Origin of the sequence: Cereibacter ovatus, assembly GCF_900207575.1 — a bacterium.
Taxonomy (GTDB): domain Bacteria; phylum Pseudomonadota; class Alphaproteobacteria; order Rhodobacterales; family Rhodobacteraceae; genus Cereibacter_A; species Cereibacter_A ovatus.
In genome coordinates this window covers 1-54,993 of sequence record NZ_OAOQ01000015.1, presented here as the reverse complement: position 1 = coordinate 54,993, position 54,993 = coordinate 1, and the positions used below count along the sequence as shown (strand labels likewise).

Genomic DNA, 54,993 nt, shown 5'->3' with positions numbered 1-54,993 from the left:
GTGGCCACGGCCATTGCCATCGACCGCTCGCCCTTTCTGCAACGCGGGCTGTTGCCGGTGGGGAACTTCGTGGCGGCGCTGCCGATCGTGGGGATCGCGCCGATCCTTGTGATGTGGTTTGGCTTTGACTGGCAGTCGAAGGCGGCGGTCGTGGTGGTGATGGTGTTCTTCCCGGTGCTGGTCAACACCGTCGCGGGCCTTGCCGCGACCGAGGCGATGCAGCGCGACCTGATGAAGACCTATTCCGCCAGCTATACCCAGACCCTGCTCAAGCTGCGCCTGCCGGCGGCGATGCCTTTCATCTTCAACGGGCTGAAGATCGCCACCACACTGGCGCTGATCGGGGCCATTGTTGCCGAATTTTTCGGCAGCCCGATCCGCGGCATGGGCTTTCGGATCTCGACCGAGGTGGGGCGGCTGGGTCTTGACATGGTCTGGGCCGAGATTGCGGTTGCCGCGCTTGCGGGCTCGGCCTTCTATGGGGCGGTCGCGCTGATCGAACGCGGGATGACGTTCTGGCACCCGTCGCAACGCCGACAACAATAGCCCCCAACGGGTACAACACGGAGGTAGAGATGAAGCGACTTCTGACCGGAGCGGCGGCACTTGCGCTGACCGCGGGCGGGGCCTCGGCCGAAGAGGTGACGTTGCAGCTGAAATGGGTGACGCAGGCGCAGTTCGCGGGCTATTACGTCGCGCAGGATCAGGGCTTTTACGAGGAAGAAGGGCTTGAGGTCACCATCAAGCCGGGCGGTCCCGACATCGCGCCGGTTCAGGTGCTGCTGGGGGGCGGCGCGGATGTGATGGTGGACTGGATGCCTTCGGCGCTGGCCGCACGCGAGCAGGGCGCCGATATCGTCAATATCGCGCAGCCGTTCAAATCCTCGGGGATGATGCTGACCTGCCTGAAGGAATCGGGCGTGACCAGCCCGGCCGATTTCAAGGGCAAGACGTTGGGCGTCTGGTTTGGCGGCAACGAATATCCGTTCCTGAACTGGATGTCGAAGTTGGGCCTGCCCACCGACGGCTCGTCCGAAGGGGTGACCGTGCTGAAGCAGGGCTTCAACGTCGATCCGCTGCTGCAAAAGCAGGCGGCCTGCATCTCGACCATGACCTACAATGAATACTGGCAGGTGATCGATGCAGGCATTTCGGCCGATGATCTTGTGACCTTCAAATATGAAGATCAGGGTGTGGCCACGCTGGAGGACGGGCTTTACGTCATGGCCTCGAAGCTGGAGGATCCGGCCTTTGTCGACACCATGACCAAGTTCGTCCGCGCCTCGATGAAGGGCTGGAAATGGGCCGAAGCGAATCCCGATGCCGCGGCCATGATCGTGCTGGACAATGACGACACCGGCGCCCAGACCGAAGGCCACCAGAAGCGGATGATGGGCGAGATCGCCAAGCTGACCGCCGGATCGAACGGTGCGCTGAACGAGGCCGACTATCAACGCACCGTGGCCGCGCTGCTGGGTGGCGGCTCTGACCCGGTGATCTCGAAGGAACCGATGGGCGCCTTTAGCCATGCGATCACCGACAAGGCCCTGAACTGACGGGGCTGTGACCGGACGGGGTGCGTCTGTGCCCCGTCCATGCCTTCCTGTCGGCGCAAGGGCCGCGCCCTAGGGCAGCAGCTTGCCGGGGTTCAGGATGTCCCTTGGGTCAAGCGCCTGTTTCAGCGCCCGCATCGTGCCAAGGGCGGCGCCATGCTGCGCCTGCATCTTGGTGATCTTGCCCATGCCGATCCCATGCTCGCCCGAGATCACGCCGCCCAGCCGCAGCGCCAGATCCGACAGCAGCTCGGTAAACGCCTTCACCTGCCGCATCTCGGCCGCGTCGGCGGGATCGACCAGGATCCCGCAGTGAAAGTTGCCGTCGCCCACATGGCCGACGATGGCCTGCGTCAGACCGCGGGCGCGGCCTTCGTGCTGGGCGACCGCCACCGCCTCGGCCAAGGCCGAGATCGGCACGCAGACATCCGTGGACACCACCCGCGCGCCGGGGCGCAGGCTGCGGGTTGCGGCATGGGCATTGTGGCGCATCGACCACAGCGCGCGGCGTTCCTCGGGGCGGACGGACCAGGTGAAATCCTGCCCGCCGTGGTCGGCGGCGATCCCGCCGAACTGGGCCGCGGTCTCGGCCACGCCCGCCTCGGAGCCGTGGAACTCGACGAACAGATGCGGTTGTTCTGGCAGGCCCGCCTTGGCGTGCAGGTTGAAGCCGCGCACCATCATCTCGTCCACCAGTTCGATCCGGGCCACCGGCAGGCCCAGTTGGATCGTGGCGATCACCGTGGCCACCGCCTTGTCCACCGAGGGAAACCGGCAGATCGCGGCCGACTGTGCCTCGGGCTGGCCGAACAGGCGCAGCGTCAGTTCCGTGATGACGCCAAGCGTCCCTTCCGAGCCGACGAAAAGATGGGTCAGATCATAGCCTGTGGCCGACTTCCGCGCCCGGCTGCCGGTGCGGATCACTGTGCCACAAGCCTGGACAACCTCCAGCGCCAGCACCGCCTCGCGCATGGTGCCATAGCGCACCGCCGTGGTGCCCGATGCGCGGGTGGCGGCCATTCCGCCCAGCGTCGCATTGGCGCCCGGATCGACCGGGAAGAACAGGCCGGTGTCGCGCAGATGCGCGTTCAGCGCCTCGCGGGTGACGCCGGGCTGCACCACGGCATCCAGATCCTCGGGGTGGATGGCCAGAACCCGGTCCATTCCCGTCAGATCCAGCGCGATTCCGCCGCGGATCGCCAGATGATGCCCTTCCAGCGACGATCGCGCGCCCTGCGCCACCACCGGCAGCCCGTCCTCGTGGCAGATTGCCAGAATGCGCGACACCTCGCGCGTGGTCAGGGGCCGCGCCACGGCATCGGGCAGGGCGGTGGGATACCAGGCCTCGTTCTCGGCGTGCTGGGCACGCGCCGCGTCCGAGGTCAGAAGCCGGTCACCCAGAAGGTCGCGCAGTCGCTGGATCGTCATGGCCGTCCCTTTTTTCCTGTGGCGCACTGAACCCGCGGGCCGGCGCAGGGTCAATGCCGCTTACATCACCGCACCCACTTGCAAGGGCACGAATTCATGGTCACCAAGCCCCATCGCCTCGGATTTCGACCGCTCGCCCAAGGCGATGCGCAGCAGCAGATCATGGATCGCGCGCCCCACCGCCTTGATTCTGGCGCCATCGCTGACGATGGTGCCGGCGTTCAGATCCATGTCGTCACGCTGGCGCAGAAACATTTCGGTATTCGACGCGATCATGACCGTCGGCGCAGGTTTTGACCCAAAGGCCAAGCCGCGCCCGGTGCGAAAGGCGATCAGCGTGCCGCCCGAAGCGATCTGGCCCGTGACCGAGGCGGGATCATGGCCGGGGCGGTCCATGAAGGTGAAGCCGCGGCTGGTGATCGGCTTGCCATAGCGGAAGACGCCAGTCAGCGGCAAGGTTCCGGCCTTGGCCGCCGCGCGCGCGCGCCCCAAGCGATTTTCAAGGATCGTCGTCAACCCGGCTTTCTTGTTCCCCGGCGAGCAGGTGATGTCCATTGACCCGCCGGTGAAGGGTAACGGATGCGGCGCGGGCAATCGATGAAACCGGTATGCACGCATATCGGGCGGGGGGCCGACAGCTCTGGCCCTCGGCCGCCGAATCCGCCAGATTTCGCGCTAGGCGGGTCCGGCGGCCCGCGCGATCAGGGAGTTCGGAATGAAACTGCTGCGCCACGGACCTTCGGGGTCCGAGAAACCGGGGATGCTTTGCACCGATGGCACGATCCGCGATCTGTCGGGCGTGGTGCCCGACATCGCGGGCGAGGTGTTGTCGGATGCGGGGCTGGCGCGGCTGGCATCCCTTGACACCGCAGGCCTGCCGGTGGTCGCGCTCGGCACCCGTCTGGGGCCTTGCGTGGGCGGGATCGGCAAGATGATCTGCATCGGGCTGAACTATTCCGACCATGCCGCCGAGACCGGCGCGCAGGTTCCGCCCGAGCCGATCATTTTCATGAAGGCGACCTCGGCCATCGTCGGGCCCAACGATCCGATCCATATCCCGCGCGGATCGGACAAGACCGACTGGGAGGTGGAACTGGCCTTTGTCATCGGCAAGCGGGCGAAATATGTCCCCGAATCCGAGGCGCTGGCCCATGTCGCGGGCTATGCGGTGGCCAATGACGTGTCCGAGCGCGCCTTTCAGACCGAACGTTCCGGCCAGTGGACCAAGGGCAAAAGCTGCGACAGCTTCGGTCCGCTGGGTCCGTGGCTGGTGACGCGCGACGAGGTGGCCGACCCGCAGGCACTGGATCTGTGGCTGAAGGTGAACGGTCAGACCATGCAGCAGGGCACCACGCGGACCATGGTCTATGGCGTGGCCTTTCTGGTCAGCTATCTGTCGCAGTTCATGACGCTGCATCCGGGCGATGTGATCTCGACCGGCACGCCGCCCGGCGTGGGGATGGGGATGAAGACGCCGCGTTATCTGAAGCCGGGCGATGTGGTGGAACTGGGCGTCGAGGGGCTGGGGCACCAGCGGCAGGACGTGGTGGCCGACGCCTGACCGGGCCTTTGCGTCCGCCCTTTGATCCGGTGATCGTGCGGCGGGGTTGAAAACCCGCCCTGAAAACGCTTGTGCTTCCCCCGGAAATGACAGGATGATCCTGTAGCATTCCGGGGGGAAGCCTGATGCCGATGACCGCGCTGACCGGAAGCCGCGTGCGCGAGCGGCGGCTGCAACTGGGGTTGCGGCAGGCCGATCTGGCGCGGGCGGCGGGGATCTCGGCATCGTATCTCAACCTGATCGAGCACAACCGCCGCCGCATCGGAGACGAGGTTCTGGCCCGCCTTGCCCGCGCGCTGACCATCGAGACCGGCACACTGGCCGCCGGCGCCGAGGGTGCGCTGATCGAGGATCTGCGCGCCGCCGCCGCGGCCGGCGGCGATGACCAGCCCGAACTGGACCGGGTCGAGGATCTGGTCGGCCGCTTTCCCGGCTGGGCGCGGATGCTGGCGGCGCAGCATCGCCGCATCGGAAGTCTGGAACGCACGGTCAATGCGCTGAACGACCGGATGACCCATGACACCCATCTGAGCGAGGCCCTGCACGAGGTTCTGTCAGCCGTCAGCGCCGTGCGGTCAACCGCGGCGATTCTGGCCGAGACCGAAGACATCGCCCCCGACTGGCGGGCGCGCTTCCATGCCAATCTGCACGCCGACAGCGAACGGCTGGCGGTGGGGGCCGAGGCGCTGGTGGCCTATCTCGACAGTTCCGACGAGGATGACGAAACTGGCCTTGGCGCGCCGCAGGACGAGGTCGAAGGCTGGCTGGCCGCGCGCGGCTGGCACTTGCCCGAGCTGGAGGCCGGCGCAGGCCCCGCCGCGCTGGCGGCCGAAGTCGCGGGGCTGGCCTCGGCCGCGGCGCGCAGCATGGCGCGCGACTGGATCGCGCGGGCAGAGGCGGATGCGGCGGCGTTGCCGCTGATGCCGTTCCGGGCGGCGCTGGCCGAAACCGACGATCCGGTGCGCCTTGCCCGGCGGTTCGGCACCTCGGTCCTGTCGGTGTTTCGCCGCATGGCGACGCTGCCGGGCGCGCAGACCGGGCTGGTGATCTGCGACGGATCGGGGACGCTGGTGTTCCGCAAGCCGCCCGAAGGCTTCGTGCTGCCGCGCTTTGGTGCGGCCTGTCCGCTGTGGCCGCTGTTTGACGCGCTGGCCCGGCCGATGGCGCCGGTCGAAGCCATGGTCGAGCCCGCCAGCCGCACCCGTCGCCGCTTCCGCACCCGCGCCTTCTGCGAACCAAGCCTGCCCGGCGACTTTGCCGGCCCCGAACTGCGCGAAGCCGGGATGTTGATCGACCCCGCCCCGCCCGAAGCCGCCGCTGCCCCCGCGCGGGCCGTGGGCACCAGTTGCCGGATCTGCCCGCGCACCCCCTGTCCCGCCCGGCGCGAGCCTTCGATCCTGATCGAGGGGACGTGATCCTCGGCGCCCACGCCTGCGCATTGTCCGACGCTGGTGCTTTGACACTGCGCGCTTTTACGCCGATAGTCGCCCAAGGGGCCGCAGGAGGGGCGCCTTCAGGTCTGTTCCGGGGGGAGAAGGGGCATGACAGCGCATGTATTGCTGATCGAGGACGAACCGAACATCGCCGAGGCGATCCGGTTCATCCTGATGCGCGACGGGCTTCGCGTCTCGACCCATTCGGGCGGGGCCGATGCGATCGAGGTCGTGCGTCAGGCCCGGCCCGATCTCTTGATCCTGGATCTGATGCTGCCGGGGATGAGCGGCATTGACATCCTGTCCGCGCTGCGCGCCGATCCGATGACCGAGAAACTGCCGGTGCTGATGCTGACCGCACGGGGGCAGGGGCGCGACCGCGCCGCAGCCGAGCGTGCAGGGGTGGATGCCTTCATGTCGAAACCGTTTTCCAACACCGAGATGCTGGCCTCGGTCCGGGCGCTGGTGCCGCGATGACCCGCCGCCGCGCCCCGCTGTTTCTGGCCCGGCGTGGCTATCGGCGCAGGCGTCTGCGCGATGGCGCACGGATGCTGCCGCTGTTTGGCGCCTTTCTGTTCCTGCTGCCGATCCTGTGGGAACCGGCTGCCAGCGAAAGGCGCGACACCGCGCCCGACGGGATCTATCTGTTCGTGGTCTGGGCGCTTCTGATCCTTGTCGCGGCCGCAATCGCGCCGCGGTTGCGCGACGAGGCGCGCGAGGACGAGGCCGAGGACGAGACGGTCTGATGCCGTTCGATATCCTTGTCCTGTCCTGTCTGGCCTATGTGATCCTGCTGTTCCTTGTGGCCTTTCTGGTCGAACGGCGGGCGGTGCGGGGTGCGCTGCCGTGGCTGCGCTCGCCTTTGATCTATACGCTGTCCTTGTCGATCTATTGCACGGCATGGACCTTTTACGGCGCGGTGGGCTATGCCGCGCGCTCGGGGCTCGAGTTTCTGACGATCTATCTCGGGCCGTCGCTGGTGTTCATCGGATGGTGGTGGGCGCTGCGGAAACTGGTCCGGATCGGGCGGCAGCAGCGCGTCACCTCGATCGCGGACCTGATCTCGTCGCGCTATGGCAAGTCGAACCTGCTGGGCGTGATCGTCACGCTGATTTCGGTCTGCGCCGCAACGCCCTATATCGCGCTGCAACTTCAGTCGGTGACGCTGAGTTTCGCCGTCTTCGCCAGTTCCACCCCCGAAGGCTGGGCACTGCCCGACCGTGACAGCACCGCCATCTGGGTGGCGGGAGGGCTTGCGCTGTTCACGATCCTGTTCGGCACCCGCAAGCTGGACGCCAACGAACAGCACACCGGCGTTGTCACCGCCATCGCGGTCGAGGCGGTGGTGAAACTGGTGGCGCTGGTGGCGGTGGGGATCTTCGTGGTCTGGGGCATTGCCGACGGGCCTGCCGACATCATCGCCCGCATCGACCGTTCGCCCATTGCCGACTGGGAGCTGCAACCCGCGCGCTGGGCGGGGCTGACCTTTCTTGCGGCGGCGGCGGTGATCTGCCTGCCGCGGATGTTTCAGGTTCTGGTGGTCGAGACCAACGACGAGCGTCATCTTGCCACCGCAAGCTGGGCCTTCCCGCTTTACATGTTCCTGATGAGCCTGTTCGTCGTGCCGATCGCGGTCGTCGGGCTGGACCTGCTGCCGCCGGGCGCGAACCCGGATCTGTTCGTGCTGACGGTGCCCTTGGATCAGGGGCAGGGCGGGCTTGCGATGTTCGCCTTTCTGGGGGGATTTTCCTCGGCCACGTCGATGGTGATCGTGGCGGCCATCGCGCTGGCCACGATGGTGTCGAACCACATCGTCATGCCGCTGTGGCTGTCGCTCCGGCCATCGCCCGCGATTTCGGGGGATGTGCGGCGGCTGGTGCTGCTGTCGCGTCGGATCTCGATCGCGGCCGTGCTGGCGTTGGGCTATGCTTACTATCGGCTGTCGGGGGGATCGAGTGCGCTTGCGGCCATCGGGCTGATCTCCTTCGTGGGGGTGGCGCAGATCCTGCCCTCGATGCTGGGCGGCATCTTCTGGCGGGGGGCGACCCGCGCCGGCGCGCTGGCGGGGCTTCTGATCGGCTTTGCGGTCTGGCTTTATGCACTGTTCCTGCCGTCATTCGGGGCGGATGCGGTGTTTTCGGCCGCCTTTCTGGCCGAAGGGCCGCTGGGCATCGGCTGGCTGCGCCCGCAGGCGCTGTTCGGGGTTCAGGGCATGGACCCGCTGATCCATGCGATGTTCTGGTCTTTGGTGCTGAATACCACCGCCTTCTGCCTCGGCTCGATCCTGACCTTCCCCAAGCCGCTGGAACGGCTTCAGGGGGCGGCTTTCGTCAATGTGTTCGAAACCGGCGGCAGCGGCCCGAAGGGCTGGGCCCGCGGCAAGGCCGAGGCCGAAGATCTGCTGGTGATGGCGCAGCGCATTCTGGGCGAAGAGGCGGCCCTTGCGCTGTTTGAAACCGAGGCCCGCGCGCAGGGAAAGGCGGGCTACCTGCCCGATGCGACGCCCGCCTTCGTCGAACGGCTGGAACTGCGGCTTGCGGGATCGGTCGGCGCGGCCACGGCGCATGCGATGCTGTCGCAGCTTGCGGGCCGGGCGGCGGTCTCGGTCGAGGATCTGCTGGCGGTCGCGAACGAGACCGCGCAGATCATGGAATATTCCGCGCGGCTGGAAGCGCAGCAGGCAGAACTGACCCGCACCGCGCGGCAGTTGCGTGAGGCGAACGAGAAACTCACCCGGCTGTCGGTGCAAAAGGATGCCTTCCTCAGCCAGATCAGCCACGAGCTGCGCACGCCGATGACATCGATCCGGGCGTTCTCCGAGATCCTGATGGAAGGCGAGATGCCGGCCGAAATGTCGGTGCGGTATGCGAAGATCATCCATGACGAGGCGATCCGGCTGACGCGGCTGCTGGACGATCTGCTGGATCTGTCGGTGCTGGAAAACGGCGCGGTGCAGTTGAATCTGGGGCTGGCCAATCTGAACCAGATGATCGACCGCGCCTTGCAGGCCGCCGCCCACACCCGGCCGGAACGCAGCTTCCTGATCCACCGCGACCCGGTGGCCGAAAACATCTTCATCCATACCGACGGCGACCGGCTGGGGCAGGTTTTCATCAACCTGATCTCGAACGCGCGGAAATACTGCGATTCCGAGCGGCCCGAGCTGCGGATCTCGGTCCGTCAGAAGGGCGGGCGGGTGACGGTGGATTTCGTCGACAACGGATCGGGCATCCCCAATGAAAGTCAGGAACTGATCTTCGAAAAATTCGCCCGCCTGTCGGACCAGACCCGCGCCGGCGGGGCCGGGCTGGGCCTTGCGATCTGCCGCGAGGTGATGGCCAATCTTGGCGGCACCATCGCCTATCTGCCCGGTCAGGGCGGCGCCGCCTTCCGCGTGACGCTGCCGCTGCGTCTGCAACGCGCCGCCTGACATAAACCTTTTGTCAAGCCTGTTGTGTCAGGAACGAAGGGCAGGCATCGGGGACTGGGCAGTGAACGCGACGGTAATCAGGCGCAAGATCGAGGCGAAGGCGCGGCCGGTGGAGCCGCCGCCCTCGGGTGCAGAGCGGGCTTGGCGGATGGCGCTTGCACGATCGGCCCGCGATGCCTTTTCGGTCACGCTGGACGTGACACGGCAGACGATGGCGCGGCGGTCACTGGCCGAACTGCTCGACATGCCGGAAGAACGCTCGCTGTTTGCGGTGCTTGAGGGGCCGGGCGAGGGGCTTGGCCTTCTGGCGCTGTCGCCCCCCGTGCTGGCCGCGCTGATCGAGGTGCAGACCATCGGCCGGGTGTCCGCCACGGCGGCGCCGATGCGCAAGCCCACCCGCACCGATGCGGCGATGGTGTCGGCCTTTCTGGACCGTGCGCTGGACGATCTGGATGGTCAGCTTGCAGGCGATGGCGACCGGGTCTGGGCGGCGGGTTTCCGCTATGCCTCGTTTCTTGACGATGCGCGGCCACTGGGTCTTTTGCTGGAGGATTGCCCCTATCGTGTGATCCTGGCCGAGGTCGATCTTGCCATGGGGGCCAAGACGGGGTCGCTGTTGCTGGCGCTGCCCGCCGATGGCCGGGGCGAGCGTGCGGCCGCCCCGCCGGAAACCCAGGAGACCCTACCCGCCGAAGGTTTCGCCACAGCCCTCACCGAACAGGTGATGGAGGCGCCCTGTCAGGTCGATGCCGTGCTGGGCCGGCTGACGTTGCCCCTGGGCGCGCTGATGGGCTGGCAGGTGGGCGATCTGGTCGAACTGCCCAAGGCGACGCTGGAGCGGATCGGGCTTGCGGGGCTTGACGGCAAGGAACTGGCCGAAGGCAGGCTGGGCCAGCACCGCGGAATGCGCGCAGTCCGGCTGGCAGGAACGGCGGCGTTGCAGGCCACCCCCGGCTTTGCCCTGTCTCTGACCGGCACCGACGGCTGAAAGCCTGACCGGCCCCCACGGCGGCAAACGGGCACACCTGCTGTGGCGCCTTGCCAAGGCATCCGTCCCGCGCAACGCCCGCGGCCAGCCTTTGCCGGCCAAGCGGCCTGTCCGACAGGGGGCGTGAATTGGTGTATCATGGCAAAGAACCTCTGCATGTTTCTGCCGGCCACGCGGCCTGTCCGACAGGGGGCATGGGACAGGTGGCCGGGGCAACGCCTTTTCCGCGTCGGCGCAGGCCCATCCTTTCCCTGCTCTGGAACAACCGGCGCGGCCGGGCTGCCAAGGCCCCCCGGCGCCGCTTCAGCCCTGTGCCGCCAGCGCATCGATATCGCGCCGGAACCCGTCCAGCCGATAGCCATGGCCTGCGGGGATCGCGATCAGCGCGTCGGTGGGCATCCGGCCGGCATTGGCCAGCGCCCAGACGATCGACGACCGATTGCCCGAGGCGCAATAGGCCAGAACCGGCCCGGTGGCCGCGTCGATCGCCGCGCGCTGGGCATCGACATTGGCCATGGTGATCGCCCCGCCGATCACCGGATTGCTGACGAAAGTCAGGCCGGCCGCCTCGGCCGCCCGCCGCATCGCGGTTTCTTGCAGGTCGTGCGGGATCTCGGCATCGGGGCGGTTGTCGATGACGGTGGCAAAGCCTGCGGCGCGGATCGCCGGCAGATCCTCGGGGGCGATCTGGGGCGAAACGGCATAGCGGTCGGTCAGCGGGCGGATGTCCATGGCGGTCCTTCTGTCTGCGGCATTCTGCGACCATATCGCCCGCCAGCGCCGCAGGGAAGCGCCCGGCGGCCCGACTCTGCCCGCGCGGCCGGAAATCATTGACCTGCGTCAAGGATCGCCATTCACTGCTCGCCTAGCCTACGGGCATCAAGGGAGAGAAACGGATGACCGACATCGCCAAACGCAAGGCCCAGCTTGAGGCCCGTCTTGCCGATCTCGGGTCGCGGCTGGAAGGGATCGAGGCGGAACTGGATTCGCACACCTCGCGCGACTGGGAAGAACTTGCCACCGAACGCGAAAGCGACGAGGTGCTGGAAGGCATGGGCCTGTCCGCCCAGCAGGAGATCCGCTCGATCAGCGCCGCACTGGCCCGCATCGACAGCGGCGAATACGGCTTTTGCGTGAAATGCGGCGCCGAGATCGGTGACTCAAGGCTGGACGTGGTGCCCTACACGCCGTTCTGCCGCAATTGTGCCGGCTGAGACCGGAGAAGGAGGAGAAGGTGACGACCCCGAAGAAACCGACCCCTGCCGAACAGACCGGCACAGAGACACCGGCACCCGATCAGGGTCTGGCCCATCTGCTGGCCGAGATGCAGGGCCTTGCGCTGGTGTTGCCGCCCGTTGACCGGACGGATGCCGAGATTGAGGCCGATTTCGACAATATGCCGGTCTAGGCTCCAGACCCATTGATTTCGTGGGGATCGCGTGATTCAGGCCTCGCAAGGAGACCTGACCGATGAGCAACCTCTACTGGCTGTCCGAGGCGCAAATGGAGCGCCTGAAGCCGTTCCTTCCCAAGAGCCATGGCAAGCCCCGTGTCGACGACCGGCGCGTCCTGAGCGGCATAATCTTCATCAACCGCAATGGCTTGCGGTGGTGCGACGCACCCAGGGAGTACGGGCCGGCGAAGACCCTCTACAATCGCTGGAAGCGTTGGAGCGAGAACGGAGTCTTCGCCCGGATCATGATGGGCCTGGCGGCCGAGAGGGCCGAGCACAAGACGATCATGATCGACGCGACCTACCTGAAGGCGCATCGCACGGCTTCCAGCCTGTGCGTGAAAAAGGGGGGCGCGCGCGTCAGATAGGTCGCACCAAGGGGGGCATGAACACCAAGTTGCATGCCGTCGCCGATGCGAAGGGCCGGCCGATCGGGTTCTTCATGTCCGCTGGACAGGTCAGCGACTACTCAGGCGCGGCGGCGCTGCTGGGCAGCCTGCCGAAGGCGGACTGGTTGCTGGCCGACCGGGGCTACGACGCGGACTGGCTGAGAGAAGCGTTGAAAGACAAGGGGATGAAGGTCTGCATCCCCGGCCGGAAATCTCGCAAGAAAGCCGTCAGATACGACAAGCGGAGGTACAAGCGCCGCAATCGCATCGAGATCATGTTCGGTCGGCTGAAGGACTGGAGGCGCGTTGCCACCCGATACGACCGCTGCCCAGAGACGTTCTTCTCTGCTATCGCACTCGCAGCCATCGTCCTGTTCTGGCTCTGAAACACAATGAGTCTGGAGCCTAGACAGCGGCGCCCGCGCGGGGGTGCGGGCTCGCCAGATCTGTTTGCGCCGGTGGTTCCGGCGCGGCGCCTGCGCGGGGGGTGAGGGCGGCTTCCCCTGTGGGGCCGCGCTTTCGACGAAAGGTCGGCCGGCGCAGCGGTCAGCCCAGCAGAACCCCCGCCACAACGAACATCAGGCCGAAGGCCGACACGCCCACCGCGGCAAGGTTCAGCACCACAACATGCTGAAGCCGGGCGCGCATCTCGGCATCGGGCAGGTTGGCCCGCCGGGCGGCCATCGCCAGCCAGATGCACCATGCCAGCCCCAGCACGCCCCCCAGCGTCAGCGCCGCCCCGATCCAGATCAGCCATTCCATCGCCGTCCCCCTTTGCGGTTCACGCAGCCGCCTGCGCAAAGGCCCGCCCGTGCCGCGGTCTGCGGTGGGCGCGGGCAGGTTCGCGCGTTGCGCCTGCGCACTAGCCCAGCCTGCCCGCGCTGGCAAGTCGTCCGCGCGCCCGCTTGATCCCGCGGCCCCCGCTGGGCTAGGAGGGGCGCCGACGCGGCCGCGAGCCAGAGACCCTTCCCCTCGCTGGGCTTTCCGATCAGGAGCAGACAGGACCATGACACAGGACGCCACCTATGACGTCGCCGCCGACGAACTGCGCCAGTTCGTCGAACAGATCGAGCGGCTGGAGATGGAAAAGAAGGACATCGCTGACCAGATCCGCGAAGTCTATTCCGAGGCCAAGGGCCGGGGCTATGACACCAAGGCGATGCGCACGATCATTTCGCTGCGCAAGCGCGACAAGGACGATATCGCAGAACAGGAAGCGATCATCGAGATGTACAAATCCGCGCTGGGGATGGTGCCCTGACCGCGTGACCGTCTGACCGCTTGGCCGCGAACGGCCCGGGTCTCCGGGCCGCATCCGTCAGCCTTTCGTGGCGGCGATCCGGTCAAGCAGGCGATCGATCCGGTCAAGGTCGCCCTCGGCCCGGGCGAAATCCCAACGTTCGGGGTCGATCAGGCGGTCGTGCAGGATGCCCTCGCAGGCCAGAAAGGCCAGCATGGTCTGGTCGTCCGGGCAACGGGCGAACAGGCCGCGGATCTCGTCGCGCAGCTGTTGCAGCGGGGCCATGAACAGCGGATCTTCGGTCAGCGCGGCGAAGATCCCGGACGAGGGCGCCTCGGTCTTGCGCAGCAGATCGCGGACCACCGCCACATAGACCCGCGCCGCGGCCAGCGCCTGCGCAGGTGCCTCTGCCTCGCGCCAGCCCGGGGCGTGATGGTCCATCGCCGCGGCAAAGGCCGCGACATGATCCTCGACCAGCGCCCGCAGCAGCGCGTGCCTGGACGGGAAATGATACAGCAACCCCCCCTTTGACACCCCCGCCTCGGCCGCGACCGCATCCAGCGACATGCCCGCCGGGCCCAGCGTGCAGGACAGCCGTTCGGCCGCGGCAAGAAGCCGTCGACGTGTTTCGGATGCGGTTTTCTTCCGTGAGGGGGGAACTATCTGCGACATGAACTCGTCCGGCCAACTTGACTTTACCGTCTGGACGGTACAGTAAATCGGGGACAGATAAAACCCCTGTCGCCACGATCGGCAGGTCAGATGGAGAAGCGGATGGTCAAGCGTCTTGTCATTGCCGTGGTCCTTCTTGGGCTGATCGTTGGCGGAATCGTCGGGTTCAATCTGTTCCGCGACAAGATGATCGCCGATTTCTTCGCCGGGCGGGAACCCGCGCCGGTCACGGTGTCGACATCCCCTGCGCAGGCGATCAGATGGGCGCCGGGGATCGAGGCCATTGGCACCGCGGTCGCCGCGCAGGGGGTGGATCTGGCCATCGAGTCAGGCGGCACGGTGCGAGAGATCCTGTTTGCCGCCAACGATCCGATCAAGGCCGGGCAGAAGCTTTTGCAGATCTCGGAGCGCGAGGAACGCGCCGATCTGGCGGCAGCGCAGGCCGCGATGGATCTGGCCGAGACGGAACTCGCGCGGCAGCGCACGTTGCAGCAGCGCGGGGTGTCGGCGTTGAACAATTTCGACATCGCGCAGGCCGAGGCGGTTTCGGCGCGGGCGCAGGTCGCCAAGCTTCAGGCGGTGCTGCAACAGAAGGAACTGGTGGCCCCTTTTGATGGCGTGATCGGCATCCCGAGGGTCGATCTGGGCGAATATGTGACGGTGGGCACGGTCTATGCGACACTTCAGGATCTGTCCCGGATGCGGGTCGATTTCGCGGTGCCCGAACAGCAGATCGCGGTGGTGAAGGCGGGGCTGCCGGTCAGCGTCTCGTCCGAGGTCAGCGACTATCGGGCGCGCGGGCGGATCATCGGGATCGAACCGAAGGTCGATCCGAACTCGCGGCTGGTGACGGTGCGGGCCGAGGTGGACAATACCGACGGCACGCTGCTTCCGGGCCAGTTCCTGCGCGTGCGGGTCGAGTTGCCGGAAGAAGACGGCGTGATCGCGGTGCCGCAGACGGCGCTGATGTCCAGCCTTTACGGCGATTCGGTTTATGTCCTGCGCAAGGGTGACGGCGAAACGCGCACGGTCGAACAGGTGTTCGTGACCGCCGGCCGCCGCAGCGGCGGCATGATCGAGATCATCCGCGGCCTGTCGCCGGGCGACGAGGTGGTGAACGCGGGCCAGAACCGGCTGTCGGGCGGGGCTGCGGTCACGGTCGACAACACCGTGGCCCCCCCGGCTGCGGTCGCCGGGCAGTAAGGGGGCCGGAATGAGCATTTCAGAGCTTTTCATCCGCCGGCCCGTCGCCTCGACGGTGCTGGCCAGTTTCATCCTGCTGCTGGGGTTCTATTCGATCTTCAACCTGCCGGTGCGGCAGTATCCCGAAGTCGAGGAGACGGTGGTCACCATCACCACCACCTATCCCGGCGCCGCGCCCGAGCTGATTCAGGGCTTCATTACCGCGCCCATCGCCCGTGCCGTCGCCACCACCGAGAACATCGACTATGTCAGCAGCCAAAGCCGGCCCTCGGCTTCGGTCGTGTCGGTGCAGATGAAGCTGGGTGCCGATCCCGATGTGGCCCTGACCGAAGTTCTGGCCAAGGTGCAGCAGGTCCGCGGCGAGTTGCCGTCGGAAGCCGAAGATCCGGTGATCGTGAAAGGCACCGGCGACAGTTTCGCGCTGATGTATCTGGCGGCGATCAATCCCAACATGACCCCCGAACAGATGACGGAATATCTGGAACGGGTGATCCGTCCGCGGATGTCCACCATCGATGGCGTGGCCGAGATCGAGATCATCGGGGCTGCCGATTACGCCATGCGGGTCTGGATCGATCCGCTGAAGCTGGCGGCACGCAACGTCACCGCCTCGGAGGTGCTGGCCGCGATCCGGGCCGCGAACTTCCTGTCGGCGCCGGGCAAGACCGAAGGCGAATATGTGGCGCAGGCGATCACGCTGGCCTCGACGCTTCAGACGCCCGAGGCGTTCGGCGCATTGCCGCTGCGTTCGGTCGGCGATCAGGTGGTGCGGCTGCGCGATGTGGCGACGGTGGAACTCGCCTCGGCCGAGCCTGACAGCATCGTGACCTTCAACGGCGAGGCCGGCACCTTCATCGGCCTGTTTCCCACGCCGGCGGCAAACCCGCTGACCACGGCGGCCGCGGTGCTGGAGGCGCTGCCCACGATCAACGACACGCTGCCCGAAGGGATGGAGATCCGGCTGGTCTACGATTCGACCGAAACCATCACCGCCTCGATCGTCGAGGTGTTCAAGACACTGGCCGAGGCGGTGGCCATCGTCGTCGTGGTGATCTTGCTGTTTTTGGGCTCGTTCCGGTCGGTGCTGATGCCGATCGTGACGATTCCGCTGTCGCTGATCGGGGTCTGCACCGTGCTGCTGGCGCTGGGCTATTCGATCAACCTGTTGACGCTGCTGGCGATGGTGCTGGCCATCGGTCTGGTGGTGGACGATGCCATCGTGGTGGTCGAGAACATCCACCGCCATATCGACGAGGGCATGACGCCCTACAAGGCGGCGGTGAAGGGCATGGCCGAGATCACCGGGCCGGTGATCGCGATGACGATCACGCTGGCCGCGGTGCTGGCACCGCTGGGATTTTCCGGCGGGCTGACAGGCGCGCTGTTTGCCGAATTCGCCTTTGCGCTGGCGGGGGCGGTCATCATCTCGGGGGGGGTGGCGCTGACCATCACGCCGATGATGTCGGCACGCCTGCTGAAGGAAGGCACCGGCAGCCGGTTTCAGCGCGCGGTCGACGGCACGCTGGAGCGGCTGTCGAACTGGTATGAACGGCGGGTGTCCACCTCGCTGGACTATCGGCCGGTCACGCTTTTGATGGTGGCGGCGCTGGTGGGGGTGACGGGGTTCATGTTCCTGAACACCACCAGCGAACTGGCGCCCGAGGAAGATCAGGGCGCGATGTTCGCCATCCTGAACGGGCCGCGCTATGCCACGAAGGAATATACCACCCTTTACACCGACCGGATTTCCGAGGTGACGAAGGACATCCCCGAAGTCAGCACCGAGTTCTCGATTGCGGGCTTCGGTGGGCAGGCCAATCAGGGCATCTATATCTGGGTGCTGGACGAATGGGCCAACCGCGACCGCAGTCAGGCCGAGGTGCAGCAAGAGGTTCAGTCGCTGATCGATCCGGTGGCGGGGATGCAGGGCTTTGTCTTTGCGCCGCCCACGCTGCCGGGGACGGGGGGCGGGCTGCCGATCTCGATGGTGCTGCAATCGGTCCAGTCGCCTGACCGGGTGTTCGAGATCGGCGAGGAAATCCGTCGGCGCGCCGAGGCGACGGGCCGCTTCATCGCGGTGCAGAACTCGCTGGCGTTCGATGCGCCGGAGATTTCGGTGACCATCGACCGCGACCGGGCGGCGGCGCTGGATGTGCCGATTTCCGAGATCGGCAACACGCTGGGCCTGCTGATGGGCGGGGCGGCGGTGGCGCAGTTCGACCGCGAGTCGAACAGCTATGACATCATCCCGCAGGTGCCGCGCGACTGGCGCGACAATCCCGAACGGCTGGGAGAGTTCTTCGTTCGCGCCTCAAACGGCGAGATGGTGCCGCTGTCGTCGGTGGTCTCGATTTCGACCGGCGCTTCGGCGGCCTCGATCGAGCAGTTCAACCAGCTGAACTCGTCAACCATCTCGGCCTTGCCGATGATCGGGGTCTCGACCGGGGACGGGTTGGCCGAGTTGCAGCGCATCGCGGACGAAGTGATGCCCGACGGGTTCTTTCTGGACTATTCCGGCCAGTCCCGGCTGGAGGTGGCACAGGGCAACACCATCCTTCTGGCCTTCGGAGCGGCGGTGCTGGTGATCTATCTGGTGCTGGCGGCACAGTTCGAAAGTTTCCGCGATCCGTTCATCATCATGATGTCGGTGCCGCTGTCGATCTTTGGCGCGATCCTGCCGCTGAATCTGGGGCTGGGGACGCTGAACATCTATACGCAGGTGGGGCTGATCACGCTGATCGGGCTGATTACCAAGCACGGCATCCTGATGGTGGAATTTGCCAACCAGCAGCGCGACGTGCATGGCCTGTCCCGGCGCGACGCCATCGTGGCGGCCGCGAAGGTGCGGCTGCGGCCGATCCTGATGACGACGGCGGCGATGGTGCTGGCGGTCGTGCCGCTGATCATCGCCGAAGGGGCAGGGGCGGCGGCGCGGCAGGCGATGGGGATCGTGATCTTCACCGGGCTGCTGATCGGCACCTGCTTCACGCTGTTCGTGGTGCCGATGTTCTACACGTTGATTTCGCAACCCGATCGCGCTTGGCGTGCCCATCGCGAGATGGTGGCGGCGCGGGAAGGCGCCCGCTGACCGGGCCCGCGCCTTTCGGCCATCGCGGGCTTTGATGGATGCCCCGGGGGTGGGGCTGTCTGCCCCTCCCCCGGACCCCCGACCCCGAGGATATTTGTGCCAGCGTGAAGGGGTAGGGGATCTGCGCCTTGGCCTTGGCTTTGGTGCGGCTTTCGCGCAGAAGGGCGCGCGCAGGATGCGGGAGCGGGCGATGAGCAGGCGATTTTCCTTTCAGGTGACGGCCACGGATGGGCGGGCGCGTCTGGGCGCGATCTCGACGCCGCGAGGAGAGATCCGGACGCCCGCTTTCATGCCGGTGGGGACGGCAGCGACGGTGAAGGCGATGCTGCCTGAAAGCGTGCGCGCGACCGGGGCCGACATCCTGCTGGGCAATACCTATCATCTGATGTTGCGCCCCACAGCCGAGCGGATCGCGCGGTTGGGTGGGTTGCACCGGTTCATGAACTGGGAGCGGCCGATACTGACCGACTCGGGTGGGTTTCAGGTGATGAGTCTGGCGGATCTGCGGAAGCTGACCGAGGAGGGGGTCACGTTCCGATCCCATATCGACGGATCGAGACACCATCTGAGCCCCGAGCGCAGCATGGAGATCCAGCGGCTTCTGGGGTCTGACATCGTGATGGCGTTTGACGAATGTCCGGCGTTGCCGGCGACCGAGGCCGACGTGGCCAAATCGATGCGGCTGTCGATGCGCTGGGCGCAGAGGTCGCGCGATGCCTTTGGCGACCGGCCGGGGCATGCGCTGTTCGGGATCATGCAGGGCGGTGTCACCCGCGAGTTGCGCGAGGAGAGCGCCGCGGCGCTGCGGGCGATCGGCTTTGACGGGTATGCCATCGGCGGTCTGGCCGTGGGCGAGGGGCAGGAGGCGATGTTCGGTGTTCTGGATTATGCGCCGGGGTATCTGCCCGAGGATCGGCCGCGCTATCTGATGGGGGTGGGCAAGCCCGACGACATCGTGGGCGCGGTCGAGCGCGGAGTGGACATGATGGACTGTGTGTTGCCCTCGCGGTCCGGGCGGACGGGGCAGGCCTGGACCCGGCGCGGACAGGTCAACATCAAGAACGCCCGTCACATGGACGATCCGCGGCCGCTGGATGAAGACTGCACCTGTCCGGCGTGCCGGAATTATTCGCGCGCCTATCTGCATCATGTGTTCCGCGCACAGGAGATCATCGCATCGATGCTGCTGACCTGGCACAACCTGCATTACTATCAGCAGTTGATGCAGGGTCTGCGCGACGCCATTGCCGAGGGGCGGCTGGCGGGCTTTGTCGCCGGGTTCCATGCGGCCCGGGCGGCGGGCGACATCGAGCCGGTGTGATGTGCCCGGCTACGGCGTGGACAGTGACACGCCGGGCGACATGTATCGGGCACATGGCCCGGCCCTTGCACCGGGGCACTTCGGGCATATCTCGCGTCGACAGTCTGGAAAGGACCAAGTTTGATGACCGAAAAGCTGTTCGCGCCTGCCACCTTCGGTGAGGTGACCCTGAAGAACCGCGTGGTGATGGCGCCCCTGACGCGCAACCGGGCCAATCCGGCCGATGCAACGCCCACCGCGCTGACGGTGGAGTATTACGGCCAGCGCGCCGGTGCGGGGCTGCTGATCACCGAAGGCGCGCAGATCTCGGCCGAGGGGCAGGGATATGCCTGGACGCCGGGGATCCACTCACCGGAACAGGTGGCGGCGTGGAAGGCCGTGACCGAGGCTGTTCATGCCAAGGGCGGGCGGATCGCGATCCAGCTGTGGCATGTCGGCCGCATCAGCCACACCAGCCTTCTGGGCGGGCAGGCGCCGGTGGCGCCATCGGCCGGGGCTGCGGCATCGCGCACCTTCGACGGCACCGGCTTTGTGCCCACGTCCGAGCCTCGCGCGCTTGAGACCGCCGAGATCGCCCGTGTGGTCGAGGATTACCGCCGCGCCGCGGCCAATGCGAAAGCGGCCGGTTTCGACGCGGTCGAGATCCATGCCGCGAACGGTTATCTGATCGACCAGTTCCTGCGCGATACCACCAACCGGCGCACCGATGGCTATGGCGGCAGTCAGGAAAACCGGGTCCGGTTCCTGGACGAGGTGGTGGCGGCGGTGGTGTCGGAAATGGGGGCAGGGCGGACCGGCGTCCGGCTGTCGCCGTTCTCGAACGCCAATGATGTGGGGATCGACAGCGACACGGTGGGGCTGTTCGGCCGGGCCATCGACGTGCTGAACCGGCACGGACTGGCTTTCCTGCACATGGTCGAGGGCCAGACCGGCGGCCCGCGCGATTTCCCCGAAGAGGCGCTGACGGCGCTGCGCAACCGCTTTGATGGCGCCTATATCGCCAACAACGGCTATGACCGCGCCATGGCGGTTGCGGCGGTGGAAAGCGGCCGGGCCGATGCGGTGGCCTTCGGGCGGCTTTACATCTCGAACCCGGATCTGGCCGAACGGCTGGCCGCCGATGCGGCGCTGAACCCGCTGCCGACCGCAGGGCTTTATGGTGGCGGTGCCGCGGGCTACACCGACTATCCGACGCTTCAGGCGGCATTGGCCTGACGGGCCCCGAAGGGTGCGGGACCGCCCGCGCCCTTCACCGAATTGCACTGAAAGATCGCTTGATGCGCCGCGTGGCGGGGTTCATTCTGCAAGCCAAAGGTGGGCGCGGTTGACAGGCCGCCCCCCCGTCACCAGATACGACAGAACGCCCGGGGAAGGTCGAGTGCTGCCGAATGGCCGGGGCCGGAGCCTTCCTGCATCGAAGGAAAAGACATGACTGAACAGCTTCCCAACAGCTACCCGGTGCTGCCGCTGCGCGACATCGTGGTGTTCCCTCATATGATCGTGCCGCTGTTCGTGGGCCGGGAGAAGTCGGTCCGCGCGCTGGAAGAAGTGATGGGCGAGGACCGGCAGATCCTGCTGTCTTCGCAGATCGACCCTTCCGTGGACGATCCGACCACCGACGGCATCTATCGCGCCGGTGTGCTGGCCAATGTGCTTCAGCTTTTGAAACTGCCCGATGGCACGGTGAAGGTGCTGGTCGAGGGCAAAAGCCGCGTGCGCATCACCGAATTCCTGCCGAACGACCAGTTCTTCGAGGCCCGGTCCGAGTTTCTTGACGAAGCCCCCGGCGATCTGTCGACGGTCGAGGCGCTGTTGCGCGCCGTGGCCGAGGAATTCGAGCGTTACGCCAAGATCAAGAAGAACATCCCCGAAGAGGCGCTGGCCGCGGTCTCGGAAACCCGCGATGCCGCGCGGCTGGCCGACCTTGTGGCCGGGCACCTCGGGATTGATGTGGCCCAGAAGCAGGCGCTGCTGGAAACGCTGGACGTGGCCGAGCGGCTGGAGCGGGTCTATGGCCACATGCAGGGCGAGATGTCCGTCCTTCAGGTGGAAAAGAAGATCAAGACCCGCGTGAAAAGCCAGATGGAGCGCACGCAGCGGGAATATTATCTGAATGAGCAGATGAAGGCCATTCAGAAGGAACTGGGCGACGGCGAGGACGGCCAGAACGAGATCGCCGAACTGGAAGAACGCATCGCCCGGACCGAGCTTTCGAAAGAAGCCCGCGACAAGGCCGATGCCGAGGTCAAGAAGCTGAAGTCGATGTCGCCGATGTCGGCCGAGGCGACGGTGGTGCGCAATTACCTCGACTGGCTTCTGGGCGTGCCGTGGGGGGTAAAATCGCGCACCAAGAAGGATCTGGGCAAGGCGCAGGCGGTTCTGGACGCCGACCACCACGGGCTGGAAAAGGTCAAGGAGCGGATCGTCGAATATCTGGCGGTTCAGGCGCGCTCGGCCAAGCTGAAGGGGCCGATCCTGTGCCTTGTCGGCCCCCCGGGTGTGGGCAAGACCTCGCTGGGCCGGTCTGTGGCGCGGGCCACGGGGCGCGAGTTCATCCGCATCAGTCTGGGCGGCGTGCGCGACGAATCCGAGATCCGCGGCCATCGGCGGACCTATATCGGATCGATGCCGGGCAAGATCATTCAGGCGCTGAAAAAGGCCAAGACCACCAACCCGCTGATCCTGCTGGATGAAATCGACAAGATGGGGCAGGATTTCCGCGGCGACCCGGCCTCGGCCATGCTGGAGGTGCTGGACCCGGAACAGAACTCGACCTTCATGGACCACTATCTGGAAGTGGAATATGACCTGTCGAACGTGATGTTCCTGACCACGGCGAACAGCTACAACATGCCCTCGCCGCTGCTGGACCGGATGGAGATCATTCCGCTGGCCGGCTACACCGAGGACGAAAAGCGCGAGATCGCCCGCCAGCACCTGATCCCGAAGCAGATCGCCAACCACGGTCTGAAAAAGGGTGAATTCAGCCTGACCGATGCCGCGCTGACCGAGATCATCCGCACCTACACCCGCGAAGCCGGGGTGCGGAACCTGGAACGTGAGATCGCGAAACTTGCCCGCAAGGCGGTGACAGAGATCGTCAAGGGCACGGCCAAAACGGTGGAAGTGACGCCCGAGACGCTGGAAGGGTTCCTTGGCGTCAAACGCTATCGCTATGGTCTGGCCGAGAAGGAAGATCAGGTGGGCGTCGTGACGGGGCTGGCCTGGACCTCGGTCGGCGGCGAATTGTTGTCGATCGAGGCGCTGCGCCTGCCGGGCAAGGGTCGGATGAAGACCACCGGCAAGCTGGGCGACGTGATGAAGGAATCGATCGACGCGGCCTCGAGCTTCGTGCGATCGATCAGCCCGGAACTGGGGGTGAAGCCGCCGAAGTTCGAGGCGGTGGATATCCATGTTCACGTCCCCGAAGGCGCCACGCCCAAGGACGGGCCGTCGGCGGGGGTGGCGATGGTGACGTCGATCGTGTCGGTTCTGACCGGCATTCCCGTCCGCAAGGATGTGGCGATGACGGGCGAGGTGACGCTGCGCGGCAACGTGCTGCCCATCGGTGGCTTGAAGGAAAAGCTGCTGGCGGCACTGCGGGGCGGCATCAAGACCGTGCTGATCCCGGAAGAAAACGCCAAGGATCTGGCCGAGATCCCGGACAATGTGAAAGAGGGGTTGCGCATCGTGCCCGTCGCCCATGTCCGCGAGGTTCTGCGCGAGGCTTTGGTGCGGATGCCCGATCCGGTCGAGTGGGACGAGGCGGCCGAGGAAGCCGCCGCCGCCGCCCGCCGACTTGAGCGTGACAACACGCCGACCGCGACCGCGCACTGATCCGGCCGCGCCGCACGAATCGACGCTACAGCAAAGGCGCGGCTTCGGTCGCGCCTTTGCGATTGGTGCCGCCTCACGGCAGGCCGGGGATCGATCCGGGGGGCAGGTTTCGGCCCCGGCATCGCCTCACCTGTGCCGCCGGTGCGGAACAGGTGCCCGATGTCGCAGCCCCCCCGAAGTGTCGTGTTACAACTCTTGCATAAACTGCACTGCCGGCGCGGAAAAGTTGTTCCAAGCCCCTTGCAGAGGACCGCGAGGGGCAGTAATAACCCGCCATCGGGCGATTAGCTCAGCGGTAGAGCGCTTCGTTCACATCGAAGATGTCAGCGGTTCAAATCCGTTATCGCCCACCATCATTCACTTGATTAAAATCAAGGACTTAGGCCCCCCTCTCGGGGGCCTTTTGTTATCCAAAATCACCCAGAAAGTTACCCGAAATTGGAAAGGGGTGTCATCCGTCCGCGTGCAGCGCCCGGTTCCCGGCCTGCGCCACATCCGCAGCCACCTGACTGCGGCTCCGCCTGTCCGGGCGGCGATCTCTCGGGCGCGCATCAGGGGCGGCGGCCATTTCCCCGGCGGTTTCGACCTCCTGCTCGACGCGCAGGAAGAGCCCGATCTCGCCACCGGCGATGAGAAGGGCGAGGCGGTCGCGGTGTTCGATCAGGCGACCGAGGTCCGGGACTGGATGGGCCGTCCGATCTCGGACGCGGCCCGGTGCGGGGGTGGATGCGCGGCATCCGCGAGTGAGCGCGGTGCCCGCTCCCGATCCGGAGCGGGCGCATCTGCGGAGGGGCGCCGGTTTCGATACGCTCGCGGACGCAACAAACGCTGGCGCGACAGCAGGTGCTAGGCCGAATCTCAGCAGAAAAGGTGGAGCAAGCTGAGCGGGTATTAAGCACCATGCTTGCGTAACCCATCGAAACTGTGGGGTAAACAAGTCATAATTTTGCATTGAAATGGCGGAGACGAAGGGATTCGAACCCTCGAGACCCTTTAGAGGTCTGCACCCTTAGCAGGGGTGTGCCTTCGACCACTCGGCCACGTCTCCGCTGATCCGTATATGAGGCACTGTCAGGGAGAACAAGCGATTTTTTCGTTGCAGGAAGCGGCTTGCGAACGATCGGTGGCGTCGACAACCAACGCATGCCGATCCATGTCGAACAGGACAATCGCTGAAAGACGGGGCATTCGTCCCGCCCTCGATGATCCCTTGCGCTTCGCGTCATCGGAAAGGCTGGGTCCATGGGTCGGCCTGACCCCGTCGCGCAATCGGTCCGGCGAACGCGATGTCTCGGGCGGCATCACCAAGGCTGGCGATGTCACCCCGAGCCGCAGGCTACGCCATGATGCACCGAGGGCTTTCGGCACGGTTGAGACCTCGGCGGCGCAGGTGGAACGCCGCCGTGGCGAGATGCGCGCCATGGTGCGGGGTATTGGTCTGATCCTGCACCGCATATGGGGCGATGACACCGGCTTTCGGTTCGATGTCACGGCGGCAGATGCGGCGCGCTGAGCTGGGCTTTCACCCGTCGCCTGTCTGACCGCGGGCTTTCAAGACGCGGTTCCGATGATGCCGCGGTTCGGACGGTTGCCCGTGAGACGGGGCATGCGTCGAGATGGGCACATCGGAATTGCAATGAACCGGCATCATGTTGGCGATCACCGCGCCGACCACGGACCGAAGCATGCACCCGGGCGGATCCAGTCGAGGGCGGATGCGATGGCAGGTCACTCCTTACCCGAAGTGTCGCGCCGCATTGAAGCCTTGCAAAATGCCGCCTCGCCGCGCTAGAGGGCGGACGGCGGGTGGTTAGCTCAGTTGGTAGAGCGTCTCGTTTACACCGAGAATGTCGGGGGTTCGAGTCCCTCACCACCCACCACGTCTTGAACGGCTTGCGAAAGGACAGGGACGATGCCCCGGCTGGATCTGCGAGCGCAATCGTGACCGTGGCCGAAACCGCCGGGCAGGCCGCGGCGCTGGCCGGTCCGCTGACGATCGAGACCCTGTCCGACGCGCGGCGCCGGATCGCGGATGCCGCGCAGACGGGCGTGCTGGATCTGTCGCAGGTCCAGGCACTGGATACCGCGGGGGCATGGGCGCTGGTTTCGGCGCAACGGCAGGCCGTGGCTGCGGGGCGCGAGCTCCGGCTTGCAAACCTGTCCGACGCCCAGCGCCAGCTGATCGAGACCGTGACCGCGGCCTTTCCCGAACCCGAACCGAAGCGGCGCGAAATCCCGGGCCGGCCGGGCGACGGGTTGGCCAATCTGGGGCAAGACGTGGCGCGGGGCCTGTCGACCGCGCTTCAGGGGCTGGCCTTTCTGGGCGAGGTCGTGGCGCATCTGGCGGCGCTGGTGCTACACCCGACCCGGCTTCGGCTGACGCCATTGTTTCACCATATGCAGGAAGCGGGCTGGAACGCGGTGCCCATCGTTGCGCTGATGGGCTTTCTGATCGGGATCGTGCTGGCGTTTCAGGGCGCCACGCAATTGGAACAGTTCGGCGCCGAGGTCTATGTCGTCGATCTGGTCGCCATCGCGATCCTGCGCGAACTGGGCATCCTGCTGACGGCGATCATCGTGGCCGGGCGCTCGGCCTCGGCGTTCACGGCGGCCATCGGATCGATGAAGATGCGCGAGGAAATCGACGCGATGCGCGTTCTCGGCATCGATCCGATCGACAGGCTGGTGCTGCCGCGGGTGCTGGCGCTGGTGATCCTTTTGCCGGCACTTGGCTTCATCGCCTCGATCGCGGGGCTGGTGGGCGGCGGGTTGATGGCATGGATCGACCTTGGCATCACGCCGGGCATGTTCCGCACCCGGCTGCTGGCCGATACCGATGTCAGCCATGCGATCATCGGGCTGGTCAAGGCGCCGTTCTTTGCCATCATCATCGGGGTGATCGGTTGCCATCAGGGGATGCAGGTGTCCGGCAATGCCGAGTCGCTGGGAAGCCACACCTCGCGTTCGGTGGTGCAGGCAATCTTTCTGGTGATCGTGACCGACGCGCTGTTTTCGATCTTTTTCGCGGTCTGGGGGCTGTGATGGGCGACGTGCTGATCAAGGTCCGCGGCCTGAAGAACCAGTTCGGCCCGAATGTGATCCACGAAGGTCTGGATCTGGATATCCACCGCGGCGAGGTTCTGGGCATCGTCGGCGGCTCGGGCACCGGGAAATCGGTGCTGTTGCGGTCCATCGTCGGGCTTCAGAAGCCCGTGGCGGGATCGATCACGGTGTTCGGCGTCGATCTGCGCACCGCGCCACGCGCCGAGATGGCCCGGGTCGAGAACCGCTGGGGGGTGATGTTTCAGGATGGCGCGCTATTTTCATCGCTGACCGTGCGCGAGAATGTCGAGGCGCCGATGCGAGAGCGCACGGGGCTGGATGCCGAAACGCGCCGCGCGCTGGCCGATCTGAAAATTGCGATGGTGGGCCTGCCGCCCAAGGCGCGCACGCTGTATCCGTCGGAACTGTCGGGGGGGATGCGCAAACGGGCCGGCCTTGCGCGGGCGCTGGCGCTGGATCCCGAGATCCTGTTTCTCGATGAACCCACCGCGGGCCTCGATCCGATCGGCGCATCGGATTTTGACGTGCTGATCCGCAACTTGCAGCAATCTCTTGGTCTGACGGTCTTTCTCGTGACGCACGATCTGGATACGCTGCATGCCACCTGCGACCGCATCGCGGTTCTGGCCGAAAGGAAAGTGCTGGTGACCGGAACGATCCGCGAACTGATGAGGGTGGACCACCCTTGGGTCCGCAGCTATTTCCACGGGCCGCGCGCCCATGCCGCGATGCTGGCGGCCGAGGGCTAGGCGATGGAAACCCGCGCCCGCTTCATCCTGATCGGCCTCTTTACGCTGTTCAGCGTGCTGGCCACGCTGGGCTTTCTGCTGTGGCTGGCCAAGGTTCAGCTGGACCGCAGCATTGCCCGTTATGACATTCTGTTCGAAAGCGTCGAAGGGCTCGGCCGCGCCAGTGCCGTGCGCTATAACGGCGTGGATGTGGGCGAGGTGATGTCGATCGAACTGGACGAGGCCAATCCGGCGCTGGTCCGGGTGCAGATCGAGATCACCGCCTCGACCCCGGTGCGCACCGATACGGTGGCGCAACTGGCTGCGCAGGGGGTGACGGGGGTCTCTTATGTCTCGCTTGCGGGGGGGCGTGCGCCCGATCCGCTGGAGCCGCGCAAAGGCGAATGGGTTCCGGTGATCCCGTCGCAACGCTCGGCGGTGCAGGCGCTGACAGCCGATGCGCCGACCCTGCTGGCCGAGGCGATCACGCTGCTGAAAGACATCCAGACCTTCACCGGCCCCGAAAACCGTGCCGCGGTGGAAAGCATCCTGACCAATGCCGATGCCTCGATGCAGAACATCGCGGCGATCACCCGCGATGCGGCCGAAACCACGGCGCGTATCGATGATTTCGCGGCCCGGCTGGACGGCATGGCCGACCGCACCGAGGCCGCCCTTACCACGCTGGAAACCGCGCTGACCGAGGCCAAGGCCGCGGCCGACGCCGCCCGCGGCACCTTTGAAAGCATCGAGCGGGTGGTGGACGAAGATGTGCCGCCGATGCTGGATCAGGTCAGCCGCTCGGTTCAGGGCATCGAACGCTCGGCGGCGGCCTTCCGCGATTTCGCCGACAAGGGCCTGCCGCAATATGCCAGCCTTGCGACCGACACCCGGCGCATGGTGGCCAGTCTGAACGCGCTGGTGGCCCGGATCTCGCGCGATCCGGCGCGGTTCTTCCTTGGCACCCAGACCCCCGCTTACAGAAGGTGACGATGATGCGTGCCCCGATCGGCCTTGCCGTCCTTGCCGCAGCCCTGGCCCTGTCGGGCTGCGGCGCCGCCCTGTCGCTGTCGCGCGCGTCCGAATCGCTGGACAGCTACACGCTGCCGCCGCTGCCGGGGACTGGAACCGCAGGCGGATCGCGCCATCTGATGGTGGACGTGGCAACGGCAGGGGGCGCGATCGCCACCGACCGCATCCTGATCAAGCCGTCGCCGGTGCAGGCGCAATATCTGCCCGATGCGCGCTGGTCGGACCCGGCGCCGGTTCTGGTGCAATCGCTGCTGCTGGGCAGCCTTCAGGATGCCGGGGGCTTCCGGCTGGTCACGCGCGAGGCCGCCGGTCTGGTGCCCGACTACTCGCTGATGACCGACCTGCGCGCCTTTCAGGCCGAGGTCTCCCCCGGACAGGCGCCCACGGTGCGCGTGGACCTTGCGCTGACGCTGATCCGCGAGACCGACCGTGCCATCCTGTCCACCCGCCGGATCGAGACCCGCGCCGCCGCGGCATCGGACAAGACCGGCGATCTGGTGGCCGCCTTCGAAGTCGCGACCACGCAGGCGCTGGGGCAGGCGGTGGATTGGGTGCGGTCCCGCGCGCGGTGATGTCGCTTTTTGGCGGCAAGCGCCGGAAACGTCAGCCGGACCGCGCCGGAAAAGCGTCATAAGGACGCAAACGGGCGCAGGCTTTCGGAGGTTGGGCAATGAACGAGGTTACGGCACGCAGGGCGCGGGGCGGCGGCGGATCGGCGCGGCGGGCGGAACGCACCGCCGTCAGCCTTGAGACGGCGCGGTTCATCACCCGCAACATCCCCAACTTCGAGATCCTGAACGACGAGGCGCTTCAGATCATCGAATGGAACGCCGACACCGTGCTTGAGGAAATCGGCGTCAACTTCGTCGAGAACCCGGCCGCGTTGCAACGCTGGCGCGATGCCGGCGCCGATGTGCGCGGCGAACGGGTGCATATTCCACGCGGCCTTGCGCGTCAGCTTTGCGCCTCGGCCCCGTCCGGCTTTACCCAGCATGCGCGCAACCCCGCCCGCAATGTGGAAATCGGCGGCCGCAATCTTGTGCTGGCGCCGGTCTACGGCCCGCCCTTCGTGCGCGACCGCGACGGCGGCCGCCGCTATGCCACGATGGAGGATTTCCGCAATTTCGTGAAGCTGGGCTACATGTCGAAGTGGCTGCACCATTCCGGCGGCACGGTCTGCGAGCCGACGGACATTCCGGTGAACAAGCGCCACCTTGACATGCTGCTGGCGCATATGACGCTGTCGGACAAGCCGTTCATGGGATCGGTCACCGAACCTTCGCGCGCGGCGGATTCGGTCGAAATGGCAAAGCTGCTGTTCGGTGCCGATTTCGTCGACCGGAACACGGTGATGACCTCGCTGATCAACATCAACTCGCCCTTGACCTTCGATGCGACGATGATGGGCGCGCTTGAGGTCTACGCGCAGGCGGGGCAGGCGTCCATCGTCTCGCCGTTCATCGTCGGGGGCGCCATGGCGCCGGTGACGGTGGCGGGCACTTTGACGCAGGTTCTGGCCGAGGTTCTGGCCGGCGTCGCCTACAGCCAGCTGATCCGTCCCGGCGCGCCGGTGATCTTCGGCGCTTTCGTGACCTCGATCGACATGAACTCGGGCGCACCCACCTTCGGCACCCCCGAGGCCGCGCATATCACCTATGGCGCGGGCCAGCTTGCCCGCCGGCTGGGGCTGCCTTACCGCTCGGGCGGGGCGTTCTGCGGATCGAAGCTTCCCGATGCACAGGCGGCCTACGAATCGGCCAATTCGCTGAACATGGCGCTGCTGTCGGGCGTGAACTTCATGCTGCATGCCTGCGGCTGGCTGGAAGGCGGTCTGGTCTCATCCTATGAGAAATTCGTGATGGATGCCGACCAGTTGGGCACGCTGCACCATCTGGCTCAGGGCATCGCGATGGATGACAACGGTCAGGGCATGGATGCGCTGCGCGAGGTCGGCCCCGGTGGCCACTTCCTTGGCTGCGCCCATACGCAGGCCAATTTCAAGACCGCGTTCTGGCGGACCGACCTTCTCGATTACAAGCCGTTCGAGACCTGGGAAGAGGAAGGCGCCCGCGACACCGAGACGCTGGCCGCTGAACGGGTGAAGAAGATGCTGGGCGATTATCAGCAGCCAATGCTTGACCCCGGCGTGGCGGAATCGCTGGCGGCCTTTGTCGCGCAACGGAAGGAATCGATGCCGGACGCCTTCGTCTAGACGACAGGCCGTGGGCAGGAAAACGGGCGCGGTCCATGGGGGCCGCGCCCGTTTTGCATGTCAGATCGCGCCGATCAGGCGCACTTCGGCCATCAGCGCGATCAGCACCTCGACATGATGGGCGACAGAATAGGTCGCATCCCCGGCCCGCCGCCGGTCTTCGAGCCTTTGTTCTTCGGCCAGAAGTCGGGTGACGGCCCGTTCGGCCTGCTGTTCGCCCACCAGCCGGCGCAGGTCGCGCTCGCGCCGGTAGTCGCACAGACCCAGCCGCGCGGCCCGCATCAGCAGGCGGGGGCGGCGGATCTCGGCCAGAAGGGTGCGGAAGTCAGTCATGAGATTCTCCTCTGTCGGCCTCGACAGATTGGAATCGTGCAACCCTGCGTTGCGCGCGCGCCGGATTCACCGCTCGGGGGTTTTCCCGAATGTTTATACTTTAGAAAGAATTATCAACAACAGCGTAGTTGTTAACGAACAGGTAACCAATGCATCTGACGGTTGCAAACGTCCAAGGCTGGACAACACCCCACGTCGGGGTGCCACGGGATGGAATGATGCAGACCGAGCTTCGTGCAATTTCGACGCTGCCCGCATGGCTTCCGGAAGCCGTGCGGCTCTACCTCGATCACACCGAGGAGGGGCTTTCGCTGCGCGCGTTGGCGCGGCGCGAAGGCTGCCATGCCTCGACAGTGATGCGCCATGTGCGCCGTTGTGAAAGCCGCCGCGACGATCCGCTTGTGGATGAGGCGCTGGCGGCCCTCGGGCGGGCACAGGGGCGCGGCCATTCCCCAGCCACAAAGGACAGCCCCGACATGACGGCACCGATCCGCCCCGAACCTTCCTTGTCCGCGATGCTTGACGAGGCGACCATCGCCCGCGAGGCCCGCCGTATCCTGCGCCGTCTGGCCGAGCCGCAATCCGTGCTGGCCATCGCGCCGGATATGGAAAAGGCCGCGGTGCTGCGGTCCTTGCCCGATGGCAGCACCGCGCGCATGGCGGTGGTGGAACGCTCGGTCGCGCAGGCGTTTGCGCTGAAGGACTGGATCGCCTGCCGCAAGCCGGGCCGCATCGCCACCTATGAAATCACCGCGGCAGGGCGGTCCGCGCTGAAGCGGCTGATCGAGGCCGAGGACGCCACCCGGCACGGCATGGCCGAAGCCGCAACGCCCTTTGCCGGCCAGCACCGCGACTGGGCCGAGCGCGAGATCCGCGACGAGGACGGCCCCCGCCGCGTGCGCTATAACGCCGCCGAAAGCCCGGTGGCGGTGCTGGGGCGGCGGCGCGACAAGGACGGCAAGCCCTTTCTGTCGGCCGAACTGGTCGAGGCCGCCGAGCGCCTGCGCGAGGATTTCGAACTGGCGCAGATGGGTCCGCGGGTAGCGCAGAACTGGGACCGCTTCCTGACCGGCGCCGATCGCGGCAGCTTTCGCCCGGAATCGGGCGGCGCCGAGGGTCCGCGTCAGGCGCGCGAACGGGTGGCATCGGCGCTGCGCGATCTGGGCCCCGGACTTGGCGACATGGTGCTGCGCTGCTGCTGTTTCCTTGAAGGGCTGGAGGCGGCCGAGCGGCGGATGGGTTGGTCGGCACGGTCGGGCAAGATCGTGCTGCGCATCGCCTTGCAACGACTGCGCCGGCATTACGACGAAACCTATGGCCGGTCGCGTCCGCTGATCGGCTGACCGGGCAGGGCGCCTGATCGTCGGCCATCCTGCCCCTGCCTGCGGCGGAAAGACCTGCGCCGGGCGAACATCGGCCGGCGACTGCCTGCCCTCCCCGTGCGGGGGGCAGGCGAAGAACGCGGCAACTGGTTTCTGCCTGCCCGCCAGTGCAGGGGCAGGCCTCGGCAGTCTCGGCTGGCCCCGCAATCACCGCATGTGGCCTGCCCGCCCGTGCGGGGGCAGGCCCCTTGTCACAGCGGGCGCACCTTCAGCTTCATGATCCGGTTTTCGCGCCGGGTCATCACCTCGAACCGGAAGCCGTGGAAACTGAAGGCCTGCCCCTCGTTCGGGATCATCTGCGCTTCGTGGATGACAAGGCCCGCCACGGTGTTGGCCTCGTCGTCGGGCAGTTGCCAGTCCATCATCCGGTTCAGGTCGCGGATCGTCATCGACCCCTCGACCAGATAATCGCCGGTGTCGGCGCGCTTCAGCGTGACCTCTTGTGCGATGTCGAACTCGTCGTTGATCTCGCCCACGATCTCTTCGATGATGTCTTCCAGCGTGATCAGGCCGCGCAGCGCGCCATATTCGTCCACCACCAGCGCGAAATGCGTCCGCCGCTTCAGGAACTGGCGCATCTGTTCATCCAGCGGCGTCGTCTCGGGGACGAAATAGGGCTTCATCGCCACTTTCAGGATGTCCAGCCCGGCCAGCGCCGTTGTGTCGCCCTTGGTCATCAAGCGGCTGACTTCGCGCAGAAGATCCTTGGAATGGATCACGCCAAGGATGTTTTCCTGATCCTCGCGATACAGCGGAATGCGGGTGTGGGGCGAGGCCAGAACCTGCGCGATGATCTCGGCCGGCTGCTTGTCGGCGTCGATCATCTCGATCTGGCTGCGATGGCGCATGATTTCCTCGACCGTGCGTTCCGACAGATCCAGCGCGCCCAGCAGCCGGTCGCGGTCTTCCTTTTCCACCGCGCCCTGCGAATGGCCCAGCGCGATGGCGCCGGCGATCTCGTCGCGGATGGCCAGCATGTGGGCGTTCGGGTCGATCCGCACCCCCACAACGCGCAAAAGGCCGCGCACCAGCACCCGCACCACCGCCACCACGGGCGAGAACACGACGATCATCCCCCGGATGATCGGCGCCACGCGGGTGGCGAAAGCCTCGGGTCGGCTGATTGCAAGGGTCTTGGGCAGCACCTCGCCGAAGATCAGCACCAACAGCGTCATCACCAGCGTGGCCACCGCCACCCCGCTGTCGCCGAACAGCCGTGTCAGCAGCGCCGTCGCCAGCGAGGCCGACAGGATATTGACCACGTTGTTGCCCAGCAGCAGCGCGCCGATCATCCGCTCGCTGTCCTCGGTGACATGCAGCGCGCTTTCCGCCCCGCGCGATCCCTTGTCGGCCTGCGCCCGCAGCTTGCCGCGGGATGAGGCGGTCAGCGCGGTCTCGGACCCCGAAAAGAACGCCGACAGCACCAGAAGCCCAAGGATCGCGGCCGCAGTCAGCAGCGTGGGCGCATCAAGAGACAAAAAATCCATGGCAGAAAGCGGTCCTTCAAGAGCAGGGCGGAATAATGAGGGCGGGGCGGGTCTTGGCGCAAGTGGTCAGAGGTCCGGCATGGGGCCAGATCGCGGTGTCAGTCGTCGCGGGCCAGCGGATGGTGGCGCAGCACAAGGTCTTTCAGGTGATCGTCCAGAACATGGGTGTAGATTTCCGTGGTGGACAGGTCTGCATGGCCCAGAAGTGTCTGGATCACCCGCAAATCGGCGCCGCCCGCCAAGAGGTGGGTGGCAAAGGCATGGCGCAGGGTGTGGGGTGTGACCTTGGCCGGATCGACCCCGGCCAGAACCGCGATCTGCTTGATGAGACCATGGAAATATTCGCGCGTCAGATGCCCGCTGGCGCCGCTGCCCGGAAACAGGAACCGCGAGGCCGGCCGGCCGGCCTTCACCGCGCGGGCTTCGGCCTCGTCGCGGGCGGTCAGCCACAGCGCCAATGCCTCGCGTGCGGGGGGCGACAGCGGCACCATGCGTTCCTTGCCGCCCTTGCCGCGGACAAGGATCATCTGCGGATTGCCGCGGGCCGCGGCCACCGGCATCCCCACCAGTTCCGACACCCGCATGCCGGTGGCGTAAAGCAGTTCCAGCAGGCAGCGGTTGCGGATCTGATCGGCAGCCCGGCGGCCGGTGTCGCGGGCGGCCTCCAGCAGGCGGTCGACCTCGTCGATGTCCAGCGTCATCGGCAGCCGCCGCGCCTTGCCCGGCCCGCGGATGCGGATCGCCGGATTGTCGGCCCGCCAACCTTCTTCATGCGCGAAACGGTAAAGCTGACGGATCGCCGACAGCCGCCGTGCGCGGGTGGACAGCGACAGGCCCTGCGCCTCGCAAAAGCCCAGATAGGATTCGACCGTCGCGCGGTCGGCGCTGGCGAAATCGGCCTTGCGCCGCGCCAGCCAGCCGGAGAAATCCTTCAGGTCGCGGCCATAGGCAAGGCGGGTGTTGCGCGCGGCATCCAGTTCGGCGGCCTGCGCCTCAAGAAACACCGAGATCCATCGCTCCATCCCCACGGGCGCCATCAGCCCCGCCGCTCCAGCAGCAGAAGTTCCAGCCCGGTGCGGCGTGCCACCTGTTCCAGCCCCAGCTTGCGCAACAGCGACAGCCCCTCGGTCACGGCGGCAGGGTTGCCTTGCAGCCCGCCGGTGATCTCGGAGATGGCCTGAAGGATCGCCTCGCCGCGCCGGTTCTGATCCAGAAGCGTCGCTGTCGTCTCGGACAGGACCGGCGCGCGGAACGCCTGCGCGATGGCGCGGCTCAGGCCGTCGACGCTGGCGGCCTCGGCCGCGCGGCCTTCGGACAGCGCCAGCAGAAAGCGCCCGGTCGCATCCTCGGGGCGATAGGGCGGCAGGGCGCCCGCGCGGTCGGGATCCAGCAGCGCGATACGGAACGCCAGTTCCGCCGCCGCCGACGACAGCGGCAGCGCCGCCAGCCGTTCGGCCACCAGCCGGGCAAAGGGCACCTCAAGTTCGGCTTCGGCCATCAGTGTCCAGATTTCGGGCAGCGCCTGCGCCACCGTCACGGCGTCACCCGCCGTCAGCGCGGTATCAAGGGTCTGGAACGCGCGCACCCGTTCCCACACCCCGCCCGAAGCGGCCGCCTGCCGTTCGGTATAAAGGCCCAGCAGCAGGTTCGGCTCCAACGCGCCGACGCGGGCAAGGCGCTCGGCGGCCTCGATCTGGCCCTTCCAGCCGGCGGTATCGCGCAGTTCGGCATGGGCAAAGGCGATGGGCAGCGACTGGGTGGGAAGCGGCTCGCCGATGGCCTCCATCAGCCGCCAGATCAGCGGCGTGACATGGGTGGGCGGCGGCAGCGGGCCGTCCTCTTCGTAAAGGTCGGGGTCCAGGAACCGTGACAGCAGCGCGTCCTGCTGGTCATCGACAAAGCCAAGCGCCTGCGCGGTGCGCAAGGTCAGCGCCGCGGCATTCCAGTCGCCCGACCGGGCAAGGCAGAAGATCCGCGCCGGAAAGGTCGGCGCCAGATCGGGCGATTTCTGCATCACCTCGCAGGCGGTATCCTCGGTGCCGGTCAGCAGCGCGATGTCGAACTGACGGCGGAACACCTCGGCCCCGCCCTTGCCCGAGGCGTCAAGCAGCGTCTCGGCGCCTTCCAGCGCGCCCATCGCCAGCAACTTGTCCACCCGTGCCAGCAGCAAGAGACCCTTGCCCCCGGAATCGGCCGGCGCATCGGCCTCGGCCAGCAGAAGCGTCGACAGCAGCGATTGCAGCGCGGGCAGGGTGCCGGTGGGGGCAATCGCGATCCGGTTCGCGATCTCGGTCGTGCGTCCCATGCCCCACAGATCCTGCGGCAGGCCGGTCCGGCGGGCCGGCAACAGCCCCGCGGCATCCGGCGACGGCCCGTCAAGCGGCGTCACCGCCACCTCGACCGGCACCGCGCCCCGCGTGACCCGCGGCTCGGCGATCGCGGCAGGGGCAGGGGGCGGCACCGTCGCGACCGAGCGCGACAGCCAGTCGATGGCCGACAGCGGCTCTTGTGCGGGCACCGGGCCCGCGGCAAGGCCGATCAGCGCGCAGAGCGCCGCGGCGCCATGTCGCGCCCCGGCACGGGGCTCATTCGGCATTCAGCATCACCGGCCGGGTGACCTCTTCCTGCGGCGGCGACAGGTCGGCCAGATAGGCATAGCCCGTCAGCCCGATCAGTCCCACCACTGCAAGCACAAACAAAGCCTTGAAGATGCGCCACATGCCCGTTCCAATCCCCGATCTGCCCCATTTGGTTCTTGCCCCGCCCGTCCCGCATCGCGGATGCGGCCGGCAGGGGTGTCCAGCGTCGAATATATATGGCATTCCCGCCGACTTCACGCCATTCAGGCAACAAAGTTCGGGAAAGGGCGGAACCGCGCCCGCAGGGTGACAGGAGACGATGGCGCTTCTGAAGAAAACGGTGGTGATGGTCGGCATGATGGGCGCCGGCAAGACCGCGGTGGGCACTGCGCTTGCCCGCGCGCTTGGCGTGCCCTTCGTCGATTCGGACGAAGAGATCGAACGCGCCGCCAACCGCAGCATCGCCGAGATCTTCGAGCGCGACGGCGAGCCATTCTTCCGCGAGAAGGAAAGTCAGGTGTTGTCGCGGCTGTTGCGCGGCAAACCCTGCGTGCTGTCCACCGGCGGCGGTGCCTTCATGGCCGAGCCGAACCGCCGGATGATCCATGAACAGGGCGTCTCGGTCTGGCTGAAAGCCGATCTCGAGGTGCTGTGGCAGCGGGTGCGCCACAAATCCACCCGCCCCCTGTTGCGCACGCCCCGCCCGCGCGAAACGCTTCAGACATTGCTGGCCGCGCGCGAGCCGGTCTACGCGCTGGCCGATCTGGTGGTGGAAAGCGCGCTCGACTGCTCGGTGGAGCAGATGGCGGCGCGGGTGCAACAGGCGTTGGCAACACGGCCCGATGTGCTGGGAGACAGGGAATGACGATGGATTGCGTGCGGGTCGAACTGGGCGAACGCGCCTATGAGGTGCGGATCGGGCAGGGCCTGATCGCCCGGGCGGGCGATCACATGGCGCCGCTGCTGCGCCGGCCGCAGGTGGCGATCCTGACCGACGAAACGGTGGCCGCCCTGCATCTGGCACCGTTCCAGCAGGCGCTTTCGGCTGCGGGCATCGCGTCCTCGGCGCTGGCGCTGCCGGCGGGCGAGGCGACCAAGGGCTGGCCGCAGTTCGCGCGTGCCGTCGAATGGCTGCTGGAACAGAAGGTCGAGCGTCGCGACATGGTGGTGGCCCTGGGCGGCGGCGTGATCGGCGATCTGGCAGGCTTTGCCGCGGCCGTCCTGCGCCGTGGCGTGCGCTTCGTTCAGGTGCCGACCACGCTTCTGGCGCAGGTCGACAGTTCTGTGGGCGGCAAGACCGGCATCAACACCGCGCAGGGCAAGAACCTTGTCGGCGCCTTCCATCAGCCGTCGCTGGTTCTGGCCGATATCGACGTGCTGGACACGCTGCCCGCCCGCGATTTCCTTGCCGGCTATGGCGAGGTGGTGAAATACGGCCTTCTGGGCGATGCCGCCTTCTATGACTGGCTTGAAGACGCAGGCCCCCGGCTTGCACATGACCCCGAGGCCCGCCAGCGCGCGGTGCGCCGCTCGGTCGAGATGAAGGCCGAGATCGTGGCCCGCGACGAGACCGAAGAAGGCGACCGCGCGCTGCTGAACCTTGGCCACACCTTCTGTCACGCGCTGGAAAAGGCCACGGGCTATTCCGACCGCCTGCTGCATGGCGAGGGGGTGGCCATCGGCTGTGCGCTGGCGTTCGAGCTGTCGCAACGCATGGGCCTGTGCGCGCAAGAGGCGCCCAGCCGGCTGCGCGCCCATCTGCGCGCGATGGGCATGAAGGTGGATCTGCGCGACATTCCAGGCGATCTCCCCGATGCCGAGGGCCTTTTGGCGCTGATGGCGCAGGACAAGAAGGTGATGGACGGCCGGTTGCGCTTCATTCTGGCCCGCGGCATCGGATCGGCCTTCGTGGCCGAAGACGTGCCGCCCGACGCGGTGCGCACAGTGCTGTCCGAGGCATTGGCGCTGCGCTAAGGCGCCGATCCGTCCCTTGCCTCAGCCGAACAGGCCGATGGGTGCGGGATGATACCAGAAGGTCAGGATGGGCGCGGGCATCATGGTGGCCAGCATCTCGTAGGTCAGGCGCGGAATGGGGAACATGGTGTATCTCCGACCCGCGCGGCGCGGGTGCTGTGGCTGTCGATGCGGGGGCCATGCAACTTTCGATCCATCCGTGCCTCTGGCCTGCGATACGCGCATCAAAAGTCGGCGCGGAATTGCAGGCCAGCTTTCACGCAGCAAAAGTCGGCACGGAATTGCAGGCCGGCTACTGAAAGGGTCACGCCCGTCGGACCAGTGGCCGCGGGTGCCCATGGCACAGCCGGGCCGCCATGACCAAGGTCGCCGGGCCGTTCGATGGCCCGGCGCTGGCCGTCAATCAGGGGCCGGGGCCGGGGCCGGGGCCGGGGCCGGGGCCGGGGCCGGGGCCGGGGCCGGGGCCGGGGCCGGGGCCGGGGCCGGGGCCGGGGCCGGGGAAAGATGCGCCCCGCACCTCTCGCCGGTCAACCGCCCTGTCAGCCTTCGGCCGTAGGGCGGCGATCCAGCAGGTAAATGTCCATGATCCAGCCATGACGCGCCCGCGCCTCGGCGCGCAGGGTCACGATCCGCGGACCGGCCTCGGCCAGATCGCCCGAAATCAGCAGTTCCTCGGTCATTCCGACATAGGCGCCCCACCAGATCCGCAGCCCCTGCGGGTCCAGCGTGCGAAAGGCGCAGTCGCCGTCCAGCATGACCACGATCCGGTCGGCGCCCGGCGGCCAGCCTTCGTCGCGCAGACGCCGGCCGGTGGTGATGACGACCGGCGCGCCGATCTCGTTCAGCGCGATGGCATGGGCCGCGCACAGCGCCTGAATGGCGGTGATGCCCGGCACCACCCGCAGGCGCGGCGGGGGCGACAGCCGGCCGGCGATCCGCAGGGTGGAATCGTAAAGCGACGGATCGCCCCAGACCAGCAGCGCCACGCGGCTGGCACTGCCCGCCGCCGCGGCCCAGGCGAGGGCGATGGCGTCATGCCAGTCATCCACCCCATGACGGTAATCGGGGTTGGCGGCATCGCGCACCGGCAGGTCGAACTCGGCCACCGGCACAGCGGGGGCGACGCGGGCGCAGATCGCCCGCCGCAGATCGGCCAGATCGGCCTTGTCCGGCCCCTTGCGCGGCACAAGGATCAGATCGGCCTGTTGCATGGCGGCCTCGCCCTGCCGCGTCAGGTGATCGGGATTGCCGGTGCCGATGCCGATCAGGATCAACTCATGCATCGCGGGCATCCTCGGCCAAGGGACCATAAAGGATCAGCGCCGGCGCATCGCTGGCGTTCCCAAGCGCGTCGACCAGCGTGGCGATGGTGCCGCGCCAGATCCGCTGGGCCGGGGTCGAGATCCCCTCGGCCAGCAGCGCCGGCGTGTCGCCAGGCAGGCCCGCAGCCAGCAGCGCCCCGGCCAGCGCCGGAAAGGTGCGCTTGCCCATGAAGACCACGGTGGTCGCCGCCGGATCGGCCAGCGCCGCCATGTTCTGATCGGGCAGACCGCCCGTCACATCGGCGCCGGTCAGGAACTGCACCCGCCGCGCGGTCAGCCGGCGTGTCAGCGGGATACCCGCCGCCGCCGCCGCCGCACAGGCCGATGGCACGCCGGGGATGATCTCATAGCCGATCCCGGCCGCGGACAGGGCGGTGATTTCTTCCTCGAGCCGGCCGAACAGGCCCGAATCGCCCGATTTCAGCCGCACCACCCGCGCGCCGGTCTGCGCGTAATCCACTAGCAGCCGGCTGACATGATCCTGCTTCGGAGAGGCGCGGCCGGCGCGCTTGCCCACGCCAACCAGATCCGCCCCTTCGCGCGCATGGGCAAGGATCGGCCCCGCGGACAGGTCGTCAAACAGCACCGCATCGGCGCGGGCCAGCCGATCCACCGCCTTCAGGGTCAGAAGTTCGGGGTCGCCCGGACCCGACGAGACGAACGAGACAAAGCCGGTCATGCGCTCTCCGGAAAGCGCGGCGCGGTGCCGACGGGACGATAGCGGCGGTCGTAATCGCCAGCATAAAGCCGGCTTTCCGCGAAATCCTCGGCGCCAAGGCTGCGGCCGACAAGGATCAGCGCCGTGCGTTCCAACTCGGCGCCAAGGGCCGCCTGCAAGGTGCCCAGCGTCGCACGCACCACCCGCTCGTCAGGCCAGCTGGCGCGCCAGACCACCGCCACCGGGCAATCCGCGCCGTAATGCGGCAGCAGGTCAGCCAGCACCTGATCCAGCACATGGATCGAGAGATGAATGGCCAGCACCGCGCCGGTCGCGGCAAAGGCCGAAAGCTGCTCGCCCGCGGGCATGGGCGAGGCGCGGCCCGAGGTTCGCGTCAACACCACCGATTGCGCCACCCCCGGCAGCGTCAGTTCCGCCCCCAGCGTGGCGGCGGCCGCGGCAAAGGACGGCACCCCCGGCGTCACGTCATAGGGAATGCCAAGGGCGCGCAGGCGGCGTAATTGTTCCCCCATCGCGGACCAGACCGACAGATCGCCCGAATGCAGCCGCGCCACATCCTTGCCCTCGGCATGGGCGGCGGCGATCTCGTCGATGATCGCATCAAGGCTCATCGGCGCCGTGTTCACGATCCGCGCCCCCGCCGGGCAATGCGCAAGCACCCCTTCAGGCACCAGCGAGCCGGCATAAAGGCAGACCGGCGAGGCCGCGATCAGATCGCGCCCGCGCAGGGTGATAAGGTCGGGCGCCCCGGGCCCCGCTCCGATGAAATGCACGGTCATTGCGCGCTGTCCTTCATGTCTTGCAGTCCTGAATGTTCGTTCGTCGCGGCCAGCGCCACCGTTACCGGCCCGGCCTTGATCCGCGGCCCGATCAGCCGCGCGCCGGGGCCGGCGGCCACCAGCGCCACCGCCTCGGCCAGCGATCCGGTGCCGAACCGCGCCTCGATCCGGGCCGAGCGGGTGGGCGTGACCTGCCCGCGCACCGCCGCCTCGGCCACGCCCACGACCGGCAGGCCCAACCGCCGCGCCAGTGTGGCCAGCGCCCCGGCCTTGGCGTCAAGCGTGGCCAGCCGGTCGGGCGCCTGCCCGGCCAAGGCCAGCGCCGCGGCCAGATCGGCATCCGTGGCCGTGCTGCGAAAGCCCAGTCCGGCCACGATCATGGCGTGCGGCTCCATTGCACGACGGGCCGGGCGGTGTCCCAGCCGTGCATCCGCCCAAGGGGCGCGGCCCGGGCCAGTTCGATCCGCAACAGATTGCCCCCGTGTCGGGCGTGCAGATCCAGCACCAGCGCCTCGGTCTCCAGCGTCACGGCATTGACGACCAGCCGCGCGGCCTGCGGCAGGCGCGCAAACAGCGCCGCATCAAAGCCACCGCCGACAAAGATCGCATCGGGCGGGGGAAGGGTCGGGATGACCTCGGCCGAGCGGCCCTCGATCACCGTCAGCCGGTCGGTCAGCCCGAAGCGGCGGGCGTTCTCGCGGATGTTGGCGGCGCGGTCGGGCCGCGCCTCGACCGACACCGCCCGCCCGCCCGCCAGACACCATTCCACCGAAACCGACCCCGAGCCGCCGCCCAGATCCCACAGCAGTTCCCCCGCCCGCGGCGCAAGTGCCGCCAGCGTCAGCGCCCGAACCGGCGCCTTGGTGATCTGGCCGTCATGGGCAAAGCCCGCGTCGGGCAGGCCGGGGGTGCGGGGCAGGGCCGGCCCGCCCGCGGCCGCCAGCGCCACCGCGACCGGCGCCGCCACATCCGCAAGCGCGAAATCGGCTGCCCGCACCTCGCGCAGCCGTTCGCGCGGGCTGCCAAGGGACTCCATCACCCAAAGCCGCGTGGCGCCCCAGCCCTGCGCCACCAGCCAGTCCGCCAGCGCCCGCGGCGCCGCGCCATCGCGCAATGTGCAGATCGCGCGGAAGCCCTCGTCCAGATGCGGGACCAGCCGTTCGAACGGGGCGGCGTGCAGACCAAGGCAGGCGACATCCTCCAGCCGCCAGCCCAACCGCGCCGCCGCCAGCGACATCACCCCCGGCACCGGGAAGCACCGCCATTCACCGGGCGCCAGATGCGCCACCAGACTGCCGCCCGCGCCATGCCAGAACGGATCGCCCGAGGCCAGCACCGCGACCCGCCGCCCCCGCAGCGCCAGCACCGGCGCCACGTCGAAGGGCACCGGCCAGGCGATCCCCCGCGCGCCCGCATCCACCAGCGCAAGGTGGCGCGGGCCACCCACCACGACCTCGGCCGCCGCCAGCGCGGCGCGGCTTGCATCCGTCAACCCAGTCGGTCCATCTTCGCCCAGACCGATGATCGACAGCCAGGGTTCAGCCATGCGCATCCTCCTTCTGGGCGGCACGACCGAGGCCAGCCGCATGGCTCGCGCGCTGGCCGAGGCCGGCCTTGCGGCGCTCTTTTCCTATGCCGGGCGCACCGCGGCGCCGGTGGCCCAGCCGCTGCCGATGCGCGTCGGCGGTTTTGGCGGCGCCGAGGGGCTGGCCGCCTTTCTGCGCGCCGAGGGCATCAGCCATGTGATCGACGCGACCCACCCCTTCGCCGCACAGATGAGCCGGAACGCGACCCTCGCCTGTGCCGAAACCCGCACCGCGCTGATTGCGCTGGAACGTGCGCCTTGGCGCGCGGGGCCGGGCGATCAGTGGCGCCATGTTCACGACATCACCGCCGCCGCCCGCGCCTTGCCCGAGGCACAGACGCGGGTGTTTCTGGCCATCGGCCGCCAACATCTTCAGGCCTTCGCGGACCATCCGCAGCACCATTACCTGCTGCGTCTGGTCGATCCGCCGCAGGCGCTGCCGCTGCCGCAGGCACAGGCGGTGATCGCCCGCGGCCCCTTCACGCTTCAGGACGACCTTGCGCTGATGCGGGACCATGGCACGCGGATCGTCGTGGCCAAGAATGCGGGCGGCGAGGGCGCGCGGGCCAAACTGGACGCCGCGCGCGCGCTTGGCCTGCCGGTGATCCTGATCGACCGGCCGGAAATCCCCGACCGGCCGCGCGCCGAGACACCCGCGGCCGTGCTGCGCTGGCTGGGTCATCCCGCAAACCTGGGGGTGTAGACCCAGGGCCCCACCCGGCGCGTTGCCGAATTGCCCAGCAGAACCACGGTGCGCATGTCCGCCATTTCGGGGCGGGCCTCGGCCAGCGTCACCGTCTCGATCCGCTGATCGGGGGTTGAAACCGCGCGGGCGAAGGTGATCAGCCTTTCGCCGCCGCAGGCGTCACGCAGGATTTGCAGAACCTTGTCAAACCCTTCCGGGCGCGACTTCGACCGCGGATTGTAGAAGGCCATCGCCAGATCGGCCTCGGCCGCCAGCCGCAGGCGCCGTTCGATCAGCGCCCAGGGTTTCAGATTGTCCGACAGGTTGATGGCGCAGAAATCATGCCCCAGCGGCGCACCCGCCGCGGCCGCCGCCGCCAGCATCGCGGTGATGCCGGGCAGGATGCGGATCTCCAGCGCGTGGCAGTCGGGTCGGGACTCGAGCGCCTCGAACAGGGCCGAGGCCATGGCAAACACCCCCGGATCACCCGACGAGACCACGACCACCCGCCGCCCCGCGGCCGCCATCTCCAGCGCGGCCGTCGCGCGTTCGACCTCGACCCGGTTATCGGACGGGTGCAGCCGCAGCCCCGGCCGCGCCGCCACCCGCGCGACATAGGGAATATAGCCGACGATATCGGTGGCCTCGGCCAGCGCGGCCGACACCTCGGGCGTCACCAGCGCCTCGGACCCGGGGCCAAGGCCCGCGACAACCAGCCAGCCGGTCATTCCGCGGCCTCGGGCCGGCGGCCCTGTCCGGGGACAAGGACGATGGCGAAATAGGGGCAATCCTGCCCCTCGACCTCGGCCAGACGCAGGACGCGCTGGCCGGGCATGGTGCCGCGTTCGACCAGCCAGGCATCCGCCAGCCGGCCCGCGGTGGCCAGTGCGCGCCGCACCTTGGGCAGGTTGCGACCCGTCTTCATCACCACCAGCGCATCGGCCGCCGCGGCATGGCGGGCAAGCTCGTCCTCGGGCAGGGTGCCGGCCAGCACCGACAGCACATCATCGCCCCAGGTGATCGGCAGATCGGCCGCATTCCAGCACCCCACCATGCCCGGGATGCCAGGCACGATCTCGACCTGCACCCGGCGCTGAAGCCGGCTATGCAGATGCATGAACGAGCCGTAGAACAGCGGGTCACCCTCGCACAGCACCACGACATCGCCGGTTTCGGCCAGCACCGCCAGACGGTCGGCCCAGTCGTCGTAGAACGCCGCCAGGATCCGGTTGTAGTCGGGATGGTCAAAGGGAATTTCGGTGGTGACCGGGTAATCCATCGGATGCTCGATCACATCGGGGCGCAGCATCCCCTCGACGATGCTTCGGGCCTGACCGGCGCGGCCGGCCTTGCGGAAATAGGCGATCCGCGTGGCCTGCCGGATCAGCCGGTCGGACTTGACGCTGAGAAGATCGGGGTCGCCGGGGCCAAGGCCCGCACAGATGATCCGTCCCATCATTCCACCCGGCTGGCCAGCGCGTTGACAGCCGCAACCGTGATGGCCGAGCCGCCCAGACGCCCCGCGACGATCACCGAGGGGCAGGGTGGCGCCGCCATCAGCGCATCCTTCGATTCGGCGGCCCCGACGAAGCCCACCGGGCAGCCGATGATCGCCGCAGGCCGCGGGCAGGCGGGATCTTCCAGCATGTTCAGCAGGTGAAAGAGCGCGGTCGGCGCATTGCCGATCGCCACCACCGCACCGGCCAGATGCGGGCGCCACATTTCCAGCGCCGCGGCCGAACGGGTGGTGGACATCCGCTGTGCCAGCGCCGGCACCGCCGGGTCATGCAAGGTGCAGATCACCGCATTGTCTGCCGGCAGCCGGGCGCGGGTGATGCCTTCGCTGACCATGCGCGCATCGCACAGGATGGGTGCGCCGGCTTCCAGCGCGGCCCGCGCCGCGACCGCCATGCCGGGGGTAAATCGGACATGGGCTTCCAGCCCGACCATGCCGGCGGCATGGATCATGCGCACCACCACCACCTCTTCCTCGGGGGTGAAGCGAGCCAGATCGGCCTCGGCGCGGATGGTGGCAAAGGACTGGCGATAGATCGCGGCGCCGTCGGTTTCGTAAATGTGGGGCGTCATGGGGCCTCGTGGGACAGAAGGGCGGCGATGGAATTGCGGCGGGTGTGCCAAAGCCCCGCCACTGCAAGGGCGTGGAACCGCTCGCGCAGCGCGTCGAGCGCGGCCGGATTCTCGCGCGCCATGAAGGCCACAAGGTCGTCGCGCTGAAGCGTCGCCTCGAAGCAGAGGTCGATCAGATGGTCGGGCACCGCGCGCGTCAGCTGCGCAAAGGCCGCCAGATTGTGGACCGAGGCCGCGATCTCGGCCGCGCCGCGGAAACCGTGGCGCATCATGCCATCGGCCCAGCCCGGATCAGCGACCCGCGCGCGGACGGTGCGGGCCAGTTCCTCGGACAGGCTGCGGGCGCGGGGATCGTCGGGCCGCGTGGTGTCCAGGTGATAAAGCGCAGCCTGTCGCCCCAGCCGTGCCAGCGCCGCGGCGAATCCGCCGTGATGGGCGGCGAAATCGGGCGCCATCAGCAGGTCGGTTTCGGCCAGATCCTGCATGTGGGCGAAGGCATCGGCGCCGCGCAGCCGGTCTTCCAGCGCATCGCGCGCGGGGTGCGGAACGCCATCGGCGCCGATCGCCCAGGATGATCCCGCAATCCATGCCTCGCCCGCATCGGCGCGGGCTTCATCGCCAAGGGGCGTGGTGTCGATGCCAAGACCATAAAGCCCGGGCTTCGGCCCGAACACCCGCGCGGCGGGGCGCAGATAGGGGTTATCCTCGGGGGTCTCATCGCGGGCGGCCAGCGCCTCGGCGCCGGTTTCGAACAGTTGCGCCAGTGTCGGGAAGATGTCGCGAAACAGCCCCGACACCCGCAGCGTCACGTCGATCCGCGGCCGCCCCAGCAACGCAAGTGGCAGGATCTCTACGCCCGTGACCCTCTCGGATCCGTCGTCCCAGCGCGGGGCAAGGCCCGCCAGATGCAGCGCCATGGCGAATTCCTCGCCCGCCGTCCGCATCGAGGCCGAACCCCACAGATCCACCACCAGCCCCTTCGGCCAGTCGCCCTGATCCTGAAGGTGGCGCCGCAACAGTTCCTCGGCCAGCTTCACCCCCTGCGCGTGCGCCGCGCGCGAGGGCACCGCGCGGGGATCGACCGAAAAGAGGTTGCGGCCCGTCGGCAGCACATCCGACCGCCCCCGATGGGGCGAGCCCGAGGGGCCGGCCGCCACCCGCCGGCCGTCAAGCGCGGCCAGAAGGCCCGCCATCTCGCCCTCGGCCTGCCCGTAGATGTGCAGCCCCGCGCCATAGCGGCTTTCCTTCAGGTCGCAGACGAAGCGGTCGATGCGGGTGATCGCCTCGGCGGGGGTGGCGTCAGCGGGCAGGCCCAGATCATCCTCGACGCCAGCGGCGCGGGCCTCGTCGCGGATCGCGGCGATCAGGCGGTTGCGGCGGGCGGGATCAAGCCCGTCGGCGGTGGAATATTCGTCCAGCAGCCGTTCCAGCCGGGCCAGCCCGTCGGGCAGGGCCGCATCGCGCAAGGGCGGCGGCAGATGGCCCAGCGTCACCGCGCCAATGCGGCGGCGGGCCTGCGCGGCCTCTCCGGGATCGTTGACGATGAAGGGATAGATGACGGGCAGGGCGCCGGTCAGCGCCTCGGGCCAGCAGGCATCCGACAGGGCGACGGCCTTGCCCGGCAGCCATTCCAGCGTGCCATGCGCACCCATATGAACCAGCGCATGAATGCCCTGCGCCCGAAGCCACAGATAAAAGGCGACATAGCCGTGCCGCGGCACGCGTGACAGGTCGTGATAGTCGCCGTCGCGGTCGGCGGCGGTGCCGCGTTCGGGCTGAAGCGCCGCCAGCACGTTTCCGCGGCGCGTGGCGGCAAAGTGAAATGCGCCGTCGCGGCAGGCCGGATCGGCCTCGGGCTCGCCCCAGGTTTCACGAAGCGCGAATTGCAGCGGTGCCGGCAGGGTCGCAAGCGCGGCCCGATAGGCCGCCAGCGGCCAGCTTTCACGCGACGACAGCAGGGCGTCGGTCAGTCCCTCGCCGGGGGCGGTGGCATAGCCTTCGGCGCCAAGCGCCGCCAGCAGCGCCTCGGCCGAGGCGGGCGCGTCGAGACCCACGGCATGGGCGATCTGGTCCGGGCGGCCGGGATAGGTGGACAGCACCACGGCAAGACGCCGCTCGGCCGCGGTGGTCCCGCGCAGCCGGTCCCATGCCACCACCCGGTCGGCCACTGCGGCGATGCGCTGGGGATCGGGGCGATGGGCGAAGCGGGAAAACTGTAGGTCGGGGTCGCGCCGACCCGGAGACTTGAAGCTGATGACACCGGCAAAGATACGCCCGTCGACCTCGGGCAGCACCACATGCATGGCCAGATCGGCGGGCGACAGGCCACGCTCGGCCCCGTGCCAGTCGCGGCGACGGGCAGTGGACAGCGCCACCTGAAACACCGGGCAGCCGGGGCCGTCCAGCGGCGATCCCTGCGGCCCCTTGGCGGAAAAGGCGGTGGCATTCACGATCGCCCGCGGCGCGGCATCGGCCAGCTGCGCCGAGATCCACGCGGGCACGCCGGGCGCCTTCAGCGAGGGCGCAAAAAGGCCATGGGCGGCAAAGCCCCGTTCACGAAGCGCGAAAATCAGCGCATCCACCGGCGCGGTGTCGGCGGCGGTCAGATAGCTGCGATAGAAGGTGACGACGAAGCCGCCCGGCGCCGGCTGCGCGATCACGCCGCGGTCGGGGTCATACCAGCCGCAGTCGGGCACGCGTTTGTCGCCCATCACCGGCCCGGCATAAAGCCCCGCCGCCAGCGCCAGTTGCGCCAGTGCCGCCTGCGCCGCCACCGCGCCCCCGGCATCGCACAGCGCCGACAGCCGCCGCAGCGTCGAGACGGGCAGCGTGGACAGCGCATCAAGGCCGGGGTCTTCGCGTCCGTCCGCGGGCAGCACCGCCAGCGCGATGCCGCGGCGCCGGCACAGATCCTGCACCTCGGCCAGACCATAGGCCCAGTAGCTTTCGCCGCCGATCAACCGGATCAGGATGGCCTTCGCGTGGGCCAGCACCGTTTCCGCATAGGTATCGACCGACAGCGGATGCCGCAGCGCCACAAGGTTCAGCAGCCGAAGCGAGGGCAGGCCCCCCTTCGCCCGGTGCCAGCCCGCCGCGAAAGCGCCCAGATCGCTGTCCGAGAACGTCAGCACCACCAGATCCGCCGGCGTCTGCCCCGGATCGAACGGCGTCGCGGTCTCATCCAGCCCGTGACTTTCGCGGAAGATGACGTGCATCAGCCACCAACCCGTGCCAGAAGATCGGCCCGGATCGCAGCCTCGTCGATGTCGGCGGCTTCGGCGATCACCACAAGGCGGCTTTCGCGGCTGGCCGGCCACGGTCGGTCATACTGATAGCGCACCCGCTCGCCCACCGCCTGCACCAGCAGCCGCATCGGCTTGCCCGCCACGGCGACATGACCCTTCACGCGCAACACGCGGCGGTCGCGCGCCAGCGCGCGGATGGCCTCGGCAAGGGCTTCGGGGCCGGCGATCTCGGGCAGGTCGATCACCGCCGAGGCGAAATCGTCGTGTTCGTGATCCTCGGCGCCGTCATGGTGCGAGGGGCGGGCGGCAAGGTCGTCCTCGGCCGCGGCGGCAAGGCCAAGGATCACCTGCGGATCAATGGCGCCTTCGGTGACGGCAAGGATCGGGATCGGGCGAGGCGATTCCGCCACGACGACGGCGCGGGCAGCGGCAAGGCCGGCCTCGCCCGCCAGATCGGCCTTGGTCAGCAGCACAAGATCGGCACAGGCCAGCTGATCCTCGAACACCTCGGACAGCGGGGTTTCGTGATCGGCGCCTTCGGCAAGCGCCTGCGCCGCCACCGCCCCGGTATCGGGGGCAAAGCGGCCCGCGGCCACCGCTTCGGCATCGGCCAGCGCAATCACGCCATCCACGGTGATGCGCGACCGGATCGCCGGCCAGTCAAACGCCTTCAGAAGCGGCTTGGGCAGCGCCAGCCCCGAGGTTTCGATCAGGATATGGTCGGGACGCCGGGGCAGCGCCATCAGCGCCTCGATCGTGGGGATGAATTCGTCGGCCACGGTGCAACACAGGCAGCCGTTGGCCAGCTCCACGATCGCCTCATCGGGGCAGTTCTCGTCGGCGCAGGCGCGGATCAGGTCGCCATCGACGCCCACGGTGCCGAATTCATTGACCAGCACCGCCAGCCGCCGCCCGCCGGGGTTCTGCATCAGGTGCCGGATCAGCGTGGTCTTGCCGGCGCCAAGAAAGCCGGTGATCACCGTGACTGGGATCTTCGCAAGGTCGGTCATGGGGTGTCTCCGATCGGGGGAATGCGGGTGGGGGGAATGCGGGCAAGCGACTGCTTGCGAAAGATCTCGGGCCGCTCGCGCCATGGCACAAGGCCATCGGGCGCCGAGGCATAGGCGGCGGCACCGGCAAGGATGTCGGGGGTGTGGCCCTCGGTCAGCCGGCCATAGACATAGGACCAGCGGCCGGGCGCCGACAGCGCCACGGCGCACCCCTGCGCACAGGCCGAAAGACATTCGACCGCTTCGACCCGCAGCCCTTCCGGCGCGGCGGCGGCCAGCGCCGCATGCAGCCGGGCGCCGGGCAGGGGCATGCCTTCGACCACGGGCTGACCCGCGCGGCAAGTGGTGCAGACGTGAAGCGTCACCGTCATCGGCCATCCCTTCATACAGGGGCATGGGGCGCGCGCAGGCGGTCCGGCGAATAAGGTGCTGCACAGGAAGCACCCCGGTCCACAGGTCGCGGAACACCCCGTCCGCCCGTCAGTCTCGGCGCTGGCAGGTCTCCCGGCTTGCGGATTCAGGGCCGGATGGCCCAGCGGGCGCCCCCCTTCCCGGCCTTTGCAGGGCCAGTGGATCGGGCGACCTTTCCGGTCACGGTCGCGGGGGCGGCTGCCGCTTGGGCATTCCCTCTTCGCCTGTCACGAACGACAGGAACCAGCGCGGGCCGAGTGGTGGTGAAAAACCGGGCCCTTGTCAAGCCGCCGCCCCGCTGGACGGGACGCGAATACGGGCCGGGCTTCACATCCTTCGCCGAAGCAGGCAGAACAGGGGCCTTCGCAAAGGGTTCCGGATGGCCAAGACCGCCTCGATCTGGCATGCACCGCACCGACCGCTGTTTCTGGCGGCGGGGATCTGGGCACTGCTGGCGCTGATCTGGTGGCACTGGGGCGAGGCCATGGGGGTGGCTGCCCCCGTCCTTGGCAGTTGGGGCCTGTGGCACGGGCACGAGATGCTGTTTGGCCTGGGTTCGGCCGCGGTGGGGGGGTATTTCCTGACCGCGGCGATGGGCTGGCGCAGAGGCAGCGATCCGGTCGCGGGGCGCCTCTTGATGGCGCTGGTCGGGCTGTGGCTTCTGGGCCGGCTTGCGCTGGTGGCGGTGGGGCTGTGGCCAGACACGCCGGTCTGGCTGATCCAGCCCATGGCGGTGGCCTATTTCCTGCTGCTTGCGGCGATTCTTGCGCGCGAGGCGGCGACCGCGCGACGCTGGGGCAAGCTGGGCTTTGCCGCCGGAATTCTGGCCTTCGGCGCGGCCGAGGCGCTGTATCTGCGCGCGGCCCTGACCGGAGCACTGCCCGACAGCACGGTGATGGTGCGGGTGGGCTGGATGTTCTTCGCCATCAAGATCTCGATCATCGCCGGGCGGATGGTGCCGGCCTTCACGCTGAACTGGATGCGGCAGACCGGACTTGCCGCGCCCGATCCGGCCCCGGGGCCGGTGGCGGGCTGGACCGCGCTGGGGCTGTTGTGGCTGGCGCTGGCGCTGACCTTCGCCGGCGAAGAGCTGGTCTCGGCCTTGGCGCTGATCGGGGCGGGGGTGGCGCAGGGCGCCCGGCTGGTGCGGTGGCGCGGCTGGGCGGCGCGGCGGAACCCGCTTTTGTTGCTGTTGCATGCCACCTTTGGCTGGCTTGCGGTGGGTCTGGTGCTGGTGGGGCTGGCGCGGCTGGGCCTGCTGCCGATCGCCGAGATGGATGCCCTGCATGCGCTGACCATGGGGGCGATGTCGGGGATGATCCTGTCGCTGGCCGCCCGTGCGGCCGCGCCGCGCGATGGCGGGCCGCTGCGGGCGCGCGGCTCGATGCTGGCGGCCTTCGCGCTGGTCTGGGCGGCGGCGCTGGTGCGGCTGGCGACGCCGCTTCTGCCGGGCGATGCCGTCTCGCTGGCGGCAGGGCTGTGGTGTGCGGGCTGGCTTGTCTTCCTTTGGGGGTATGTGCCCACGCTGTTTCACCCGCCGCAGCGGCCCGTCTTTTCCGGCCCCCGGGCCCGGATCGTGCCGGCCGGCCAGATCGTGCAGATAGGACCGAGACATGAACGATAACCAGCGCCACGCCGAGAAGAAGGCCAAGATCAAGGCCGCCCGCGACCGGATGATGGCGGAAAAGACCGATGAGAAGGGCCTTGTGATCGTCCATACCGGGGCGGGCAAGGGCAAGTCCTCATCCGGGTTCGGGATGATCCTGCGCTGCATCGCGCATGGCATGCCCTGCGCCGTGGTCCAGTTCATCAAGGGCGCCTGGGACACCGGCGAGCGTCGGCTGCTGACCAGCCATTTCGGAGACCTCTGCCAGTTTCACGCCATGGGCGAAGGCTTTACCTGGGAAACCCAGGACCGCGACCGCGACATTGCCGCCGCCCGCGCCGGCTGGGCCAAGGCGAAAGAGCTGATCCGGGATCCTGCCATCCGCATGGTGTTGCTGGATGAAATCAACATCGCGCTGCGCTATGAATATCTGGATCTGGACGAGGTGCTGGCCTTCCTGCGTGATGAGAAGCCGGCGATGACCCATGTCGTTCTGACCGGCCGCAACGCGAGGCCCGACCTGATCGAGGCCGCCGATCTGGTGACCGAAATGGCAGCCGTGAAGCACCCGTTCCGGGCCGGGATCAAGGCGCAGCCGGGGGTCGAGTTCTGACCCCTCACGGAACGCGGACCGGCCCTTTCGCCAAACGGCTCGGGCATGGTCTGTGGATCGTTCCAGAACTCAGCAAACCGGGAAAACGGAAGGATTGGCTGGGGCGGCTGGATTCGAACCAACGAATGGCGGTACCAAAAACCGCTGCCTTACCACTTGGCGACGCCCCAACAGCGACGGGAAGGGTTGGATAACCTGCGTCGCAAACGATGGCTGGGGCGGCTGGATTCGAACCAACGAATGGCGGTACCAAAAACCGCTGCCTTACCACTTGGCGACGCCCCATCTGAGGCGCTGTTTAGCGAAGGCTTCCGGCCGCTGCAAGAGGCTGATCGCAGATTTCTCGCATTGCCGGGAAACGGGGCGCAAGCTATGGAAGGGTATGGAAAATTTCGACGTCGTGATCCTTGGGGCAGGGGCTGCGGGCATGTTCTGCGCCATCGAGGCAGGCCGCAGGGGGCGCCGTGTGCTGGTCATCGACCACGCCCGCGCCCCGGGCGAGAAGATCCGCATCTCGGGCGGGGGGAGGTGCAATTTCACCAACCTCAACATCGCGCCAGAGCGGTTCCTGTCACAGAATCCGCGCTTCGCCCTGTCGGCGCTGAAGCGGTTCACACAATGGGATTTCATCGCAAGACTTGATGCCGCGGGAATCGCCTGGCACGAAAAGACGCTGGGGCAGTTGTTCTGCGACGGCTCTGCCACGCAGATCGTCGACCTGCTGGTGCGCCAGATGCGCGAGGCAGGGGTGGATCTGCGCCTTGCGACCGAACCGGGCGAGGTGCGGCGCGAGGCGGGGGGATTCGTGGTCGAGACCTCACGCGGGCCGGTCAGCGCCGCCTCGGTCGTCATCGCCACCGGGGGCAAGTCGATCCCGAAGATGGGCGCCACCGGCTATGGCTATCGCATCGCGGAAAGCTTCGGTCTGCCCGTGGTCGAGACCCGGCCCGCGCTGGTGCCACTGACCTTCGCCGAACAGGAACTTGCAGGGCTGAAGGCGCTGGCCGGCATTGCGGTCCCGGCACGTGTCAGTGCCGCCAACACCAGCTTTGACGAGGCGGTGCTGTTCACCCATCGCGGGCTGTCGGGGCCAGCGATCCTTCAGATCAGCTCTTACTGGCGCGAGGGCATGGCGCTGCGTCTGTCGCTGGCGCCCGGCACCGACGTCGCGGCACTGTTGCGGCAGGCGCGGGTCGCATCGGGCCGCAGCGCACCGCGCACGGTGCTGGCGCAGATCCTGCCCGAACGCCTTGCGCGGCATCTGGAAGCGCGGGCCGGAATCGACGGGCCGCTGGCCGCCCAGTCGAACGCCGCGATCGACCGGCTGGCGCAGGCGGTCACGGCCTGGGACATGCGCCCTGTGGGCACCGAAGGCTTCCGCACCGCCGAGGTCACGCTGGGCGGCGTCGATACCCGCCATCTCGATGCCCGCACGCTTCAGGCCCGCACGCAGCCGGGGTTGTTCTTCGTGGGCGAAGTGGTGGATGTGACCGGCTGGCTTGGCGGCTACAACTTCCAATGGGCCTGGTCCTCGGGATGGGCTGCGGGACAGGTGGCGTGACTGCGCCCCGGGGAAGTCGAACGCCTGGGCCGGCTTGGCACGACGATCCGATAAGTTTGGGAATGCGACACTCAGAACTGTGTGTGGTGATCGGCGCTTGCCGGGCAGAAGGCTGATTGGACTTGCCCGCCTTTTGTGGAGAGTGTTTAGCTCACTTCGCGAACCTTTCGCTCGAAGGCGATGGGGCTCTGGAAGCCGGGCGATGAATGTCGCCTGACGGGGTTATAGAACCCGTCGATGTATCTGGCGACGGCGTTTTCGGCCCGCTGGCGGGATTGCCATGCGACTGGCCAGATGAGCTCTGACTTGATGGTCTTGAAGAACGTTTCCACCATCGAGTTGTCGTAGCAGTGTATCCGACGTCTCCGCCCCATTGAAGTTTCGCTTGCGGTGTCGCCGGGTGTGGCGCCGGAGATCGGCGTCCGCTGATTGTTGGGCTCATTTGAGCTCATCGGGGACTCCCGGATGAGGTCATTTCCCGGGAATTGAGGCCGTCTCGGCTGGAGCAGCCGGGATATAGGCCCACGGCATCAGCGCGTCGATGTCCTTGTCGTGGTGGCCGTTGGCGAGCCGGGTGAAGAGATCGACGAGGTAGGCGTAGGGCTCGACCCCGTTCATCTTGCAGGTGCCGATCAGGCTCGCGAAGTGCGCCCAGGACCTTCCACCTCGTCAGGCCAGCGCCGATATCCACGCGTGCGCCGGACCACCTCGATCCGGCCGCCAAATCCCTCTCCACCATCCGCCATCGCCGTGCCTCTCTGAAACCTCAGAGCAAGACTCGCCTCTCGGTCAGCGCTCGGGAACCGGCGAAATCAATGGGACGGAAACGGCGCATACGTAGCAGTTCCCGCGCCCGCTCATTGAGATCAGGATGCCGCGTTTGCGGAGCAGGGCCTGATAGTCGACCGAGCAGTATTGCGATCCGCGGTCGGAATGGTGGACCAATCCCGGCGCAGGGTTGCGAGCCACGAGAGCACGGCGCAGGGCTTCTACCGCGAGATCACGCTTCAGGCGATCACTCGT

At 67.6% G+C, this 54,993-nt stretch carries 51 protein-coding genes, 5 tRNA genes, 3 pseudogenes and 1 riboswitch (1 of these 60 only partly in view); of the genes and pseudogenes, 32 read left to right on the top strand and 27 right to left on the bottom strand.

The annotated features are described in order from the left end of the window. Both CRO07_RS14030 and CRO07_RS14025 read left to right on the top strand, forming a co-directional pair. A protein-coding gene (locus CRO07_RS14030; protein ID WP_097031298.1) for an ABC transporter permease crosses the window boundary here: on the top strand, positions 1-546 show its 3' portion. Its footprint begins 306 nt before the window's first position; only the last 546 of its 852 coding nucleotides appear in the window; its start codon lies beyond the left edge, outside the window; it ends in the stop codon at positions 544-546. 29 nt (positions 547-575) lie between these two features. Continuing rightward, positions 576-1,556, top strand: coding sequence for an ABC transporter substrate-binding protein (locus CRO07_RS14025; RefSeq protein WP_097031297.1), 981 nt, complete (start codon positions 576-578; stop codon positions 1,554-1,556). A 69-nt stretch (positions 1,557-1,625) separates the two neighbouring features. Here CRO07_RS14025 and CRO07_RS14020 read toward each other — a convergent pair whose 3' ends face one another. Beyond that, positions 1,626-2,981 (bottom strand): FAD-binding oxidoreductase, encoded by a 1,356-nt coding sequence (locus tag CRO07_RS14020; protein WP_097031296.1) that lies wholly within the window; start codon positions 2,979-2,981, stop codon positions 1,626-1,628. 60 nt (positions 2,982-3,041) lie between these two features. Beyond that, positions 3,042-3,536 (bottom strand): hypothetical protein, encoded by a 495-nt coding sequence (locus CRO07_RS14015; RefSeq protein WP_328589349.1) that lies wholly within the window; start codon positions 3,534-3,536, stop codon positions 3,042-3,044. A gap of 160 nt (positions 3,537-3,696) precedes the next feature. Here CRO07_RS14015 and CRO07_RS14010 point away from each other — a divergent pair, with 160 nt between their 5' ends. The 6 genes from CRO07_RS14010 to CRO07_RS13985 all read left to right on the top strand — a co-directional run bounded on the left by CRO07_RS14010 (position 3,697) and on the right by CRO07_RS13985 (position 10,393). Further along, the gene (locus CRO07_RS14010) at positions 3,697-4,542 is read left to right on the top strand and encodes a fumarylacetoacetate hydrolase family protein (protein ID WP_097031294.1); all 846 of its coding nucleotides are present in this window, start codon (positions 3,697-3,699) and stop codon (positions 4,540-4,542) included. Between the two features lie 125 nt (positions 4,543-4,667). After that, positions 4,668-5,957 carry a helix-turn-helix transcriptional regulator gene (locus CRO07_RS14005; RefSeq protein WP_097031293.1) on the top strand — a complete coding sequence of 430 codons (1,290 nt, stop codon included), beginning with the start codon at positions 4,668-4,670 and terminating at the stop codon, positions 5,955-5,957. 126 nt (positions 5,958-6,083) lie between these two features. Beyond that, positions 6,084-6,452, top strand: coding sequence for a response regulator transcription factor (locus CRO07_RS14000; protein WP_097031292.1), 369 nt, complete (start codon positions 6,084-6,086; stop codon positions 6,450-6,452). Then, the gene (locus CRO07_RS13995; protein WP_097031291.1) at positions 6,449-6,721 is read left to right on the top strand and encodes a hypothetical protein; all 273 of its coding nucleotides are present in this window, start codon (positions 6,449-6,451) and stop codon (positions 6,719-6,721) included. Before CRO07_RS14000 ends, CRO07_RS13995 begins: the two co-directional genes overlap by 4 nt. Beyond that, on the top strand, positions 6,721-9,405 hold the full coding sequence (locus tag CRO07_RS13990; RefSeq protein ID WP_097031290.1) for an ATP-binding protein: 2,685 nt from the start codon (positions 6,721-6,723) through the stop codon (positions 9,403-9,405). Before CRO07_RS13995 ends, CRO07_RS13990 begins: the two co-directional genes overlap by 1 nt. A 61-nt stretch (positions 9,406-9,466) precedes the next feature. Continuing rightward, entirely contained in the window at positions 9,467-10,393 is a 927-nt protein-coding gene (locus CRO07_RS13985) for a FliM/FliN family flagellar motor switch protein (RefSeq protein WP_235841009.1), read from the top strand. Positions 10,394-10,696: 303 nt separating this feature from the next. Here CRO07_RS13985 and CRO07_RS13980 read toward each other — a convergent pair whose 3' ends face one another. Then, a complete protein-coding gene (locus CRO07_RS13980; RefSeq protein WP_097031289.1) occupies positions 10,697-11,125 on the bottom strand; it encodes a TIGR01244 family sulfur transferase in 429 nt (142 codons plus the stop codon). 164 nt (positions 11,126-11,289) lie between these two features. Between CRO07_RS13980 and CRO07_RS13975 the strand changes: the two genes are divergently transcribed. The 3 genes from CRO07_RS13975 (at position 11,290) to CRO07_RS13965 (ending at position 12,621) form a co-directional block, all read left to right on the top strand. Continuing rightward, positions 11,290-11,607 carry a TraR/DksA family transcriptional regulator gene (locus tag CRO07_RS13975; RefSeq protein WP_097031288.1) on the top strand — a complete coding sequence of 106 codons (318 nt, stop codon included), beginning with the start codon at positions 11,290-11,292 and terminating at the stop codon, positions 11,605-11,607. A gap of 20 nt (positions 11,608-11,627) precedes the next feature. Next, positions 11,628-11,801, top strand: coding sequence for a hypothetical protein (locus tag CRO07_RS18730; protein ID WP_097031287.1), 174 nt, complete (start codon positions 11,628-11,630; stop codon positions 11,799-11,801). A gap of 62 nt (positions 11,802-11,863) precedes the next feature. Next, positions 11,864-12,621, top strand: a protein-coding gene (locus CRO07_RS13965; RefSeq protein WP_097031286.1) for an IS5 family transposase whose coding sequence is annotated in 2 segments (ribosomal slippage) — positions 11,864-12,188 and positions 12,188-12,621 — 759 coding nt in all. Because the reading frame shifts where the segments join, the coding sequence is not laid out codon by codon here. Between the two features lie 160 nt (positions 12,622-12,781). Here CRO07_RS13965 and CRO07_RS13960 read toward each other — a convergent pair. Continuing rightward, a complete protein-coding gene (locus tag CRO07_RS13960) occupies positions 12,782-12,997 on the bottom strand; it encodes a hypothetical protein (RefSeq protein WP_097031285.1) in 216 nt (71 codons plus the stop codon). Positions 12,998-13,241: 244 nt separating this feature from the next. Between CRO07_RS13960 and CRO07_RS13955 the strand changes: the two genes are divergently transcribed. Then, positions 13,242-13,496, top strand: coding sequence for a DUF2312 domain-containing protein (locus tag CRO07_RS13955; RefSeq protein WP_097031284.1), 255 nt, complete (start codon positions 13,242-13,244; stop codon positions 13,494-13,496). A 57-nt stretch (positions 13,497-13,553) separates the two neighbouring features. Here CRO07_RS13955 and CRO07_RS13950 read toward each other — a convergent pair whose 3' ends face one another. Beyond that, positions 13,554-14,147 carry a TetR/AcrR family transcriptional regulator gene (locus tag CRO07_RS13950; RefSeq protein ID WP_097031283.1) on the bottom strand — a complete coding sequence of 198 codons (594 nt, stop codon included), beginning with the start codon at positions 14,145-14,147 and terminating at the stop codon, positions 13,554-13,556. 102 nt (positions 14,148-14,249) lie between these two features. On the opposite strand from CRO07_RS13950, the gene CRO07_RS13945 reads away from it, so the two are divergent. From CRO07_RS13945 to CRO07_RS13920, 6 genes are all read left to right on the top strand, one after another. After that, a complete protein-coding gene (locus CRO07_RS13945; protein ID WP_097031323.1) occupies positions 14,250-15,350 on the top strand; it encodes an efflux RND transporter periplasmic adaptor subunit in 1,101 nt (366 codons plus the stop codon). 10 nt (positions 15,351-15,360) lie between these two features. After that, positions 15,361-18,438 carry an efflux RND transporter permease subunit gene (locus CRO07_RS13940; RefSeq protein WP_097031282.1) on the top strand — a complete coding sequence of 1,026 codons (3,078 nt, stop codon included), beginning with the start codon at positions 15,361-15,363 and terminating at the stop codon, positions 18,436-18,438. Positions 18,439-18,628: 190 nt separating this feature from the next. After that, positions 18,629-19,759, top strand: a complete 1,131-nt coding sequence (gene tgt, locus CRO07_RS13935; protein WP_097031281.1) for a tRNA guanosine(34) transglycosylase Tgt — start codon at positions 18,629-18,631, stop codon at positions 19,757-19,759. Between the two features lie 123 nt (positions 19,760-19,882). Beyond that, positions 19,883-20,974 carry an alkene reductase gene (locus tag CRO07_RS13930; protein WP_097031280.1) on the top strand — a complete coding sequence of 364 codons (1,092 nt, stop codon included), beginning with the start codon at positions 19,883-19,885 and terminating at the stop codon, positions 20,972-20,974. A 213-nt stretch (positions 20,975-21,187) separates the two neighbouring features. Further along, positions 21,188-23,596 carry an endopeptidase La gene (lon, locus tag CRO07_RS13925; protein WP_097031279.1) on the top strand — a complete coding sequence of 803 codons (2,409 nt, stop codon included), beginning with the start codon at positions 21,188-21,190 and terminating at the stop codon, positions 23,594-23,596. Positions 23,597-23,874: 278 nt separating this feature from the next. Next, positions 23,875-23,949: transfer RNA gene (locus CRO07_RS13920), tRNA-Val, on the top strand. A gap of 604 nt (positions 23,950-24,553) precedes the next feature. Here the strand turns inward: CRO07_RS13920 and CRO07_RS13910 are convergent. Beyond that, a tRNA-Ser gene (locus CRO07_RS13910) sits at positions 24,554-24,644 on the bottom strand. A 162-nt stretch (positions 24,645-24,806) separates the two neighbouring features. Here CRO07_RS13910 and CRO07_RS13905 point away from each other — a divergent pair. The 7 genes from CRO07_RS13905 to CRO07_RS13875 all read left to right on the top strand — a co-directional run bounded on the left by CRO07_RS13905 (position 24,807) and on the right by CRO07_RS13875 (position 30,631). Next, positions 24,807-25,109, top strand: a complete 303-nt coding sequence (locus tag CRO07_RS13905; protein ID WP_176504581.1) for a transposase — start codon at positions 24,807-24,809, stop codon at positions 25,107-25,109. Positions 25,110-25,400: 291 nt separating this feature from the next. Then, positions 25,401-25,476 (top strand) — tRNA-Val (locus tag CRO07_RS13900). A gap of 61 nt (positions 25,477-25,537) precedes the next feature. After that, complete coding sequence (locus CRO07_RS13895) at positions 25,538-26,638, top strand: ABC transporter permease (protein ID WP_176504580.1); 1,101 nt, start codon at positions 25,538-25,540, stop codon at positions 26,636-26,638. Next, the gene (locus CRO07_RS13890; RefSeq protein WP_097031275.1) at positions 26,635-27,408 is read left to right on the top strand and encodes an ABC transporter ATP-binding protein; all 774 of its coding nucleotides are present in this window, start codon (positions 26,635-26,637) and stop codon (positions 27,406-27,408) included. The genes CRO07_RS13895 and CRO07_RS13890 overlap by 4 nt, the downstream gene beginning before the upstream one ends. A gap of 3 nt (positions 27,409-27,411) precedes the next feature. Beyond that, positions 27,412-28,377, top strand: a complete 966-nt coding sequence (locus tag CRO07_RS13885; RefSeq protein WP_097031274.1) for an MlaD family protein — start codon at positions 27,412-27,414, stop codon at positions 28,375-28,377. Between the two features lie 5 nt (positions 28,378-28,382). After that, on the top strand, positions 28,383-28,991 hold the full coding sequence (locus CRO07_RS13880; protein WP_097031322.1) for an ABC-type transport auxiliary lipoprotein family protein: 609 nt from the start codon (positions 28,383-28,385) through the stop codon (positions 28,989-28,991). Between the two features lie 98 nt (positions 28,992-29,089). Continuing rightward, complete coding sequence (locus CRO07_RS13875) at positions 29,090-30,631, top strand: trimethylamine methyltransferase family protein (protein ID WP_097031273.1); 1,542 nt, start codon at positions 29,090-29,092, stop codon at positions 30,629-30,631. 60 nt (positions 30,632-30,691) lie between these two features. Here CRO07_RS13875 and CRO07_RS13870 read toward each other — a convergent pair whose 3' ends face one another. Continuing rightward, positions 30,692-30,964, bottom strand: a complete 273-nt coding sequence (locus CRO07_RS13870; RefSeq protein ID WP_097031272.1) for a DUF6477 family protein — start codon at positions 30,962-30,964, stop codon at positions 30,692-30,694. A 215-nt stretch (positions 30,965-31,179) separates the two neighbouring features. Between CRO07_RS13870 and CRO07_RS13865 the strand changes: the two genes are divergently transcribed. Beyond that, the gene (locus CRO07_RS13865) at positions 31,180-32,307 is read left to right on the top strand and encodes a DUF6456 domain-containing protein (RefSeq protein ID WP_407919635.1); all 1,128 of its coding nucleotides are present in this window, start codon (positions 31,180-31,182) and stop codon (positions 32,305-32,307) included. 230 nt (positions 32,308-32,537) lie between these two features. Here CRO07_RS13865 and CRO07_RS13860 read toward each other — a convergent pair whose 3' ends face one another. The 4 genes from CRO07_RS13860 to CRO07_RS19355 form a co-directional block, all read right to left on the bottom strand. Beyond that, positions 32,538-33,833, bottom strand: a complete 1,296-nt coding sequence (locus CRO07_RS13860; protein WP_097031270.1) for an HlyC/CorC family transporter — start codon at positions 33,831-33,833, stop codon at positions 32,538-32,540. Positions 33,834-33,931: 98 nt separating this feature from the next. Beyond that, a complete protein-coding gene (locus tag CRO07_RS13855; protein WP_176504579.1) occupies positions 33,932-34,870 on the bottom strand; it encodes a site-specific tyrosine recombinase XerD in 939 nt (312 codons plus the stop codon). Beyond that, on the bottom strand, positions 34,870-36,429 hold the full coding sequence (locus CRO07_RS13850) for a hypothetical protein (RefSeq protein ID WP_097031269.1): 1,560 nt from the start codon (positions 36,427-36,429) through the stop codon (positions 34,870-34,872). The genes CRO07_RS13855 and CRO07_RS13850 overlap by 1 nt, the downstream gene beginning before the upstream one ends. Beyond that, positions 36,419-36,553: a hypothetical protein gene (locus tag CRO07_RS19355; protein ID WP_097031268.1), complete on the bottom strand. Its 135-nt coding sequence runs from the start codon at positions 36,551-36,553 to the stop codon at positions 36,419-36,421. The genes CRO07_RS13850 and CRO07_RS19355 overlap by 11 nt, the downstream gene beginning before the upstream one ends. Positions 36,554-36,731: 178 nt before the next feature. Here CRO07_RS19355 and CRO07_RS13840 point away from each other — a divergent pair, with 178 nt between their 5' ends. Next, complete coding sequence (locus CRO07_RS13840) at positions 36,732-37,277, top strand: shikimate kinase (RefSeq protein ID WP_097031267.1); 546 nt, start codon at positions 36,732-36,734, stop codon at positions 37,275-37,277. Beyond that, positions 37,274-38,386 carry a 3-dehydroquinate synthase gene (gene aroB / locus CRO07_RS13835; protein ID WP_097031266.1) on the top strand — a complete coding sequence of 371 codons (1,113 nt, stop codon included), beginning with the start codon at positions 37,274-37,276 and terminating at the stop codon, positions 38,384-38,386. The genes CRO07_RS13840 and aroB overlap by 4 nt, the downstream gene beginning before the upstream one ends. A gap of 539 nt (positions 38,387-38,925) precedes the next feature. On the opposite strand, the gene cobF is transcribed toward aroB, so the two are convergent. The 5 genes from cobF to cbiE are packed head-to-tail and all read right to left on the bottom strand — an operon-like array spanning position 38,926 to position 42,712. Then, positions 38,926-39,669, bottom strand: coding sequence for a precorrin-6A synthase (deacetylating) (gene cobF / locus CRO07_RS13820; RefSeq protein ID WP_097031264.1), 744 nt, complete (start codon positions 39,667-39,669; stop codon positions 38,926-38,928). Further along, positions 39,662-40,387, bottom strand: a complete 726-nt coding sequence (cobA, locus tag CRO07_RS13815) for a uroporphyrinogen-III C-methyltransferase (protein WP_097031263.1) — start codon at positions 40,385-40,387, stop codon at positions 39,662-39,664. The genes cobF and cobA overlap by 8 nt, the downstream gene beginning before the upstream one ends. Next, the gene (gene cobM / locus CRO07_RS13810; RefSeq protein ID WP_097031262.1) at positions 40,384-41,166 is read right to left on the bottom strand and encodes a precorrin-4 C(11)-methyltransferase; all 783 of its coding nucleotides are present in this window, start codon (positions 41,164-41,166) and stop codon (positions 40,384-40,386) included. Before cobM ends, cobA begins: the two co-directional genes overlap by 4 nt. Next, on the bottom strand, positions 41,163-41,546 hold the full coding sequence (locus tag CRO07_RS13805; RefSeq protein ID WP_097031320.1) for a cobalamin biosynthesis protein: 384 nt from the start codon (positions 41,544-41,546) through the stop codon (positions 41,163-41,165). Before CRO07_RS13805 ends, cobM begins: the two co-directional genes overlap by 4 nt. Next, positions 41,543-42,712: a precorrin-6y C5,15-methyltransferase (decarboxylating) subunit CbiE gene (gene cbiE, locus CRO07_RS13800; protein WP_097031261.1), complete on the bottom strand. Its 1,170-nt coding sequence runs from the start codon at positions 42,710-42,712 to the stop codon at positions 41,543-41,545. The genes CRO07_RS13805 and cbiE overlap by 4 nt, the downstream gene beginning before the upstream one ends. Between cbiE and CRO07_RS13795 the strand changes: the two genes are divergently transcribed. After that, positions 42,711-43,454, top strand: coding sequence for a cobalt-precorrin-6A reductase (locus CRO07_RS13795; protein ID WP_097031260.1), 744 nt, complete (start codon positions 42,711-42,713; stop codon positions 43,452-43,454). The two genes, cbiE and CRO07_RS13795, sit on opposite strands and share 2 nt — an antisense overlap. Here the strand turns inward: CRO07_RS13795 and cobJ are convergent. Genes cobJ through CRO07_RS13765 form a run of 6 tightly spaced genes read right to left on the bottom strand, consistent with a single transcriptional unit; the run spans position 43,430 to position 50,150 of the window. Further along, positions 43,430-44,164: a precorrin-3B C(17)-methyltransferase gene (gene cobJ, locus CRO07_RS13790; protein ID WP_097031259.1), complete on the bottom strand. Its 735-nt coding sequence runs from the start codon at positions 44,162-44,164 to the stop codon at positions 43,430-43,432. The two genes, CRO07_RS13795 and cobJ, sit on opposite strands and share 25 nt — an antisense overlap. Next, on the bottom strand, positions 44,161-44,892 hold the full coding sequence (locus CRO07_RS13785) for a precorrin-2 C(20)-methyltransferase (protein WP_176504578.1): 732 nt from the start codon (positions 44,890-44,892) through the stop codon (positions 44,161-44,163). Before CRO07_RS13785 ends, cobJ begins: the two co-directional genes overlap by 4 nt. Continuing rightward, a complete protein-coding gene (locus tag CRO07_RS13780) occupies positions 44,892-45,524 on the bottom strand; it encodes a precorrin-8X methylmutase (protein WP_097031257.1) in 633 nt (210 codons plus the stop codon). Before CRO07_RS13780 ends, CRO07_RS13785 begins: the two co-directional genes overlap by 1 nt. Next, a complete protein-coding gene (gene cobN / locus CRO07_RS13775) occupies positions 45,521-48,739 on the bottom strand; it encodes a cobaltochelatase subunit CobN (protein ID WP_097031256.1) in 3,219 nt (1,072 codons plus the stop codon). Before cobN ends, CRO07_RS13780 begins: the two co-directional genes overlap by 4 nt. Continuing rightward, positions 48,739-49,779, bottom strand: coding sequence for a cobalamin biosynthesis protein CobW (gene cobW / locus CRO07_RS13770; RefSeq protein WP_097031255.1), 1,041 nt, complete (start codon positions 49,777-49,779; stop codon positions 48,739-48,741). The genes cobN and cobW overlap by 1 nt, the downstream gene beginning before the upstream one ends. Further along, positions 49,776-50,150 (bottom strand): DUF1636 family protein, encoded by a 375-nt coding sequence (locus CRO07_RS13765; protein ID WP_097031254.1) that lies wholly within the window; start codon positions 50,148-50,150, stop codon positions 49,776-49,778. Before CRO07_RS13765 ends, cobW begins: the two co-directional genes overlap by 4 nt. 106 nt (positions 50,151-50,256) lie before the next feature. Next, positions 50,257-50,453: riboswitch (cobalamin riboswitch) on the bottom strand. A 116-nt stretch (positions 50,454-50,569) separates the two neighbouring features. On the opposite strand from CRO07_RS13765, the gene CRO07_RS13760 reads away from it, so the two are divergent. After that, complete coding sequence (locus tag CRO07_RS13760; protein ID WP_097031253.1) at positions 50,570-51,814, top strand: NnrS family protein; 1,245 nt, start codon at positions 50,570-50,572, stop codon at positions 51,812-51,814. Beyond that, positions 51,804-52,409 (top strand): cob(I)yrinic acid a,c-diamide adenosyltransferase, encoded by a 606-nt coding sequence (gene cobO / locus CRO07_RS13755; protein ID WP_097031252.1) that lies wholly within the window; start codon positions 51,804-51,806, stop codon positions 52,407-52,409. The genes CRO07_RS13760 and cobO overlap by 11 nt, the downstream gene beginning before the upstream one ends. A 95-nt stretch (positions 52,410-52,504) precedes the next feature. Here the strand turns inward: cobO and CRO07_RS13750 are convergent. Both CRO07_RS13750 and CRO07_RS13745 read right to left on the bottom strand, forming a co-directional pair. Next, a tRNA-Gln gene (locus CRO07_RS13750) sits at positions 52,505-52,579 on the bottom strand. A 40-nt stretch (positions 52,580-52,619) separates the two neighbouring features. Next, positions 52,620-52,694 (bottom strand) — tRNA-Gln (locus tag CRO07_RS13745). Between the two features lie 97 nt (positions 52,695-52,791). Between CRO07_RS13745 and CRO07_RS13740 the strand changes: the two genes are divergently transcribed. Next, on the top strand, positions 52,792-53,970 hold the full coding sequence (locus tag CRO07_RS13740; protein ID WP_097031251.1) for a BaiN/RdsA family NAD(P)/FAD-dependent oxidoreductase: 1,179 nt from the start codon (positions 52,792-52,794) through the stop codon (positions 53,968-53,970). A 146-nt stretch (positions 53,971-54,116) separates the two neighbouring features. On the opposite strand, the pseudogene CRO07_RS13735 reads toward CRO07_RS13740, so the two are convergent. The 3 pseudogenes from CRO07_RS13735 to CRO07_RS13720 all read right to left on the bottom strand — a co-directional run. Beyond that, positions 54,117-54,323: pseudogene (locus CRO07_RS13735) on the bottom strand (IS3 family transposase); the annotation flags it as partial. Positions 54,324-54,441: 118 nt separating this feature from the next. Next, a pseudogene (locus CRO07_RS13730) lies at positions 54,442-54,636 on the bottom strand (transposase domain-containing protein); the annotation flags it as partial. Between the two features lie 171 nt (positions 54,637-54,807). After that, positions 54,808-54,993, bottom strand: a pseudogene (locus tag CRO07_RS13720) (DDE-type integrase/transposase/recombinase); the annotation flags it as partial.

Excerpts from the sequence above, each read along its gene's own strand:
- CRO07_RS13995 (WP_097031291.1), top strand. The coding sequence starts at position 6,449 with ATGACCCGCCGCCGCGCCCCGCTGTTTCTGGCCCGGCGTGGCTATCGG.
- CRO07_RS13785 (WP_176504578.1), bottom strand. The coding sequence starts at position 44,892 with ATGGGACGGATCATCTGTGCGGGCCTTGGCCCCGGCGACCCCGATCTT.
- CRO07_RS13975 (WP_097031288.1), top strand. The coding sequence starts at position 11,290 with ATGACCGACATCGCCAAACGCAAGGCCCAGCTTGAGGCCCGTCTTGCC.
- CRO07_RS14015 (WP_328589349.1), bottom strand. The coding sequence starts at position 3,536 with ATGGACATCACCTGCTCGCCGGGGAACAAGAAAGCCGGGTTGACGACG.
- CRO07_RS13840 (WP_097031267.1), top strand. The coding sequence starts at position 36,732 with ATGGCGCTTCTGAAGAAAACGGTGGTGATGGTCGGCATGATGGGCGCC.
- CRO07_RS13945 (WP_097031323.1), top strand. The coding sequence starts at position 14,250 with ATGGTCAAGCGTCTTGTCATTGCCGTGGTCCTTCTTGGGCTGATCGTT.
- CRO07_RS13795 (WP_097031260.1), top strand. The coding sequence starts at position 42,711 with ATGCGCATCCTCCTTCTGGGCGGCACGACCGAGGCCAGCCGCATGGCT.
- CRO07_RS13990 (WP_097031290.1), top strand. The coding sequence starts at position 6,721 with ATGCCGTTCGATATCCTTGTCCTGTCCTGTCTGGCCTATGTGATCCTG.
- cbiE (WP_097031261.1), bottom strand. The coding sequence starts at position 42,712 with ATGGCTGAACCCTGGCTGTCGATCATCGGTCTGGGCGAAGATGGACCG.
- CRO07_RS13870 (WP_097031272.1), bottom strand. The coding sequence starts at position 30,964 with ATGACTGACTTCCGCACCCTTCTGGCCGAGATCCGCCGCCCCCGCCTG.
- aroB (WP_097031266.1), top strand. The coding sequence starts at position 37,274 with ATGACGATGGATTGCGTGCGGGTCGAACTGGGCGAACGCGCCTATGAG.
- cobM (WP_097031262.1), bottom strand. The coding sequence starts at position 41,166 with ATGACCGTGCATTTCATCGGAGCGGGGCCCGGGGCGCCCGACCTTATC.
- CRO07_RS13980 (WP_097031289.1), bottom strand. The coding sequence starts at position 11,125 with ATGGACATCCGCCCGCTGACCGACCGCTATGCCGTTTCGCCCCAGATC.
- CRO07_RS13930 (WP_097031280.1), top strand. The coding sequence starts at position 19,883 with ATGACCGAAAAGCTGTTCGCGCCTGCCACCTTCGGTGAGGTGACCCTG.
- tgt (WP_097031281.1), top strand. The coding sequence starts at position 18,629 with ATGAGCAGGCGATTTTCCTTTCAGGTGACGGCCACGGATGGGCGGGCG.
- CRO07_RS13805 (WP_097031320.1), bottom strand. The coding sequence starts at position 41,546 with ATGATCGTGGCCGGACTGGGCTTTCGCAGCACGGCCACGGATGCCGAT.
- CRO07_RS13765 (WP_097031254.1), bottom strand. The coding sequence starts at position 50,150 with ATGACGGTGACGCTTCACGTCTGCACCACTTGCCGCGCGGGTCAGCCC.
- cobO (WP_097031252.1), top strand. The coding sequence starts at position 51,804 with ATGAACGATAACCAGCGCCACGCCGAGAAGAAGGCCAAGATCAAGGCC.
- CRO07_RS13855 (WP_176504579.1), bottom strand. The coding sequence starts at position 34,870 with ATGGCGCCCGTGGGGATGGAGCGATGGATCTCGGTGTTTCTTGAGGCG.
- cobJ (WP_097031259.1), bottom strand. The coding sequence starts at position 44,164 with ATGACCGGCTGGCTGGTTGTCGCGGGCCTTGGCCCCGGGTCCGAGGCG.
- CRO07_RS14020 (WP_097031296.1), bottom strand. The coding sequence starts at position 2,981 with ATGACGATCCAGCGACTGCGCGACCTTCTGGGTGACCGGCTTCTGACC.
- CRO07_RS13885 (WP_097031274.1), top strand. The coding sequence starts at position 27,412 with ATGGAAACCCGCGCCCGCTTCATCCTGATCGGCCTCTTTACGCTGTTC.
- CRO07_RS13950 (WP_097031283.1), bottom strand. The coding sequence starts at position 14,147 with ATGTCGCAGATAGTTCCCCCCTCACGGAAGAAAACCGCATCCGAAACA.
- CRO07_RS13880 (WP_097031322.1), top strand. The coding sequence starts at position 28,383 with ATGCGTGCCCCGATCGGCCTTGCCGTCCTTGCCGCAGCCCTGGCCCTG.
- CRO07_RS13760 (WP_097031253.1), top strand. The coding sequence starts at position 50,570 with ATGGCCAAGACCGCCTCGATCTGGCATGCACCGCACCGACCGCTGTTT.
- CRO07_RS13850 (WP_097031269.1), bottom strand. The coding sequence starts at position 36,429 with ATGCCGAATGAGCCCCGTGCCGGGGCGCGACATGGCGCCGCGGCGCTC.
- CRO07_RS13940 (WP_097031282.1), top strand. The coding sequence starts at position 15,361 with ATGAGCATTTCAGAGCTTTTCATCCGCCGGCCCGTCGCCTCGACGGTG.
- CRO07_RS14000 (WP_097031292.1), top strand. The coding sequence starts at position 6,084 with ATGACAGCGCATGTATTGCTGATCGAGGACGAACCGAACATCGCCGAG.
- cobA (WP_097031263.1), bottom strand. The coding sequence starts at position 40,387 with ATGACCGGCTTTGTCTCGTTCGTCTCGTCGGGTCCGGGCGACCCCGAA.
- lon (WP_097031279.1), top strand. The coding sequence starts at position 21,188 with ATGACTGAACAGCTTCCCAACAGCTACCCGGTGCTGCCGCTGCGCGAC.
- CRO07_RS13860 (WP_097031270.1), bottom strand. The coding sequence starts at position 33,833 with ATGGATTTTTTGTCTCTTGATGCGCCCACGCTGCTGACTGCGGCCGCG.
- cobF (WP_097031264.1), bottom strand. The coding sequence starts at position 39,669 with ATGCATGAGTTGATCCTGATCGGCATCGGCACCGGCAATCCCGATCAC.
- CRO07_RS13960 (WP_097031285.1), bottom strand. The coding sequence starts at position 12,997 with ATGGAATGGCTGATCTGGATCGGGGCGGCGCTGACGCTGGGGGGCGTG.
- cobW (WP_097031255.1), bottom strand. The coding sequence starts at position 49,779 with ATGACCGACCTTGCGAAGATCCCAGTCACGGTGATCACCGGCTTTCTT.
- CRO07_RS13780 (WP_097031257.1), bottom strand. The coding sequence starts at position 45,524 with ATGACGCCCCACATTTACGAAACCGACGGCGCCGCGATCTATCGCCAG.
- CRO07_RS13955 (WP_097031284.1), top strand. The coding sequence starts at position 13,242 with ATGACACAGGACGCCACCTATGACGTCGCCGCCGACGAACTGCGCCAG.
- CRO07_RS19355 (WP_097031268.1), bottom strand. The coding sequence starts at position 36,553 with ATGTGGCGCATCTTCAAGGCTTTGTTTGTGCTTGCAGTGGTGGGACTG.
- CRO07_RS14010 (WP_097031294.1), top strand. The coding sequence starts at position 3,697 with ATGAAACTGCTGCGCCACGGACCTTCGGGGTCCGAGAAACCGGGGATG.
- CRO07_RS13865 (WP_407919635.1), top strand. The coding sequence starts at position 31,180 with ATGATGCAGACCGAGCTTCGTGCAATTTCGACGCTGCCCGCATGGCTT.
- cobN (WP_097031256.1), bottom strand. The coding sequence starts at position 48,739 with ATGCACGTCATCTTCCGCGAAAGTCACGGGCTGGATGAGACCGCGACG.
- CRO07_RS13740 (WP_097031251.1), top strand. The coding sequence starts at position 52,792 with ATGGAAAATTTCGACGTCGTGATCCTTGGGGCAGGGGCTGCGGGCATG.
- CRO07_RS14005 (WP_097031293.1), top strand. The coding sequence starts at position 4,668 with ATGCCGATGACCGCGCTGACCGGAAGCCGCGTGCGCGAGCGGCGGCTG.
- CRO07_RS14025 (WP_097031297.1), top strand. The coding sequence starts at position 576 with ATGAAGCGACTTCTGACCGGAGCGGCGGCACTTGCGCTGACCGCGGGC.
- CRO07_RS13875 (WP_097031273.1), top strand. The coding sequence starts at position 29,090 with ATGAACGAGGTTACGGCACGCAGGGCGCGGGGCGGCGGCGGATCGGCG.